The sequence below is a fragment of the Alteromonas sp. 4NS20-0143 genome (assembly GCF_057542855.1).
Genome location: NZ_BAAJLR010000003.1, coordinates 346,030 through 403,700 on the forward strand (window position 1 = coordinate 346,030; position 57,671 = coordinate 403,700).

41 protein-coding genes and 1 other RNA gene (1 of these 42 running past the window's edge) are annotated in these 57,671 nt (G+C 45.3%); 14 read left to right on the top strand and 28 right to left on the bottom strand.

Annotated elements, in window-relative coordinates:
• Window positions 1-114: 114 nt before the first annotated feature.
• A complete protein-coding gene (locus AC27HD_RS08760) occupies window positions 115-1,494 on the bottom strand; it encodes a hypothetical protein (RefSeq protein ID WP_487105146.1) in 1,380 nt (459 codons plus the stop codon).
• Between the two features lie 292 nt (window positions 1,495-1,786).
• Between AC27HD_RS08760 and AC27HD_RS08765 the strand changes: the two genes are divergently transcribed.
• The 3 genes from AC27HD_RS08765 to AC27HD_RS08775 all read left to right on the top strand — a co-directional run bounded on the left by AC27HD_RS08765 (window position 1,787) and on the right by AC27HD_RS08775 (window position 6,209).
• A complete protein-coding gene (locus AC27HD_RS08765; protein WP_487105148.1) occupies window positions 1,787-3,325 on the top strand; it encodes a hypothetical protein in 1,539 nt (512 codons plus the stop codon).
• A 227-nt stretch (window positions 3,326-3,552) separates the two neighbouring features.
• Entirely contained in the window at window positions 3,553-4,725 is a 1,173-nt protein-coding gene (locus AC27HD_RS08770) for an alpha/beta hydrolase-fold protein (protein ID WP_487105149.1), read from the top strand.
• A gap of 575 nt (window positions 4,726-5,300) precedes the next feature.
• Window positions 5,301-6,209, top strand: a complete 909-nt coding sequence (locus AC27HD_RS08775; protein ID WP_487105151.1) for an alpha/beta fold hydrolase — start codon at window positions 5,301-5,303, stop codon at window positions 6,207-6,209.
• Between the two features lie 292 nt (window positions 6,210-6,501).
• Here the strand turns inward: AC27HD_RS08775 and gcvP are convergent, their stop codons facing one another.
• The 10 genes from gcvP to AC27HD_RS08825 form a co-directional block, all read right to left on the bottom strand.
• Window positions 6,502-9,411: an aminomethyl-transferring glycine dehydrogenase gene (gene gcvP, locus AC27HD_RS08780; RefSeq protein ID WP_032097527.1), complete on the bottom strand. Its 2,910-nt coding sequence runs from the start codon at window positions 9,409-9,411 to the stop codon at window positions 6,502-6,504.
• Between the two features lie 121 nt (window positions 9,412-9,532).
• On the bottom strand, window positions 9,533-9,922 hold the full coding sequence (gene gcvH / locus AC27HD_RS08785; RefSeq protein ID WP_032097526.1) for a glycine cleavage system protein GcvH: 390 nt from the start codon (window positions 9,920-9,922) through the stop codon (window positions 9,533-9,535).
• 48 nt (window positions 9,923-9,970) lie between these two features.
• Window positions 9,971-11,050 carry a glycine cleavage system aminomethyltransferase GcvT gene (gene gcvT / locus AC27HD_RS08790; RefSeq protein WP_487105154.1) on the bottom strand — a complete coding sequence of 360 codons (1,080 nt, stop codon included), beginning with the start codon at window positions 11,048-11,050 and terminating at the stop codon, window positions 9,971-9,973.
• A gap of 309 nt (window positions 11,051-11,359) precedes the next feature.
• Entirely contained in the window at window positions 11,360-11,788 is a 429-nt protein-coding gene (locus AC27HD_RS08795; protein WP_487105156.1) for a DUF4168 domain-containing protein, read from the bottom strand.
• Window positions 11,789-12,109: 321 nt separating this feature from the next.
• Window positions 12,110-13,459: a sugar MFS transporter gene (locus AC27HD_RS08800; protein WP_487105158.1), complete on the bottom strand. Its 1,350-nt coding sequence runs from the start codon at window positions 13,457-13,459 to the stop codon at window positions 12,110-12,112.
• A gap of 1 nt (window position 13,460) precedes the next feature.
• The gene (gene nagA / locus AC27HD_RS08805; protein ID WP_487105160.1) at window positions 13,461-14,642 is read right to left on the bottom strand and encodes an N-acetylglucosamine-6-phosphate deacetylase; all 1,182 of its coding nucleotides are present in this window, start codon (window positions 14,640-14,642) and stop codon (window positions 13,461-13,463) included.
• Window positions 14,639-15,703 carry a glucosamine-6-phosphate deaminase NagB-II gene (nagB-II, locus tag AC27HD_RS08810; RefSeq protein WP_487105162.1) on the bottom strand — a complete coding sequence of 355 codons (1,065 nt, stop codon included), beginning with the start codon at window positions 15,701-15,703 and terminating at the stop codon, window positions 14,639-14,641. Before nagB-II ends, nagA begins: the two co-directional genes overlap by 4 nt.
• Window positions 15,700-16,605, bottom strand: a complete 906-nt coding sequence (locus AC27HD_RS08815; RefSeq protein ID WP_487105164.1) for a glucosamine kinase nucleotide-binding domain-containing protein — start codon at window positions 16,603-16,605, stop codon at window positions 15,700-15,702. Before AC27HD_RS08815 ends, nagB-II begins: the two co-directional genes overlap by 4 nt.
• Before the next feature lie 107 nt (window positions 16,606-16,712).
• Window positions 16,713-19,340 carry a family 20 glycosylhydrolase gene (locus tag AC27HD_RS08820; RefSeq protein WP_487105166.1) on the bottom strand — a complete coding sequence of 876 codons (2,628 nt, stop codon included), beginning with the start codon at window positions 19,338-19,340 and terminating at the stop codon, window positions 16,713-16,715.
• Window positions 19,341-19,571: 231 nt separating this feature from the next.
• The gene (locus AC27HD_RS08825; RefSeq protein WP_487105168.1) at window positions 19,572-22,319 is read right to left on the bottom strand and encodes a TonB-dependent receptor; all 2,748 of its coding nucleotides are present in this window, start codon (window positions 22,317-22,319) and stop codon (window positions 19,572-19,574) included.
• A gap of 217 nt (window positions 22,320-22,536) precedes the next feature.
• Here AC27HD_RS08825 and AC27HD_RS08830 point away from each other — a divergent pair, with 217 nt between their 5' ends.
• The 3 genes from AC27HD_RS08830 (at window position 22,537) to AC27HD_RS08840 (ending at window position 26,065) form a co-directional block, all read left to right on the top strand.
• Window positions 22,537-23,565: a LacI family DNA-binding transcriptional regulator gene (locus tag AC27HD_RS08830; RefSeq protein WP_487105170.1), complete on the top strand. Its 1,029-nt coding sequence runs from the start codon at window positions 22,537-22,539 to the stop codon at window positions 23,563-23,565.
• On the top strand, window positions 23,562-25,136 hold the full coding sequence (locus AC27HD_RS08835) for a tryptophan halogenase family protein (protein ID WP_487105172.1): 1,575 nt from the start codon (window positions 23,562-23,564) through the stop codon (window positions 25,134-25,136). The genes AC27HD_RS08830 and AC27HD_RS08835 overlap by 4 nt, the downstream gene beginning before the upstream one ends.
• 77 nt (window positions 25,137-25,213) lie before the next feature.
• Window positions 25,214-26,065 carry a LysR family transcriptional regulator gene (locus AC27HD_RS08840; protein ID WP_032097514.1) on the top strand — a complete coding sequence of 284 codons (852 nt, stop codon included), beginning with the start codon at window positions 25,214-25,216 and terminating at the stop codon, window positions 26,063-26,065.
• Window positions 26,066-26,212: 147 nt separating this feature from the next.
• On the opposite strand, the gene AC27HD_RS08845 is transcribed toward AC27HD_RS08840, so the two are convergent.
• From AC27HD_RS08845 to AC27HD_RS08865, 5 genes are all read right to left on the bottom strand, one after another.
• On the bottom strand, window positions 26,213-27,517 hold the full coding sequence (locus tag AC27HD_RS08845; protein WP_487105174.1) for a M24 family metallopeptidase: 1,305 nt from the start codon (window positions 27,515-27,517) through the stop codon (window positions 26,213-26,215).
• A 90-nt stretch (window positions 27,518-27,607) separates the two neighbouring features.
• Entirely contained in the window at window positions 27,608-28,780 is a 1,173-nt protein-coding gene (locus AC27HD_RS08850) for an FAD-dependent monooxygenase (RefSeq protein WP_032097512.1), read from the bottom strand.
• 105 nt (window positions 28,781-28,885) lie between these two features.
• Window positions 28,886-30,175 (bottom strand): FAD-dependent monooxygenase, encoded by a 1,290-nt coding sequence (locus AC27HD_RS08855; protein WP_487105176.1) that lies wholly within the window; start codon window positions 30,173-30,175, stop codon window positions 28,886-28,888.
• Window positions 30,176-30,229: 54 nt separating this feature from the next.
• Window positions 30,230-31,537, bottom strand: coding sequence for a Xaa-Pro aminopeptidase (pepP, locus tag AC27HD_RS08860; RefSeq protein ID WP_487105178.1), 1,308 nt, complete (start codon window positions 31,535-31,537; stop codon window positions 30,230-30,232).
• A 192-nt stretch (window positions 31,538-31,729) separates the two neighbouring features.
• Window positions 31,730-32,296 (bottom strand): UPF0149 family protein, encoded by a 567-nt coding sequence (locus AC27HD_RS08865; protein ID WP_032097509.1) that lies wholly within the window; start codon window positions 32,294-32,296, stop codon window positions 31,730-31,732.
• Window positions 32,297-32,830: 534 nt separating this feature from the next.
• On the opposite strand from AC27HD_RS08865, the gene ssrS reads away from it, so the two are divergent.
• From ssrS to serA, 7 genes are all read left to right on the top strand, one after another.
• Window positions 32,831-33,013, top strand: a non-coding RNA gene (gene ssrS / locus AC27HD_RS08870) — 6S RNA.
• Window positions 33,014-33,034: 21 nt separating this feature from the next.
• Entirely contained in the window at window positions 33,035-33,931 is an 897-nt protein-coding gene (locus tag AC27HD_RS08875; protein WP_032097508.1) for a ribokinase, read from the top strand.
• 21 nt (window positions 33,932-33,952) lie between these two features.
• The gene (locus tag AC27HD_RS08880) at window positions 33,953-34,897 is read left to right on the top strand and encodes a nucleoside hydrolase (RefSeq protein WP_487105181.1); all 945 of its coding nucleotides are present in this window, start codon (window positions 33,953-33,955) and stop codon (window positions 34,895-34,897) included.
• A gap of 68 nt (window positions 34,898-34,965) precedes the next feature.
• Window positions 34,966-36,582 (top strand): ATP-binding protein, encoded by a 1,617-nt coding sequence (locus AC27HD_RS08885; RefSeq protein WP_487105183.1) that lies wholly within the window; start codon window positions 34,966-34,968, stop codon window positions 36,580-36,582.
• A gap of 203 nt (window positions 36,583-36,785) precedes the next feature.
• On the top strand, window positions 36,786-37,592 hold the full coding sequence (locus AC27HD_RS08890; protein ID WP_487105185.1) for a 5-formyltetrahydrofolate cyclo-ligase: 807 nt from the start codon (window positions 36,786-36,788) through the stop codon (window positions 37,590-37,592).
• An 80-nt stretch (window positions 37,593-37,672) separates the two neighbouring features.
• Window positions 37,673-38,329 carry a ribose-5-phosphate isomerase RpiA gene (rpiA, locus tag AC27HD_RS08895; RefSeq protein WP_163104663.1) on the top strand — a complete coding sequence of 219 codons (657 nt, stop codon included), beginning with the start codon at window positions 37,673-37,675 and terminating at the stop codon, window positions 38,327-38,329.
• Between the two features lie 107 nt (window positions 38,330-38,436).
• Window positions 38,437-39,666 (top strand): phosphoglycerate dehydrogenase, encoded by a 1,230-nt coding sequence (gene serA / locus AC27HD_RS08900; RefSeq protein ID WP_487105187.1) that lies wholly within the window; start codon window positions 38,437-38,439, stop codon window positions 39,664-39,666.
• Between the two features lie 117 nt (window positions 39,667-39,783).
• On the opposite strand, the gene AC27HD_RS08905 is transcribed toward serA, so the two are convergent.
• The 7 genes from AC27HD_RS08905 to AC27HD_RS08935 all read right to left on the bottom strand — a co-directional run bounded on the left by AC27HD_RS08905 (window position 39,784) and on the right by AC27HD_RS08935 (window position 48,557).
• The gene (locus tag AC27HD_RS08905) at window positions 39,784-40,527 is read right to left on the bottom strand and encodes a DUF481 domain-containing protein (RefSeq protein ID WP_032097502.1); all 744 of its coding nucleotides are present in this window, start codon (window positions 40,525-40,527) and stop codon (window positions 39,784-39,786) included.
• 207 nt (window positions 40,528-40,734) lie between these two features.
• Window positions 40,735-41,634, bottom strand: a complete 900-nt coding sequence (locus AC27HD_RS08910; RefSeq protein WP_235207867.1) for a DUF481 domain-containing protein — start codon at window positions 41,632-41,634, stop codon at window positions 40,735-40,737.
• A gap of 103 nt (window positions 41,635-41,737) precedes the next feature.
• Window positions 41,738-42,562 carry an HDOD domain-containing protein gene (locus tag AC27HD_RS08915; protein WP_032097501.1) on the bottom strand — a complete coding sequence of 275 codons (825 nt, stop codon included), beginning with the start codon at window positions 42,560-42,562 and terminating at the stop codon, window positions 41,738-41,740.
• Between the two features lie 73 nt (window positions 42,563-42,635).
• A complete protein-coding gene (locus tag AC27HD_RS08920; protein ID WP_032097500.1) occupies window positions 42,636-42,932 on the bottom strand; it encodes a DUF1289 domain-containing protein in 297 nt (98 codons plus the stop codon).
• Between the two features lie 216 nt (window positions 42,933-43,148).
• The gene (locus AC27HD_RS08925; RefSeq protein WP_487105190.1) at window positions 43,149-43,859 is read right to left on the bottom strand and encodes an SIMPL domain-containing protein; all 711 of its coding nucleotides are present in this window, start codon (window positions 43,857-43,859) and stop codon (window positions 43,149-43,151) included.
• 307 nt (window positions 43,860-44,166) lie between these two features.
• The gene (locus tag AC27HD_RS08930; protein WP_487105192.1) at window positions 44,167-47,289 is read right to left on the bottom strand and encodes an efflux RND transporter permease subunit; all 3,123 of its coding nucleotides are present in this window, start codon (window positions 47,287-47,289) and stop codon (window positions 44,167-44,169) included.
• Window positions 47,289-48,557: an efflux RND transporter periplasmic adaptor subunit gene (locus AC27HD_RS08935; RefSeq protein ID WP_032097497.1), complete on the bottom strand. Its 1,269-nt coding sequence runs from the start codon at window positions 48,555-48,557 to the stop codon at window positions 47,289-47,291. Before AC27HD_RS08935 ends, AC27HD_RS08930 begins: the two co-directional genes overlap by 1 nt.
• A gap of 217 nt (window positions 48,558-48,774) precedes the next feature.
• Here AC27HD_RS08935 and AC27HD_RS08940 point away from each other — a divergent pair, with 217 nt between their 5' ends.
• Window positions 48,775-49,857, top strand: a complete 1,083-nt coding sequence (locus AC27HD_RS08940) for a LysR family transcriptional regulator (RefSeq protein ID WP_487105194.1) — start codon at window positions 48,775-48,777, stop codon at window positions 49,855-49,857.
• A 68-nt stretch (window positions 49,858-49,925) separates the two neighbouring features.
• Here AC27HD_RS08940 and lpdA read toward each other — a convergent pair whose 3' ends face one another.
• The 5 genes from lpdA to ampE form a co-directional block, all read right to left on the bottom strand.
• On the bottom strand, window positions 49,926-51,347 hold the full coding sequence (gene lpdA / locus AC27HD_RS08945; RefSeq protein ID WP_032097495.1) for a dihydrolipoyl dehydrogenase: 1,422 nt from the start codon (window positions 51,345-51,347) through the stop codon (window positions 49,926-49,928).
• Window positions 51,348-51,489: 142 nt separating this feature from the next.
• Window positions 51,490-53,589: a pyruvate dehydrogenase complex dihydrolipoyllysine-residue acetyltransferase gene (gene aceF / locus AC27HD_RS08950; RefSeq protein ID WP_487105196.1), complete on the bottom strand. Its 2,100-nt coding sequence runs from the start codon at window positions 53,587-53,589 to the stop codon at window positions 51,490-51,492.
• A gap of 26 nt (window positions 53,590-53,615) precedes the next feature.
• Window positions 53,616-56,291: a pyruvate dehydrogenase (acetyl-transferring), homodimeric type gene (aceE, locus tag AC27HD_RS08955; RefSeq protein WP_032097493.1), complete on the bottom strand. Its 2,676-nt coding sequence runs from the start codon at window positions 56,289-56,291 to the stop codon at window positions 53,616-53,618.
• A gap of 187 nt (window positions 56,292-56,478) precedes the next feature.
• Window positions 56,479-57,225, bottom strand: coding sequence for a GntR family transcriptional regulator (locus tag AC27HD_RS08960; RefSeq protein ID WP_032097492.1), 747 nt, complete (start codon window positions 57,223-57,225; stop codon window positions 56,479-56,481).
• A gap of 338 nt (window positions 57,226-57,563) precedes the next feature.
• Window positions 57,564-57,671: the final stretch of a beta-lactamase regulator AmpE gene (gene ampE, locus AC27HD_RS08965; RefSeq protein WP_487105199.1), read on the bottom strand. Its footprint extends 807 nt past the window's final position; only the last 108 of its 915 coding nucleotides appear in the window; the start codon falls outside the window, past its right edge; it ends in the stop codon at window positions 57,564-57,566.

Genomic DNA, 57,671 nt, shown 5'->3' on the forward strand with positions numbered 1-57,671 from the left:
CATCTATGGTTAAGAGTACTTTTACTGAACATTAAAAACAGATTAACAGCAGGTGGGCATTAAACGGTTTACTCTAAAGGGATTAAAGCGATAGGAACCAAAAACCAGATACATTTATAAAAGCTTATTCATGGTTTTCTCTAATAATCTTTGCATTTTTTTACCGGCAGCAGGAAGCAAACTTGCATCTGCATTAGGCACAGATACCTGCGCGCTAACGGTGAACTCTCGACCGCCTTGGTAATACGGGACACATACATGTGCAAGCACTACCACCTCTGTGGTACCGCGAGTTTCACTTGGCCCCCACCCTATTTTTTGAAATACACGCCATTCCCCCTGAGTTGCTTCGTCTAAAATGACTTTGGCGCTTTTACTTGTGCTTGTACTTGTACTTGTGCCTTTATTAACCTGAATACTGTTAGCAATTGCATGCTGCAGCATGACTGAGATCCCAGCACTCATACCTGCAAAGCGTTTATTACCTAATGAATTTCCGTCACCATAGAAAAGCGTTTTAACATCAGCGGCCTCAAGAGCAGAATGCTGAGTAAGTGGGTCGCGCTCATGGCTGGCCAGTCGCTTTAAAAACTCCGCTTGTGCCAGCGTTGTCATCGGCTTGTTGCCTGTTAATCCGCAGCTCTCGCAGCGATAATTTACATACCCTGGGTCATCCGCTGCGTTCAAATAGGGCCGTAATTCCGCACGCTTCATGCCATTAAGCATTTGCCACTCATACGAATTAGGCTTGTAGGCGCTAGGCCCATAAGCGCCTCGAAAAAATATGTTTGGTGTTGAAAGCTTTAACCAATCATCATAAAACAGCGCGCTGAGATTATCTCGGCCGGCAATATTGGCAAACAAAGTGGCGAGTTCATTTGAGTTGCTTATTGAGGTACCAAAGGCTTCATAAGTATATATAGAGGTGATCATATCAGCAACATAGGTGCTGCCAATTTGTGCCTGCGCCCCTAAGCCCTGTTCACGTAATTTTGCAACAGCGCCAGTAAAGGCAAATATCTTCGATGAACTCCACGGCTCATAAAGGGTATTGTGACTATTATCGTTACTTAAATAACGATACGCCAACGCATCCTCTGCCTGAGCAAAATCTACGATGAGAACACGCCCCTCTTGCTCTGGAATATCAAAGAATTCCGTTTGATGAGCGATACGCTCTTCCCATCCGTATTGCGCGTAATTAACTTCACTTGAGGTTTTAAAACCTGCATCTGCATTAGCTACCTTGCATTGTTCCTGTCGGTTAATCTGGTTCGCTGGTAAAAAAGGTGCCACGTTCATCACTTCATTTGAAAAACGTGCGTCATCGCTCGGGCTAAATGCTAATGCTGTGGATGAGGCTTTATCAACTGGTTGAACGGAAGAAAAGCAGGCGCTGAGCAAGGCTAAGGCAACACAACATACGGCGAACTTAAACACCATATCCACATATTTTGATGAAGCTGGGCTGCTTACCTTCTTTAAGGGGGTCAAAGTATAGTCTTCGCTAATAGTTTCTCAGTTGTATAAATCTTGCTGGTTTCACCATTGAAGTCAATAAGGGCTTTTAAACTGTAAAACATGTTGGCTACTGAAAGAGGCGACATTATGTGCTTGTAAACTACAAAGCTAGCGGACTAAAACTTACCAAACATAGCTAGGTTGTAAAAATGGTGAATTATGTGTGCCTCGTAAAAAAACCTGTTAGGCTTAGCACTTAGTAGCTAAGGAGGGCTGTCTATTCAATTGTGTCTCTCTGCTATATTAATCATCTTCGAGAGGTCACATGAAAGCAAGTTATTGGATAATTCTCATCATTGTCACATCCGCGTTAGCCTTTGCGGTTGGTCGTAATACTGCGCAACAAGCAACACCAAATTCAGATAGAGTTACTGACTCAAAAAGCACGTCCAACGATAAAGAATCGTCACTAGAGGCAAAAAACACGCTTAGTGTTAATCACAATGCCGCAGATAAATTATTGTCGAATCTGTCCGAAAGCTCCCCTAGTTCAATGGAAGATATTACTGCTGAAGTGGGCGAACTATTAGCTGCGATAGAAGAAAACCCTAGACAAGCAAAGCCAATTCTAAAACTGGTTGCATTACTAGAAGCATTATCTACCGAAGAACTATTAGCGTTAGCTCCGTGGTTCGAAAATAGCGATGAATTTCAACGAAATAAGCTCTATCAGATTATGACTGCGCAATTGATAGAAAAAGCCCCTGAACAAGCATTAGCTTTCGCAGAGCATTACAACCCAATGCCAGACTTTCCAAATTACTCAGCATTCATTAAGGCACAAATTGCTGAAAAAAGACCTGACCTAGGCTTTGAGTATTTAAACCAAATGCTTGAGTTTGCTCACGAAGACATCGATTTAAGCGCAAACTCCACTTTGTTAAATGTGCTAGCTAAAGCCGATTTACCGCAGTTAATAGATACCCTCGAAATGTTTAAAGATATGGGAGTCAGCCTTAAAAATAGTTTGACTTCGATAGGCTTTGAATTGGAAACAAGCGAAGAACATCTAAACCTATTTAATGAACTAAGGCGCTTAGATGATATGTCGATATTAAAGTCGGCGATTATTGATTGGGTGAAAATAGACCCTACCGCTTTATTTGAACGCTTAAATCAGATTGAAGATATCGCTGAGCGCGAAAATTTGGAACAAACCGCTTTTTACTTTTGGATGAGCGATTCACCGGAAGATGCCGCAAACCATTTTTTAGCAAATGCTTCAAATGAAGTTAAGACGCTAAAAGATATTATGCGAGCATGGCCAAACAAAAGAGCCGATGATGCCTTAGCGTGGATATCCGAACAAAGTAATATTGATACTAATCGCTTTAAAATTGATTTCTTAAAAAAACTGAGCTATTCCGAGCCGGAAGTTGTGCAATCCCACCTAGCTGATATCAACTTAAATGACGACGAAAAAATAGATTTCTATCGTAATCTATACAATAGCTTTAAGAGCAAAAGTAGCAAAGAGGCGGAGCAGTTTCTAAATACCCTTTCATTTAAGGATGAAATACTCGATGTAGCGGCAGAGAACGAAAACTCTGGTAATAACCGAATCGCTAAAATTAATCAGGCTTTTAACAAATATTTTGACTTCAAATATAAGAAGGCTTTTGCGCTTGCCTTAGGGGACAATGGAGCCTACGCATACTTCTATGTGGTTAATAAACCCTCTCAACATGAAGCCAACCAGCTAGCACTTAGTCAATGTGAACAGTACCGGTATAAACATAACGTTAGTAATAAATGTGAGATTTATGCTGAAGGCGATGTGAGAATGTTTAATTTGGTGCCATAAAGTCCAGAGGTAAAAAAGTTAAGTCGGAACTTTTTTATAACCTAATAAACAAATCTACAGCTGCCGCGACATCCATTGCAGTAACTATGACATGGCCCCTGCCGCTATGATAGAAAACGCATCAATCACTCGGCATTTTTTTGACAACTTTAGACATCTGTGACAGCTTAAGTTTTTGATTTTAAATAACAGAACCTGTCCCCATCACCGTGAAAAAGGAATTTCAAATGAATAAAAAGCTCTCCAGCATTTTGATTGGCATAGTATTGAGCCTTAGCTTTCACGTAAATGCTAAAGTACGAGGCAATGCGGAAGTTATAACGATAACCTCAGAAGTACTGAATGAGTCACGAGATTTGCTTATTCACCTACCCAACAATTATGCACGCTATAAAGACACCACCTACCCTGTTTTATATTTGCTGGACGGTCAGCGCAACTTCGCACATACCGTTGGTACGCTAGACCTGCTGAATCAGTCTGGTATGGCGCAGGAAATGATTGTTATAGGCATTACAAACACTGAACGAGCAAGAGATTTCACACCTACTTATGATGAAAGCTATAACGAGTGGGGAGTATCAGGTGGCGCAGACAACTTTTTAGATTTTCTAGAACAAGAGCTAAAGCCTTATGTTGCATCGAACTATCGTACCAACAACTACGCAATTATTGCTGGGCATTCGTTAAGCGCTTTATTCACTGTATACGCTTTGCATGAACGGCCCGAAATGTTTCAAGCCTACTTCGCTTTTAGCCCAAGTTTGTGGTGGCACGACAAAGTGATATTTCCAAAAGCAGAAAAGTTTTTCAATGCCGATAGCGATCTCAATAAATACCTTTATGTAAATATGGGCAGCGAAGGTGGGCATATGCTTAGTACATTTGAACGGTATTCTGAGCTATTGAAAAACAGCACGCGGAATGGATTTGCCTTTGATGCTGAATTAGATACGTCTGAAAGCCACAATACAACGGCCCTTGCAGGTATGAGCTTGGCCCTTCAAAAGCAATTGAACTCGCTACGCCCTTCAGGCTCACTAATACAAAAAGGCCTTCCTGCGATACAGCAGTACTACAAAGACCTTTCTCAAAAATATAACTTTCAAGCAAAACCAGAATATAAAGCGGTAAATCACGCTGGCTATGCCGCGCTGAAGCAGCAAGACTTTGAATCTGCCATTGCGATTTTCAAGAAAAACGTATCAAGTTTTCCAAACAAAGCAGATGCCTACGACAGCTTGGCAGATGGATATGAGGCAAAAGGCGATTTAGCTATGGCGCTTGAAATGAGAGAGAAAGTTTTGGTAATGAGCTATAAAGAGAATGTTGAAAATGGTGCCTATAAGACGCGGTTAATTAATTTACGCAAGAAAATAAAGAACGGAGAGGAGGGATAAATAGTTTTGGCTATTTGTTACTTATTTTAACGACTATTGCGGGCGCAAAACGGACATAAGCTAAAACAGCCTTAATAGTTCTCTAAAGACAAACAACGGACATTCAAGACTCTCTGCTCTTGATTCCGATATTTGCCAGAAGTGGTCATTACACATTGTTTGATTGTTACTTCGGCTCCACGCCCAAAGCGGACTCAACAACTTTTCTGTTTGAACGGTAAACTTGGTGGCAAATAATACGTTTCAGCGAACCTGTCCTCAGCAGGTTTCATCACGAATAATTTAACTTCGTTCTGACCCCGATTGTAATTGCTGTTAATTTTCATCATCTAAACAGTCGTGGACTATAGACCGAGGCTCTTGGACAAGAGAGAAGGAGTAGCAGTTCAACTTATTGTTTCGCTACTTCAAGTAAAATTAAATATTTAAAATCATAGATATGCAGTAAGTTTTCTACGCTGATTTTGTTACTGAAAGGAAGCTGAGCTGTCGACTGTAATTTGGGCGACAGTTTGTATATTTCCTTTGCAATATACTGCTGTAATCATTAGCAACTGATTTAGAGTCATAAAACAGTGATTGAACAAAACATTGGCTTAAAACCGATCAATTATGCCGATATAAAGGAATTGAATCTAAATGGTGCTAAATATTGCTATTTGGAGGCGGGCAATGGGCCGTTGGTCATCTTAGTTCACGGATACCCTGACAATGCATATAGCTGGGAGCACCAGATTCGATTTCTGAGTCAGAATGGTTATCGGGTAGTAGCCCCCTTTACCCGAGGTTATGCGCCAACTCAAGTGAGTGCAAACAGTTTCTTTGATAGAGCAACGCTGGCTCTAGACATACTCACATTGGCAGATTCACTAGATGATGGTCAAGACACCTTCTTGATAGGACAAGACTGGGGAGCTGCAATCAGTTACGGCGTACTAGGTGCATTTCCTGAAAGATTTAAGAGAGCTATGATTATGGCTGTCCCCCATCCATCGGAAATTAAACGCACTCTCAGAAAACATCCTAAACATTGTATTCGTTCTTTTCATTGGTTTTTGTTTCAGTTACCCGTGATACCTGAACTTATCATTCGGTCGACCAAGGGTTGGTTCCTAAAGTTTTTGTGGCGACTTTGGTCCCCAGATTTTAAAGACAGAGAGCATGTTGATCAGGTTGTGGAAAGCATGCGTTGGGGACAATCATTTGAACATACTTTGGCCTATTACCGTTCAGCGATTCAGAAAAAGTATCGCGACCCAAATCTGGCCAAACTGTTTGAAAAGCTAGATAACCCAATTCTTACCCCTACCAAGGTGCTATGCGGAGAGTGTGATATGCGCAAAGAGATGCTTCCGCGAGCAAAGGAGTTTTTCACCAATGAAGCAGACTATCAGTGGGAGTTAATACCAAACTCTGGCCATTTCCTGCATAGAGAAGAGCCAGAGCTGGTAAACCAGAAAATACTAGATTGGATAAGCCGTTAACATTTTTGAGACAGAAAATTGGAACTAAAAGGGGTTAGAGTTAATTTATGTGAACCACTTTTACCGTTTTGAATTCGTCAACGACCTTCTGCTGTGCCGATACAGCGAGTCAATAAACTAGCATCTCGAAGGTCTTTAAGTCGTGAGTCAACTTTGTAAAAGAACATAATAGGTCTGTTCTTAACACAGCTCAAAATATGAACGATCACTATCCGTCACATACCTTTGTGACACAAAAAAGGCGAACCAAACGGTTCGCCTCTCAAATCAGTATCAGTACTTCGACACCAACCTACCCCTCAATATAACTCTCTATACTTGGGCAAGAACAAATTAAGTTACGGTCGCCGTATACGTCATCAATACGGTTAACCGTTGGCCAGAATTTGTTTCTGTGTACTTCTGGTGCTGGGTACGCCGCTAGCATGCGGTCGTAGCTGCGGTTCCAGTCGCTGTCACAGATGTCAGCTAGCGTGTGCGGTGCATTGTGCAGTGGGTTATCTGTTGCATCCCACTCGCCGCTTTCCACTTTCGCTATTTCTTGGCGAATACTAATCATGGCATTAATGAAACGGTCTAACTCGTATTTCGCTTCAGACTCCGTTGGCTCTACCATTAATGTGCCTGCCACTGGGAAGCTCATTGTTGGTGAGTGGAAACCGTAGTCGTTTAAGCGCTTAGCAATGTCTAGCTCGGTTACGCCACTGGCTTCTTTTAGTGGGCGAAGGTCGATAATACATTCGTGGGCTACACGGTCGTTGTTGCCTTTGTAAAGTATTTCAAAGTGCCCTTCTAGCTTCTTAGCCACGTAGTTCGCGTTAAGAATGGCCACTTCAGTTGCACGGCGTAGGCCTTCGCTACCCATCATTTTGATGTACATGTAGCTGATAGGCAAAATAGACGCACTACCCCATGGTGCACCGCTTACTGCGCCGCAGTCTTTACCCGCAGTTTCTACGTTAATCACGGTGTGATTAGGTAAAAACGGTGCAAGGTGCGATTTAACGCCAATTGGCCCCATACCTGGGCCGCCACCACCGTGTGGAATGCAGAACGTTTTGTGCAAGTTAAGGTGCGATACGTCTGAGCCAATGAAGCCTGGTGATGTAATACCCACCTGCGCATTCATGTTAGCGCCGTCCATGTAAACCTGGCCGCCGTGCTCGTGAACGATGTCACATATTTCTTTAACCGTTTCTTCGTAAACACCGTGGGTAGACGGGTACGTGATCATTGCGCACGATAGGTTGTCGCCCACTTCTTCCGCTTTTTTGCGAAGGTCGTTAAGGTCTACGTTACCGTTTGAGTCACACGCTACTACCACTACTTTTAGGCTAACCATTTGCGCAGACGCTGGGTTAGTACCATGAGCAGAACTTGGTATTAAGCATACGTTTCTGTGGCTGTCGCCGCGGCTTTCATGGTAACGCTGAATAGCCAATAGGCCAGCATATTCGCCCTGTGCACCTGAGTTAGGCTGCATAGAAAGTGCGTCGTAACCCGTTACATCAATGAGCCACTCAGCTAATTCTGCAATCATTTCTTGATAGCCTACGGCTTGATCAAGTGGCGCAAACGGGTGCAATTGCCCAAATTCGGCCCAGGTTACGGGTATCATTTCTGCCGTCGCGTTTAGCTTCATGGTGCAAGAGCCCAATGAAATCATTGAATGGTTTAATGCCAAATCTTTGTTTTCAAGGCTTTTGATATAACGCAGCATTTCAGTTTCAGAGTGATACTTATTGAACACTTCGTGAGTCAAAATGTCGCTAGTACGCACTAACTCTTCTGGAATAGACTTAACGCCTTGTGTAGTTACTTCTGCGTCTAGGTCTTCAACACTTAAACCGTGATCATCACCTAAAATAACGTTGAATAACGCAAGAATGTCTTCGCGAGTAGTAGTTTCATCTAACGCTACGCCTACTGCACCGTCTAAATCTGAACGTAAGTTCATGCCATTGGCATAGGCTTTTGCGAGTACGTCTTCTTTGTTTTCAACCATTACAGTGAGTGTATCGAAGTACGTGCTGTGCTTAAGGGCTACGCCTTTGCTAGCGCCTTTTTGTGTAAGGCCGGTAGCAAGTATGTCAGCAAAACGGTGAATGCGCTCGGCGATGGTTTTTAAGCCCTGCGGGCCGTGGTATACGGCGTAAAAACTTGCCATGTTGGCAAGTAATACCTGCGCGGTACAAATGTTTGAGTTCGCTTTTTCGCGGCGAATGTGTTGCTCGCGAGTTTGCAGTGCCATACGCAGTGCTGGGCGATTGCGTGTGTCTTTACTTACACCAATAATACGCCCTGGCAATGAACGCTTGTAGCTCTCACGGGTGGCGAAGAAAGCAGCATGAGGACCGCCATAGCCCATTGGTACACCAAAGCGCTGCGCACTACCTAGTGCAACGTCTGCGCCTAGTTCGCCAGGCGACTTAAGCATAACTAAGCTCATTAAGTCTGCCGCTACTGCCACAATCCCTTTTTTCGCTTGTACGGCGGCAATAATGTCAGAAATATCTTTAATTTCGCCCGTGCTAGTTGGGTATTGTAGAAGCGCACCGAACACATCGTGCTCTGCGGCTTCTTCTGCAGGGCCAGTCACAATTTCAAAACCAAACATTTCTGCGCGAGTTTGCACAACGTCTAGTGTTTGTGGGTGCACATCGTCAGACACAAAAAAGATATTCGCTTTTTTGTTTTTCGATACACGCTTGGCAAGGCCCATCGCCTCGGCTGCTGCTGTGCTCTCATCTAGCAATGATGCAGATGCTAGCTCTAAGCCTGTTAAATCGATGGTTACTTGCTGGAAGTTCAAAATAGCTTCTAAACGCCCTTGCGCAATCTCTGGCTGATAAGGCGTGTACGCCGTGTACCAACCTGGATTTTCTAGCACATTACGCAAAATAACGTTCGGTACATGGGTATCGTAGTAACCCATTCCGATAAACGAACGGTTAATTTTGTTTTTCGCCGCAACCGCTTTCAACTCACTTAATGCTTCAACTTCTGTCGCACCTTCGCCGCATTTTAATGGTTCTGGTAGCGCAATACCTGCCGGTACGGTTTGCTCAATTAAATCATCTAATGAGCTAGCACCAATGGCAGACAGCATTTCTTCAATTTCGCCTTTACCCGGGCCAATATGACGACGGATAAACGTATCTTTTTGCTCTAATTGAGCCAATGTAGGAGAAGTATTCGACATAACGTTGTTAAGCACTCTTAATGGTTGCCGCAAGGGCGTCGTTAAATCTAAAAGTTAAAAAGGGGCTGAATAATATTCATGCCCCTTTTTCAACTGTGTATCTTTCTATCAGCGTAACGAATTACTCTTCGTCAATACTGTTTTCATAACCTTCTGCGTCAAGCAAGCTTTCTACTTCTGCAGGGTCTTCCGCTTTAATCTTAAACATCCAGCCTTCGCCGTATGGGTCAGAGTTTACTAGCTCTGGCGAGTCTTCTAGGTCTGCATTAACTTCTATTACTTCACCCGTAATTGGCGTGTAAACATCAGAAGCCGCTTTAACCGACTCAGCAACACACACGTCGTCGCCAGTAGTTACCGCGTCACCCACATCAGGTAGCTCAACGAAAACCATGTCGCCAAGTAAACCTTGTGCGTGCTCAGAAATACCTACAGTAAAAACACCGTCGCCTTCAGAGCGAACCCATTCGTGGGTAGCGGCATAACGTAAATCAGTTGGGATGTTGCTCATAATCGTTCCTATTAATCTTTGTCAATTTTACAAACTTGAGACGTAAACTTATAAAACACTTTTTCCGTTGCGAACAAAGGAGGGCTTAACCACTTTTACTGTAACCCACTTTTTGCGCATTTCCACTTCTACTGTGTCACCCACATTGCTAGGTACTCGTGCCATGGCAATAGAGTGGCCTAAAGTGGGTGAAAACGTACCTGAAGTGATAACCCCCTCGCCGCTGTCTGTTTTTACTTTTAGGCCGTGGCGCAGTACGCCTTTTTCAGTCATTACCAAGCCAACGAGCTTGTCGGTACCTGTTTCACGCAATGCTTCAAGGGCTTTTCTGCCAACGAAGTCTCTGTCTGCTGGCTCCCAGGTAATTGTCCAGCCCATGTTAGCGGCAAGTGGCGATATAGTTTCATCCATATCTTGACCGTAAAGGTTCATGCCAGCCTCTAAACGCAATGTATCTCGTGCGCCTAGGCCGCATGGCTTAACGCCTGCATCTAACAAGCTTTGCCAAAAGCTTGACGCTTGCGCCGTTGGCACCATAATTTCGTAGCCCGCTTCACCGGTATAGCCTGTTGTTGCAATGAAAAGGTCTTCAGCTTGTACACCAAAGAACGGCTTCATGCCGGCTACTGCTTCTTTTTGGGCCGCGCTGAAAAGCGTTGCCGCTTTTTCTTTTGCATTCGGGCCTTGCACTGCAATCATCGCGAACTCAGAACGTTCGTTGATGGTTACGTCAAAACCTTCCGCTTTGCTCAACAGCCAGTTCATATCTTTTTCGCGAGTGGCTGAGTTAACTACTAGGCGGTAATTAGTTTCGTCAAAGTGATACACGATAAGGTCATCAACAACCCCACCCTCTTCATTCAACATACCGCTATAAAGGGCTTTGCCTTTGTCTTTCAGCTTGGCAACGTCGTTTGCCAAAAGGTATTGAAGATACGCTTTTGCCTGCGGGCCTTTCGCGTCAACAATGGTCATATGAGACACATCAAACATACCGGCGTCTTGGCGCACGGCGTGATGTTCTTCAATTTGAGAACCATAATTAATCGGCATATCCCAGCCGAAAAAGTCGACCATTTTGGCACCAGCTTCTAGGTGCTTCGCATGTAGGGCGGTGGTGTTGGACATTCCACTTTACTCTTGTTGAAAGATAGAAAACGATGATGAGTATAGATAGGTAACAATCGCGTAACAAATTGATAATTCTTATCACTACATTTGAAAACCTGATGTAGATACTAGATAACATCAGAAAAGGTTATATTCATAAAGGGGGGAAGAAGAGCTTTAGAAGAGCCTTCGAGGAGAACCTGTTGAGCCAGATTAAAGAGAGTTTACAGAGCAGGTTTGCCAATAAGGGAAAAGTAGAGAGCGCAAAATAAAAAACGCTACATATTGATGCAGCGTTTTATTGAGAATGCGTGAATACGATGCAGCTTAACTGTCGACGTTTTGGGCCTGCTGGCGCGACTCTAGCTCTACGGTAAGCTTTTCGGAAATGCGGCCTCGTAACGCCTCATCTTGATTAGCGGCAAGAGAAATTTCACGGTATTTCTGCATGGCTATACCGCTGTCGGAAATCGCGGTTTGCATTTTGTCTCTGGCTTCTTGCTGGAGATCTTTGGCCTTTGCCTGATCGTCAGTGGCCTGAATTTCTGCTTGATACTTCTGCCCTATTAACTGAACTGTTAAATAGGCATCAACAAACTGATCTACCTGCTTTTCAGAAATTTGCACCTGTTGTGTGGCGCTCTGCTGTTCTTGAGCTTTTACGGCTTGTGTATTTGTTTCCTGTGCAATGGCTGCACCTGCACTTAGTCCTGCGGTTAAGGCGGCGGTGAGCAATGTTGTCTTAATAAGCTTCATTAAAGCTCCTTGTCATTTCGTGAATGTCAATTAACCCGATGAGCTGTACCCTTTAAAAAATAAAGCCATAAACATATTGTTTAAATACAAGCCACCTAGCCAATTGTTGGTAACTGTGGTTTTGCCAGTTGCAGTTTTTGACAGTTACAATACGTCGGGCAATGGCGAGTTTCAAAAGTTCAAATACTAAGGGCAAAGTTTTCGATACTTTTTTTGGCCACGCACATTCGCCACTCGTTCTCACCACCGCCCTTTCGCTTAACAAATTGCCACTCAACAAGACAGCCACTTAACAAAACTGCGCTTCACCAAGCTAACCGCTTACCAAATTTGCTTTTTACTTCCCCAAATAGCGTAGTAGCCAATAAAGCAATAGCAAGGCAACATAATAGCGTAGGCATGCTGCCCGCCTACCCACTCACTTGCACCGCCATATACCATTGGCAATATGGCGCCACCGGCTATTCCCATAATAAGTAGCGCAGAGCCTTGCGCGGTATATTTACCTAAATTATTGAGAGCCAGCGGCCAAATTGCAGGCCATACTAACGCGTTAGCAAAACCCAACAGTGCGATAAGCGCTACGCTGTTTGGCAATACCTGAATTCCAGCCCAGCCCCATAAGGCATCTGAAATTGAAGTACTTGTATCTGATGCAAACAAAATGGCGCAGGTGAATAGCACACCAGTAACAGCAGAGCCAAGCAGCGCCGCCTGCTGAGAGAATAACCGAGGAATACACACCAAACCAATGGCATACCCAATTACCATAGCTACCATTGTGTACGAGGTTAACGTTGTCGCGTTATCAACACCAAGGGATGAACCGTACAAACCTATTGTGTCGCCAGCCACTACCTCTACCCCTACGTAAAAGAATAGACTGACTGCGCCCAACACCAAGTGAGGGAACTGCAAAATACGTTTGTCAGCTTGCGGGGTATTAAGGCTACTGTCTACATTGCAAGCCTGCTCAGAATTACCTTCCCCAATGGCGGGTAAATTAATTTTTGTAAAACCCAGCGCAAGCACTGCAAGCGCAATAGCCATTCCTATGTAAGGCTGTATAAGAGACACCGACATATCGTTAATTAGCGCCGCCCGCTCTTGCTCTGCCATTGCAGATAGCATTTCCTGATTCACATCAGGTAAGCCATTTAGCACTAGCGCGGTAAATATAATGGGTGCTAATACGCCAGCGGCCTTGTTTAAAAGCCCCATAAACGCTATTCGCGCAGCCGCGCTTTCTTCACTGCCTAATCGCACGATAAAAGGGTTAGAGGCGGTTTGCAGTATGGTTAACCCACTGCCCACAACAAATTGCGCGAGTAAAAATATGGGAAACCATGCGCTTAGGGCGGCAGGTACAAACAGCGCACACCCAAGAGCAATAATACCCAACCCTAAACTCATGCCCTTTTGATAGCCTGTTTTCTCAAGTATTTTCGCCATCGGTAGCGCCATCACCACGTAGGCAATGTAAAAACAAAAGGCAATAAGCAAGGCTTGAATTTCAGTGAGTTCGCACACCATTTGTAAAAATGGAATAAGCGCACCGTTAAGCCAGGTGATAAAACCAAATATAAAAAACAGTAGCCCAATACTTACTATTGGGGTGTAGCGCGCTAGGCCGCTTGGCGGCGCCACGCTTGTTTGGGCATGTAGGGTCATATTATGCTCTCTTTAAGATATTGCCGTGCTGCCACACTTGTTTAAGGTGAAGCTGCTCATCAAGTACAACAAAATTAGCGGCAGCCCCTGTTACTAACTGCCCAATGTTACGCTGAGTGCGAGTGAAGCAAGACGCCGTGGTACTTGCCATTACACTGGCACTTTTTAGCGTGATGCCTAAATCATTAACGCAATGACGTAGCGCCGAGTGCATATCTAAACAGCTGCCGGCTAATGTGCCATCGGGTGTGGTTAACTTCTCCCCCGTTCGAGTGATCTCAGTATCAAAGAAGGCAACGGTGTCTTGTGCTCCCCCAACATGAGCCATGGCATCGGTGACAAGCATAATGCCCTCTTCCCCTTTTACTTTGCAGGCGAGTTCTGCCGACTTTTTATGAAGGTGTTGATGGTCAACAATCAGCCCGCAAACGGCATCAGATAAAAGTGCAGCACCTACCATGCCTGGCTCTCTAGAGGTTAATGGCGACATGGCATTAAATAAGTGGGTGAACCCAGTAGCACCAGCATCAAGGGCTTGCTGTACCACCTCATATGGCGCATTTGAATGGCCTAGCGCAACAATCACATTCTCTTTAACTAGGATTTGAACGACCTCAGGCGACACATTTTCGGGCGCCACGGTAACAATAACTTGGCCAATGTCTTTTCGCGTGTACACCGCCAACTCTTCATCAGAAATTGATCTGATATGAGCCGCTTTATGAACCCCTTTTTTCGCTACCGACAAATGCGGCCCTTCAAAATGAACGCCCATGATGGAGGGGTGATTTAAGCGTATAGCCTGCGATATAGCGTCGGCAGCGCTGCAAATGGTGGCAAAGTCATCGGTGATAAGCGTGGGAAACAAACTCGTAGTGCCAAATTGCGCATGGGCGTCAGCGATAATGTTTAAGCTTTCCAGTGTGGGGGCATGATTAAACATAACGCCGCCACCGCCATTCACCTGGGTATCTACGTAGCCAGGTATAACAGTACCTTCAATACGCTCGTCAACATTCACCATGCTAGCGAGGTGTTTACTATTTGCAGTCATTTCACTGCCGGTAGCGAATTTAGCAGCGTCGACAATGTCAGAAATAGTGCCGTCTTCAACAATAATCACCTGCTGCGTTTTCCATTCAGCGTTGACTAAGATTGAATCGACATAGATAGTTTTTTTCATTGTGTTTTCGTTACCTTATTAAGCCCTGGCGGCGTGTCTGGATTAAGCCCCATCTCCACCGCAATATGTTCAATATCTAAGTAGAAACGCTGCATTATTAGCAAGGGTAGCAAACGAGGGTGAAGGCCACTATCTGTAATCGCTCTAGCAGTAGTAATCGCTCTAGCAGTAGTAATCGCTCTGGCAGAAGTAATCGCGCTACCTGCGTTTATTTCAGTACATTGAGCGCCGCGGCCTATTACATCTCCAATAATGGCCCTGTGCAGTGCTTCACTTTCATCGTTAACAAGTAACGAAATTACCTTGAGTTGCTGCTCTACCAATGTGACTGGGCCATGGATAAACTCTGCGCTACTAAAAGCCTCGGCATGAATGCCTAACACTTCTTTTAGTTTAAGCGCCACCTCACGACCAATAGCATAGCCAAAGCCGCGCCCCAGTATAATGGTGTTTCGCGTTGCCCTTAGAAACTCAGTGGTTAGCTGCATGGGGGCGCTCACCACTGAATCTAAGCTAGCTGGCAATTGCTGTAGCGATGAAAGTAGTTCATCGTTTTTACCCCAGTGTCCGCACAAGTGTAACAGCGCAGACAGCGTCGCTAGATAGCTTTTAGTTGCGGCTACGGCTTTTTCTTCGCCAGCAGAGATGGGGATAACCGCATCGACCAAATGGGCTAGCGGCGACGTTTCATCGTTCACAATAGCAATAGTAAACGCACCGCCCTTTTTGGCAGATTCGGCTTGCCTTAAAATGTCTGGGCTTCTTCCCGACTGTGATATTACAAAAGCCACTGCGTTGTTTAGGTTTAATTGCTTATTAAATACCCCAGCAATACTAAGGGCTGCGCTACATACGGGTATACCCAGCTCAGTTTCAAATAAATATTTACCAAATACCCCAGCGTGATCCGAGGTACCGCGCCCAATAATGTAGATGAGTTGAGGGTTAATACTGCGAAGCTTATCGGCAATTCGCTTTACGTTGTCATCGTTGCTAGACAACTGATTCTGTATTACCAAAGGAGCTTCTCTGGCTTCTTTAGCCATAACTGAAGAATTCATTGTTCACCTGTTAAATGTGAGGATTGGAGATCGGAAAATCGAGTTTTAGCGAAAAATAGTGCGCCTTGCTGAGGCGATGACTTGCTCGATACAGTGCGCGCCTGTATATCGCTAGAAAGATGCTGAGAGTAGATGGTGCTTAATCCGCCAATCATGGCAAGCGAGCATTCGTTATTCGCTAACAGTACGTTCGCCACGCGCTCAAGGTAGTTTGCCCCCTCTTTAAACAGACTCACCACACTGTCTACCGACATATAAAGTAGTGGCAGCATCTGCTCTACCAGCGCGGCAAAGTGATGGGTGTTGTAGGTGGCACTAACGCTAACAATATCGTTTGCATTTTGTGTGTGAAGCGCCTTGCAAATTGTTGCCGACAGTTCGTCTTCTGGGCGTAAACCGTCTAAACAGAGCAAAGTATGCTGCACGGCTTTTAAGCCAAGCCATGCCCCGCTTGCCACATCGCCAATGGGGAATCCATGACCGCCAATGTCGGTAAACATACCGTTGTTCCAACATGTAGCCGACGACCCTGTTCCCGTGATAATTGCTGCGCCAGCTTGCCCATTGTGCGCCCCTAAACAGGCTGCGTGCAGGTCGCTAAGTACATGCATTTGGTGAAAAGGGTGTGACCAACATCTAAACTGTTCAGCCGCTTGCGCAATGTTAGCACCGGCAAGACCTGCGCCGACCACACATTGCTCTTTACCAATAGAGAGCCTTGATGCAGCAATCGCTTTTTCAATAGCCTCAATCATTGAGCGCTGTGCCAGGGCACTATCGCGCATAATATTGGCAGGCCCGCTGATACCTTCGCCAATTAGCATGCCATTGCTGTCTTCTAGACGAGCTCGGCACTTTGTACCGCCACCGTCTATTCCAATAAAAAATAAGTCAGATTTCATTCACATTTTCTCATGCGGGAATATGTCCCTAATTTTTAAAACAGCGCCTTCGATAATGACAGCGCTGTCATTTTTAACTAATAAAAACAACAAGTTAAGAGGCAAACTCACAACACTAAAGCTCGGCTATACGATTGTGTGCCTGCCACTTTTGTGCGCACGTGCACGCTGCTGTTAACAGGAAGAGGAAACGGCTGAGTAAATTCCCGCCATGTTTGTCCGTCGATATTGTACTCATTGACTAAACCAGGAAGCTGTTTCATTACAAGGTGTTGCTCTTTAATTGCTGCAGCAGGCGTAGGTACCCGCAGGTTAATGCCTTGCTTAACCAGTGCTGGAATATGCTGCGTGTAAAGCGCGTTTCGAAAATTTATCCAAGCTTTGTGGCGCTGGGTGTCTTTTTTATTAGCGTTGTCGGTGTTAAGCACGCTGCTCTGAGGGCGCTCGCTTTGCTGCAACTTGCTTTGCTGCCAGGCACTTTGATGCCAGGCTCGCTCGGCTAACGCCAGCAGTCGCGGAAACAGCATGTATTCCACTGCGTCTTGATTAACAGTGACTTCGCTCCAAAGCTGTCCCTGAATACCTATTACCGACGCGGTATTATTGTTGTCGGATGTTTCATAATCGTTGCCCATTCTGTTTTGCCAAATACTGCTGTGTTGCGGCAAATTTTCAGGCATAAAAGAAAAGATCTTTTCACTCGATGTCGCCTTTGAACCCCAATAGTAGCCAGGCTCATGGGGATGACTGGCGTAGGGAAAATCAAAATACAGCACATCTGGAAATGACAGCACTACCGGAATGTCTTCATTGGCAAAGTGGGCAACGGTATCGTTTCCACCAGCCGCTAAAAGATGCCACACATTGGTGTATGCGCTTTCGTTATCTAGGGTAGAGGCGGCTTTTTCCATGCCATCACTCCAGCCCCCTATTTCTAGCCCTGCCTTTGTGGCTAGTTGCTGCACTCGGGTGACAAACGCAGGCAGTATAGTGTCTGTATTTACTCCATTGGCCTGACATACCGGTGATTGTGTCCATGCGCCTGCCGTTTCATCCGCACCAATATGGAAGCGTTTAAGAGGCACATCTGCTGCTATATGTAGCGCCTTAATCTCTCGCATTACCGTATCGATAAACGTAAACGTGCTGTCTAAACACGGGTTTACCGTGTTGTCGGTATAAAACTGAACGCTTTCGTAGCGGGTGGTGTCGTCTTTATCTACCAAGAGATATTGTGCTGCGGCTTCTTTTTTACCGTCTTTCATTAAACGATGATATCGCGCGTTCATTGACACAATGGCAGCTCTGGCATGCCCCGGCATATCAAGAGAGGGAATAATTTCGATGCCGCGCTGATGGGCATAACGCACTAACTCAATGTAATCCTCTTTAGAGAGGTAACCATTTCCAACGGCACTTCTGTGCGGACCACTTCCTAACTGCGGCAGTAGGCATTGGGTTTCTGACAAATCGTGACAGCGGTATGCGCCAATATTGGTTAGTTCAGGCAGCGATCCTATTTCAATACGCCAGCCCTCATCATCACTAAGGTGCAAGTGCAGGGTGTTCAACTTATAGGTGAACATTTGCGTGATAACATTTTTTACTGCTTGCTTACCGGGAAAATGGCGCGCCACGTCCATATGCATGCCGCGAAAATCATATCGCGGTGAGTCTTTAATATAAGTGGCTGGAAATTCGTTATCACGGTGATTATAAAGCTGCATTAGTGTGAGCAGGGCGTAGTTTGCAGCAATGGTGTTATCTGCGGTTATCTCAATGCCGGTTTCGTTTACGACCAACTCATAGCCGTTATCTGCGTATTTTGCTTGTTCGGCAGTGCGAAGCCCAGATTGGCCATTAATTAACACCGACACCATCAAGCCCTCTGCATGCTGTTGTAGACCAAAAAATGCCATTTGTGCACGAGCAGGCGCCAGCAGTTCAGCATTCTTATCAGAAAATTGAATACCTGGTGTGGTTATGGCGTTGCCCGTATTTTCTTGTACCAATACATTTGGAATAACGCGCTGCGGTACATTAGGTAGTGAGTCAACTTTCTTTGAGTAAGCGCTTGCCGATAACGCTTCGCTTTGCAGCTTTTCATACGCATACTCGCTATCCATAAGCGGCATATTATCGATGGTGGCTCGCTTGTATTGCTCTTCATTTAGCCAATCTCCCGTGTGCTGGTTGATAAGCAGCCCGCTGCCTGGCTCTTTTACTCGAGTAGTAGCGGCAACAACGACAGGAGATAGCTCCCCTAAAGTAAGGTAGTAATTCGCCATAGCGTCTGAACGAGATGCGTGCCAAAACGGGGCAGCAACATCAACACTAACTGGCGTATTCGGAGGTACAGCTTTATTAAATGTTAACCGATGGAGGTCGCCATTTAAGTGTTCAATCGCGATATCGCTTGTGGAGGAGAAACCTCGAATTGGCGCGATATGGCTAAAATAAAGTGAGGTAGTTGCTGCAATGGTCTGCGCTTTAGCACGTAACTGGATGCGCGACGAGAAACAATCACCTTTTTGAATATAAGATTTACAAAATGTATCGTCGAGATTGCTCAGCACGTTGTAACTTACATCAAGGTGCTCTCCCAACGCATTTAACGCAGCTTGTTCGGGTTTGGATTTAGGGGCAGGCTCTGCCTTCCCCATCTTTACTGCTGCGTTGGCGTTAAGTGTATAACTTGCCAATAGCAACAATGATAAACCTAAGACACGTTTCACTATGTAATTCCTTGTTGTTTCGTTTGCTCTTTCAAGCCGCTCTTTGCACCTGCGTTCTCAAGCTGTTTTATAAGCCGCTACATCGACAATTGCAGGGGAAAAATGTTGGGGCAAGACAGATGCCCTGCCCCTCATTTTTAACGAACTCTTTTTCATGTTTTGTTCGGTAAAGTACTAATTCAAAAAGTACTAATTCAAAAAGTACAAGCTCGCTAAAGTTCTAATTAGCTATCAAAACCTCATGCTAGCGCCTACAAAGAAACGACGTCCATTAGCACTTTGCGTTCCACCCAGTCGCTTGCCATCACTTGAGCGAACATAATAGTTCTCCCAAATCTCATTGGTTAAGTTAAGGGCTTCAGCTTTAAGCGTAATGGTTTCGGTTATGTTCCAGCTAAACTGCGCATCAAGCTGAGATTGCTCGTCTCGGAATTGATCGCCAATTTCGGCTTGAGCAATAAAGTACTGTGAACGATAGTTGTAGTTCAGTCGTGCACTGTATAAGTCAGTTTCGTAGAACACCCCTACGTTAAACGAGTCTTTAGACGTATTTGGAAAGCTCACTGTACGCGAGGCTAACGTGGCCCCCGTTATGTTGCCGTCGGCATCAGTCACTGGCACAGCTTCGTCAACCTGTGCATCTGCTACGTCGGTGTAAGTGTAGTTAGCATAGCCACCAAACCCATTTTCAAACACGTGCTGCACTTGTACTTCAACACCGTCAATGCTGGTAGAGCCACCATTTTCAGGCGTTCTTAGCTGATTAATCTGCTGCCCATCAATCTCGCGAGACACGGTTTTAGTAAAGATAAAGTCATTAATATCTTTCTTAAATACCGTAATTGCTGCAATTGACGACTCGCTAAAGTACCACTCGGCACCTACTTCAAACTGATTGGCTGTTAACGGATCTAACTGTGGGTTACCGGCAGAACCTGAACTAGTTTCAGGTGTTAGGTTAACCGCTGGAGCGAGTTGGAACGGCGCCGGGCGGGTTAGCACTCGTGATGCCGCCATTCTTACTAATACGTCATCCGCTAAATCGTAAGATAGGTTAATGCTTGGCAGCCATTCGTTGTATCCGCCGTCAAACGAAACCGCTTCACCAGAATTTAAGTCGAAGCCATTAGACGTTGAGTCGGTCTCAACATAGCGTAAACCCATGTTACCTCTAAAGCCTTCACCGCTAAATTTAGCCATTACGTAAAGTGCAGTAATGTCTTCTTCTACATCAAAAGAAGCTTCAGGCAAGAAGCGGTCGGTAGTGCGGCACAACGTTGTTGCATCACCACTACATTCAGCAACGTTATAGAACGCGTTGTACATGCTGTCTTTATCTGGGAAGAAATAGCTTGCTGATACCGCATTGGTCTCGCTGTGAGAAACGTTAAGCATATCGCCAGTCCAAAAGTCTGACGCAGGCCCTAAACTTCCTTCGCCTACTGGCGCTAAATTGGCCAAATCAGTTCTGTAACGCGACTGTGAAAAACTTCTATCACGCCGTTTTACACCAGTTTTCACTTCGGTGATCGCGCCCCAATCTACTGAGTGCTCGTAATCAAACTGCACGTAGTTTTCAGTATCTTCTGTGCTGTTGAATTGATCGAATATACCGCCCAGCCACATTTCGTCAGTTGGGTTAGCTAGCCACGGACTTGCTGTTGTGAAGTCGATGTAAGGCGAATCACCGCCTGGATTATAGAAGTCGAACGCAGCACGAGGGTCGTTAGCATCTGCCCAGAACTCAGTGAAGAAATCGCGGTTTTCACCCTCACCCGTCGTGGTACCAATTTGGAAGTGCAGCACGCCGTTGTCGGTAAGGTAGTTACCTTCGATATCGATAATTTCAGTAGACATTTCTGAACCGTCGCGGAAAATATTATCATAAGCGATAAATCGAGCCCACGCTGGACGCTGCGGTAAGCCAGTGACATTAAGCGACTCTACAACGCCGTCGCTAACCGTCCCCTCGTTTGTATCGGTTCCCATGTAGGCAATACCGCGAAATGGAATACCGATAAGGTTTGAGTTGACGTTGTCTGCTTTAAGGGTGGAAGATAGATAGTGCACCGACATATCGAAGTTATCGGTTGGTGCCCATTGAGCGGTTACATCAAAACCAACGCGTTCGCGGTTTTGTTTAAATAAGGCAGACCCCATTCCCCACGGCAGTGCGCCTTTTTCCTGCGCTCCGCTTGGGGCTTCTATAAGAGGGTCGATACGCGCAATGCTAGGTCCAAACCAACCAAAGTCTTCGTTGGTTTCACGCTCTACGGTACGTTCTTGGTATGAGCCTGAAAACAAGATACCAAACGTTTCTTCTTCATTTTTCCAGCTGTATAAGCCCGACACTGATGGGTCTAACGCATCGGCAATATCACCGTACTGACCTTCAATAGATAATTGACCAGAGTTCGCGTCTAGGTCGAATGGCTTTCGAGTTTTAAGTATTACCGTTCCGCCTAATGCCCCCTCATCAATATCGGCTTGAGACGACTTGTACACTTCAAGCCCTGCAATCATTTCAGAAGCTAAAATTTCAAAGTTAAAATTACGAGTGGCATCGGATAGTACAAACCATTGCCCTGTACCAACCGCTTGACCATTCACTAAGGTCAAGTTTTGATCAGGCTGTACACCGCGAATTGTGACGCCCTGACCTTCACCAAAATCTCTGTCGATAGTAATACCTGGCACACGTGCTAGGGTTTCTGCCACGTTCTTATCGGGAAACTTGCCAATGTCTTCGGCTGTTATTGCATCGACAATTGCGTTTGAAAAACGCTTAGCGTTGATGTTTGCTTTTTGGCTGCCGCGAATACCCGTCACTTCTATTACTTCAGTGTGATTCTTTTTAGCTTGCTGTTGGTCGTCTTGCTGCTGTGCTAGTGCAACCGGCATTGTCATACCGCTTAATGCGCCCATTGTAATGGCGAGGCGAATGCTTCTCGTGAGTTTGCTTTGTTGATTTTTGTACATGGTTTTAACCTTCTCTCAGCCAAAATGACAACGCTGTCATTTATTATAATAATAAAATGACAGGCGCTGTTTTCTGCATATATTTAAAGATGACAACGCTGTCATTAGGTGTTAAGTTACATTACTAGATGTGAACGCGCAATTAAAAATTTAACAAATTAGTAATAAATGGAACTTATTTGTTGAAATTTAAAGCAATTTTTTGGTGAGGTGAAAATTGGCTGCAACAATTAAAAGTGTCGCTGAGTTGGCCGGTGTCTCTATTAAAACGGTGTCTCGTGTGGTTAATAAAGAAGGCACGGTTAAGCCCGACACATTACAACGGGTAGAACAGGCTATTGCCGAGCTAAAGTACACGCCAAATAAGGCCGCGCGGGATCTTGCAAGTAACGCCACCTCGGTGCTCGGTTACGTTTACGACAACCCTAACGCCTACTACATCATTGATATGCAGAAAGGTATTTTAGATGTTTGTCGCAAGAATAACTTCGAGCTTCTTATTCATCCTTGCGATGCTAGCTCTGAGAATATTGCACAAGAGTTAGTGGATATGGTGGATTCTGCACAGCTTGCTGGGCTAGTACTTTCCCCTCCCCTCTCTGAAATGCCCGATGTACTGCACCATCTTAATGAGAAAAACATTAGCTATGTGCGTATTTTGTCTGGCGATAGCGAATTTAGTTCTACCCTGCCCTATGTGTTGGTAAACGATTTTAAGGCCGCCTTTCACATTACCGAGCATTTAATTGCCCAAGGCCACAAACATATCGCATTTATCGCTGGTGAAGTCATCCACAAATCGACCACCGAGCGCTTAAATGGCTATAAAGCCGCATTGGAAAAAGCCTCAATACCGTTTGATGAATCGTTAGTTATAGAAGGCACCTATTCATTTGAAACCGGGGTAAAAAGTGCTGATATTTTGCTCTCTATGCAGGCACGCCCCACCGCAGTATTTGCCTGTAACGATGAAATAGCCGCGGGAACTCTGTTTGGCGCAAGAATGAAAGGGGTTGATGTACCCAAAGATTTAGCCATTGCGGGGTTTGAGGATAGCCCATTCTCCCGACAAACTTTTCCGCCGCTAACAACCGCGTCTCAGCCCACAAATGAAATTGCCCAATCGGCAACCTCGTCGCTTATCCAATATTTACGGGCTAAAAAGACAAAATCACATTTCGATAATTTAACCCAAACCTTTATTCCGCAATTAGTGGTGAGATCCTCCACTAAGGTTTCGCTATGAAAGCATTGCCCAATAACATTGTCATTGTTGGTGGAGGCAGCGCAGGCTGGATGACAGCCTGTTATCTTGCAAGGGCCGCCGAGTTATCTGGTTCTCTCTCTTCCACGTCACAAAAGCAGCATGAACAAAAAGAGCACCACTCTGTGTCATCTTGCAGTTTGACGCTGCTGGAGTCATCCTCAATTCCCACCGTAGGCGTGGGTGAAGGTTCTACCCCCTATTTACGACATTTCTTTGCCTATTTGGGGGTAGAAGAAAGCACTTGGATGGAGGCCTGTAATGCGACTTACAAAATGGGCATTAACTTTGAAGCATGGAATAAAAGCGATGACTCCTGCGCATCTAGTGCGGCCTCGTATTTTCATCCTTTTTTCTCCGCACTTGATGTGCCTACTGCCGAGCATTACTTTAATGCAGTGAACAAACGGCGGCATGGACAGCTTAGTAATATTTCTGAGTCGCATTATTTTACCGCCGCTGAAATGGTAAAACAGAACATAGCGCCCAACACCATAGTAGACAGTGCCAATGTTGACTATGCCTATCATTTTGATGCTGGCTTGTTGGGGGAATTTTTAAAGCGCTATGCCACTAGCAAAGGGGTTATTCACAAAGTAGGCAATGTAGTCGATGTACACGCTCATGGTAATAACATCGAAGCGATCCAAACAGATTCACACGGTGTGCTGCACGCTGATTTATTTATCGACTGCTCTGGCTTTCGCGGCATTTTAGGTAAAAAAGCACTGAATAGGCCGGTTACATCTTATGCCGATACTCTTTTTAACGATGCTGCTGTAGCCATACCCACTAAACGCAGTGACACCATAAAATATCAAACACGTTCAATAGCCCTAAAATATGGCTGGCAGTGGAATATTCCCCTTACCGCTCGCAGGGGCAATGGCTACGTGTATAGCTCTCGCTTTTGTACATCGGTGCAAGCAGAACAAGAGCTTAGAAGCGTATTAGGTGCTGAAAATACTCCTAACAATAGCGCGTCTGACAGCCCTGCCCGTCATTTAAAGATGGAGGTAGGCCGGTTAAATACCCATTGGGCAGGAAACTGTTTAAGTGTTGGTCTGTCTCAAGGCTTTATTGAGCCGTTAGAAGCTACGGCTTTGATGTTAGTGCAATACGCGCTTCATCACTTTATCGACTGCTGGCAGCAGCCAATACCTGATACCCGTAAACACGCTATATACAATAATGAAATGAACCGCATGTTTGATGGCATTAGAGATTACATTGCTGCACATTATTATCTTAATACGCGCACCGACACTCCTTATTGGGTGGCGTGTAGAAACGAAATGAAGGTGCCAGATACCCTTGCCTACTTGCTAAAAGAGTGGGACAGCGGCGCAAATTTTGAAGACGCATTAAACGAAGTAGATGCCAATTTAGTGTATTTACGCCCCTCTTGGTATTGCATCTTTGCTGGCATGAAACGCTTTTCCCCACTTAAGCACGATAGTGCACGAAATAAAGCAGCAGCGACGATTAACCCACAGCAAATGGTGAAAGACATGCTGCTTAAAATGCAAAAACCGAATACGAGAACTTATTGATTGAGTAATAGCGGTTTTCAATATTAACATTTACAAATATAATATTGAGCGGGTAGGTAATTAGAAATACTTATATAATGAAACAGCTTTCGTTAGATAACTTGCGTACATTTGTGAGTGTTATTGAGCTTGGTGGGTACGCTAAAGCCGGCGACTTTCTTGGTCGTTCTCAGCCAGCTATCAGCTTGCAAATTAAGAAGCTGGAATCGCAGCTAGACCGCAAGCTGTTTATCAAGCTAGGCCAGCGACATGTGCCAAGTGCAGATGGCAATTGGCTTTACGCAAAAGCTAAAGAGTTACTTGAACTCAACGACAGCATATTTCGAAGTTTAACCCCTGCCCCGCTTAGCGGCCGCCTTCGATTGGGCATTCCCAATGAGTTTGCCTCTACCCTTTTGCCAGGGTTAATTGGCGAATTTTCAAAGCGCTACCCCGATGTATCATTAGAAGTCACGTCCTCGCTCAGCCGAGACTTGCTGCATCCTAGCCAGCGCGATCATTTTGACCTTATTTTGGCCTTGGTTAACCCCGATGAAGACACCGAAGGCGAAGTGGTGTTAGAAGATGATGTGGTGTGGGTAGGAGATAGTGCCCATCCTCTGGTAGGTAGCACTATTCCCCTTGTACTGGCCCCAGATGGCTGTATGTATAGAAGCCGGGTAATAGAGCAACTCAAGCAGCAAACCTTTGCTTGGAAAATCACGTATACCAACGCCGATTTAGGGGGCATAACTGCGGCTATTCAGCAGGGCTTGGGCGTTACCGCGTTGGCAAAATCAAGCCTACCTGCCAACCTGACTTTGCTAAAACACCCTCACCTACCAAAACTGGGCAAGGTGAATATTTGCTTGTTCAACCAAGATACCCAGCACCCTGTTATTAGTAAAACCTTGGCGGAGTTTTTTACTACACGACTTAAAAATAACTAACGGGTGAAAGTGGTCTTTGAAGGTCGTTTTTAAAGTCGTTCTTGAGATCAGTTTCTGAAGATGTGCTTTGAAGGTGTTGAATAAGCGCGCATAAGCAATGCGCGCCCTTTTACAACATAAGTTAAATTAACCATGCTTATTTGAAAATCACGAGGCAAGAGGTACTAGGCGACCTAGCGGCTCTTCTAGCGATGCAGGTGGCTCAGTAAAGTATCGTGGGCCTTTGTCTGTCATATACAAACAGTCTTCTAATCGCACGCCAAACTCACCAGGAATGTATAAGCCAGGCTCGTTAGAAAAACACATACCCTTTTTAAGCGGCGCTGTTTCGCCGCGCACAAAATTCACGCTTTCGTGACCTTCCATGCCAATGCCATGTCCTGTGCGATGACTTAGCCCAGGTAGTGCATAGTCTTTGTCGTAACCTTGAGTGACGTAATAAGCACGCACGGCGTCATCTACCTTACCGGCAGGTGTGCCCACTTTGGCTGCATCAAACGCGACATTTTGACCCTCTCGCACAGTATTCCATACGTCTGTCACTTTTTGTGATGGCTTACCGAACACAAGAGTTCGGCTGATATCACTTTGATACCCATGCACACTGCATCCGCTATCAAGCAACACTACTGAACCTTGCTGAATAACTTGCTTTGCATTGGTTCCGTGCGGGTACGCGCTGGCGTCATTGAATAAGGCAAGGCACCACGTATTGCTGCCACCTAGCTGTTGCTGTGCTTTGTGCATTAAGGCTTTTACTTCAGCTTGGGTCATGCCTAGCTTAAGATGCTTAAACACAACGTCGTACGCTGCAAGCGTGACTTCATTCGCCTTATGCATCAGTGTTAACTCGGCGGCCGTTTTATACATTCTGCAGCCACGGGTAATGGGCTCTGCAGGCACAATATCCATATTAGGCATGGCATTACTCACACCGTTCACAACAAAGTAGCGAACGCTATTTTCTACACCTAACTTGCCGCTGGTAACGCCTCTTGATTTTAGAATGTCAGCAACAACGTCAAAGGGGCTTTCGTGCTCTTGCCATACGCGAACGTCATCGCCTACTTTAAGAGACTCCAATACGCTCGGCTTTTCAAAAAACGGGGTAACAACAGCAATATCCCCTTTTTGAGGAATAATAAGCGCCGTTAGTCGTTCGCTGCGCCACCACTGAATACCAGAAAAGTAGTCCATTGCTGCGCCCGGCTCTATTAGAATGGCCGCTATGCCTTGTGCTTTCATCAAAGACTGTGCGTTTTCTATTCTTGCTTTTCTTTCTGTTAGGTTAATGGGCTTTGCGTTTTCAGTGAGCGGTTTTAGTGATGATAGCGATGGCATAGAAGCAGTGCCGCTGCCCTCAGCACTGGAAGAGGCACTTGCCGCCACCGAAAGTGCCGGTGAGAGTGCGAGCCCAGCGCCTGCAAACTTTAAAAAATGTCGTTTATCCATGAAATTCACCTGTCGTTTATATTATTATTTTTTAAATGGTTTCTTTAAACTACGTTCTTATTACCGCTTTTTTAAAATGCACAAGGCGGTTTATAACCCCATCGCATGACTGACGAAGGCCTGCTTAATCGCCCCCACTTTATCAGTTGCCGCTAAGCCCACGCCGCGGATAAGCTTTTTAAGCGGGTCGTCACCGTCAAATAGCAACTTAAAACCGTCCATGGCTGCAATCATCTTCATCGCTTCAGTTTTACGACTGCGCTCGTAAGGTCGTAGGTTTTTGTGTAACCCAATATCGCTGCCCTCGTTCGACAGCTGTATCAATAATTCAGCCAGTGCTAGCGCGTCCTGCATTCCTAAGTTTGCGCCTTGTCCAGCAAGAGGATGAATGGTGTGAGCGGCATCTCCCACTAACGCGATGCCGTCTTTAGCCCATTCTCTGGCGTAGCGCATGGTTAATGGAAATGCTGAACGCTGAGTTTCTAGAGCGGTTATGCCAAGAATGCTGTTACTTGCGGCGGTGAGGGCATTGCAGAAGTCACTGTCGCTCATTGCGGTAAGCTTAGCAGCAGCGTCAGGTGTTTGTGACCACACGATAGAACAGACGTTGGGTTCTGCCATAGGCAATAGCGCAAGAGGCCCTGTTGGAGTAAACGCTTGTCTTGCAACGTTTTCATGGGGCAGCGCCGTTTTGATATTGGCAACAATGGCCGTATGTTCGTAGTCTTTAAAGGTGATTGGAAAACCTGCCTGCTGACGAACAAAGGAGTTAGCACCATCTGCGCCAATGAGCAGTCGGCAGCTAAGGGCGTCGTTATTGTCAAACATCACCATATTTTGATTTGGCCCTGATAGCACCCGCTCTATGCCAGATTCAAACACCTGAACGTTAGCCTGACTTTCCACACTCTGAGCCAGCGCATTAATTAACGCCTGGTTTTCAACAATAACGCCCAGGGCATCGCTGCCCATTTCTTCGCAGCTAAAATGGATATCGCCAAAGCTGTCTTTATCCCACACATGCATGGCCACGTAGGCATTGGCGCGATCTTTTTGCAGGTGTTGCCATGCGTCTAACGACTGCAAGGCAGCAATATTGGCCTGATTAATAGCACTGACTCGTGCGGTAGGCTTCTCGCCTAGGGCTGTTGATAAAGGGTGCTTATCAATTATCGCAACAGACAGCGAACTTTCTTTTAGCGCAGCGGCTAGCGTTAAGCCAACAATTCCGCCACCCACTATTCCAATATCAACGTGTTGCATAACTCTCTCTTATTTTTTTCGTACAAACTCGGTTAACGCTCGTTAGAGCCTTAGTTTGAATTCGTTTAAAAACTGGTTAACTTCAGCTATGTGCGTGGCAATGGCTCACTTAGCGCCAAGGCCGTATCCAGTGGTTTGCTTAACAAACTGCTTTTTGGCAGCGGGCAACATTCCAAGCGCAAGTAGCGATAAATTTCGCCCTACAACAAGGGGAAAGTGACGGTTAGAAAATGTATGTACCAAGGTGTCGGTGAGCGCCACCGTGGCTTTTCTGTCTTTGCTTCTCTTGTTTGCGTATTCATGTAAAACAGAGAAATCGCCCGGGTCAGAGGGTGATATCGTGTTGCGAGTAAGCACCGATATCAAGGTGTGGATATCTCTAAGGCCCAGGTTAAAGCCCTGTCCCGCTATGGGATGAAGCGCCTGTGCAGCATTACCCACAATCACTGTTCGGTGAGCCATTACGTCACTGGCAAGTTTTAGTGAAAGTGGATAGCTGCTTTTATCGCTTACCTTTTCTATTTTACCTTGGCGATAGCCAAACGCGCCTTGTAAAGCGTTAGCAAACTCATTGGCCGACATGGCTAATAGGTGAGCGGCTTTGTCAGATTTTACTGTCCACACCACTGAAAACCCACTGTTTGATGACTTTTCACCGTCTATTTCGTTATCAAAGGGTAAAAACGCTAATGGGCCAGAGTCGGTGAAACGTTCGTATGCCTTATTGCCGTGAGATAGCTGGGTGTGAACGTTAAACACAATGGCGGTTTGACCGTAGTCGCTTTCACTTCTGCCTATGCCCACCTGCTCAGCCAGTGGAGAGCGACCGCCATCGGCCAGCACCAACAGCTTAGCCCGATAACTTTCGCCGTTATCTAAGGTAACGTCGGTGTGTGCAACATGCTGCTTTACACTCACTACCTTTGCAGGCGCTACATGCTCGTAACTGTCATTAGAGTCTGCAACAAGCTTAGTCAATGCACTTAACGAGACCACCTGCCCAAACGAGGAAATGTGGAAGTCTTTTGCTGCTAAATTCACTAACCCTAGGTGGCCACTGTCGCTTACTTCAATAGCATTAATGGTCGGCGGTAATTCGCCAAAGCTGTATTCTGCCAGTTTATCTAACTGTACGTTGAGTGCGGTAAGCTCTTGTACCGTGCGGCGAGCAAGGGCGATAACACGGGTATCGGTAAATGGATTGAAGTCGTTGGTGACAGGTGTGTTTGTTGGTGCTTTTGTTTTCAGCGAGCTTGATGAAACTGGCGCTGTCGAATCAATCAGAACTACTTTCAGCCCTGAGCGCTGAGACAGCCCTGAGCCCTGGGACAGCCCTTTTGCGAGAACGCAACCGACAATTCCGCCGCCAACAACAACTACATCAACACTCTTCACTCAGTACGTTCCTTCTAGGTGCATTTATTTAGCCCAGTCTTATTTAAGGCTAAATTACGCCATTAGTGCTTCAATTTCATCAATCTCTTTTGGCACGTCTTTAGTGAGTATCTCAACGCCAGTAGCGGTGATAGCTACATCGTCTTCTATTCTAACGCCAATACCTTTGAAACGCTCTGGCACATCGCAATCGCTACTAATATAGATCCCAGGCTCTACGGTAATGACCATGCCAGGGCTGAGCGCTCGGTCATCGCCATCGTGCTTGTAGTCGCCAACATCGTGCACGTCTAGGCCTAAAAAGTGCCCTAAACCGTGCATATAAAATTGTCGCCAGGTTTGATTATCTAAGTTTTCCGCAATACTGCCGGTTAATATGCCCAGCTCAATTAAACCTTCGGTGATCACTTCTGCGCTGTGAGTCATTGCTTGGGGTAAAGTAACGCCCGGTGCCAGCATATCTAAAACGCTTTTTTGCGCTTTTAAGACCAAACTGTATATGGCGCGTTGCGCGTCGCTAAACTTACCGTTCACTGGAAATGTGCGCGTGATATCGGCAGCGTACCCTTGATACTCGGCACCCGCATCAATAAGCACTAAATCGCCATTGTTAACCTGTGCGCTGTTTTGCGTGTAGTGCAGTATGCATGCATTTTCTCCGCTACCCACTATGGTACCGTAAGCCGGACTTCGTGCGCCCGCCATGGCAAATTCATGATGAAGTTCAGCTTCTAACTGATATTCAAAGCACCCTGGGTGCGCAAACTGCATGGCGCGCTTGTGGGCACGAGCACTTATTTCACAGGCCGCTTTCATAACCGCAACTTCACTTGCCGACTTATACACGCGCATCTCGTGTAGCAAAGGCTGTATATCGTGCACAGTAGCAGGTGCAAGAGACTGTTTCGGGGCCTCTTTCAACGTCTTTAAGGCGTTAACAATTAACTGATCGTGCTGCTCGTTTACACCAAGAGCCACATAAAGATGTTGCTGTCCCTGCATTGCTTCAAGAATGGCTTCTTCTAACTCTTGCTCTTCAAATGCCTCGTCTAGGCTAAATAGAGACAATGCCGCCTCAGCGCCTAATCGTTTTCCTTGCCACACTTCCGCTTGTTTGTCTTTAGCTTGCACTACCATTGCGCGGTAGCTTTCACCATAGCGGGGATGATTTGAAATGATTAACCATGCGTTTGGCTCTTCAAAACCCGTTAAATACCAAAAGTCGCTGTCTTGTCTGAATAAATATTCCGTATCTCGACTTCGGGTAACTAAAGACGCTGCGGGTACAATGCATACACTGTTTGGTTGGCACTGTGCTAATAATCTATCTTGCCTAGAAATAAACTCTTGCGCGCTAATCATAAATTCACAAACCCTGTCGGCATTATTTTTAGAAAACGGTGTTTTTGCAGCATTTTTTATTACTTTTACTTACTCAACCTATGAGCAGTTTGTTTATAAGTGATTTATATTTAAGAAACCTGCTTATAAAAGTCGTCCTAGGAATTAACGCCCAGCTTTAAAACCCAGCTCTAAAAAATGGGCTCTTCGTAATTAATGTATTGAAGGCTTTTCTTTTTGGTCGTCCAGCAATGACTGCCCCAACTCGCTGAAGCATAGAATTGCTGAAATCTTTACATATTCTTCTACTTCAAAAAGTGCTTTCTCAGACTCTTCGTCTGCATCCATTGGCTCTTCCATTCGAGAAATGTCAGAAAAATCTTCAAGTGCTTCTTTTACGTCATCACTGCACTTCACTAAATCTTGCTGGTGTAATCCAAACCCAAGCATAAACCCTTGCACCCAATTAATAAGGGCAGCGCCGCGATCGTTTATTGGGGCATGGTCTTCTGGAAGTAGCAAAGTAAGTGCAAACTCTGGCTCTAGTAACTGCTGGCAAGTTTGGTTAAATAAAGTCGTTAACGTAAAAACAACCGGCTCACTAAAGCTTTCGTCTTGATTCACCGTTTCGCTTAACGCTTCTAACCATTTTTGATCGGTAAGAGACATACCACCGCACAACATGCCGCAGAGGATGCCGTGTATTTCGGCGCCGTCTACTATTACGCCATGTTGTGACAATTTATTGGTAACGCTGTCGTAATCAAGCTGCTTTTCCACTGGTAACTCTCTTTATGTTTGAAATTTGATGTAATGCATGGAAATTATTCTCTTTGCCTTTATCCGCTTTTTTAGGCTTGAGCACACCCGCTTAGGTGTGAGTGAACCACGCGAAGTAAAACAACGTCAAAAAGATAACCGCCGTGCTTATACTATGGGTTTATAGTAGCAAAATCGGGATATAAAACCTACTTTTGCCAATTTGATTACTCACTGTTCAAACGAGTGAGCAAAAGCAGCAAAACCTTTAACTTCTCTGGTAACCCACGTGTATTTCTACTACCATTAAGACGTGGACAAGGACTTCCCTTTGCAACAGGGAGAAAGCGCTGGCGTAAAGAGAGATCGCGGTTTTCTTGAGCTTGTCGCATATGCGTGTATACTTGCTGACCAACAGGTGCTGACCAAATGGTCAAGAATAAGACATTCTGTAAGCAGCTATACTCAACAACGCAAAGTTTTGCTACGCACAAGAGTGATCTCCTTCACTAGTACATGCGTTTCATATACCCTGTTGCGTTAATACAACAACAATGTTTCCTGGGATGTTTGCTAGTTCATTCATGTCCCTGGCCGATGCTATAAACCTAGGAAGTTGAAACTGTAACTATTGTGCAAGCTCGGCTCGTATCGAGAAGCCTACGGTCATAGTGATTCTTCCGCCCTGAACATTTCGGTTCACGGGCGAAAATGAACACGCGGCATTCTGGGAGACGCCCTCTTTCGACGGAAGAAGAAATGGCAATAATAAATTTTGGCTCCATTAATATCGACCACGTTTACCAAGTAGAGCATTTTGTTCAACCTGGTGAAACAATCGCCTCCACGCACTACCAAACCTTGTTAGGTGGTAAAGGCGCAAACCAATCAATTGCGCTAGCGCAAGCCGGTGCCGACGTTAGGCATGTAGGCAGCATCCACCAAAATGACGCCTCTTTTAAGCAAGCGCTGATCAAAAAAGGTGTGGATTGTCGCGGCGTAAAATGCTCTGAGACTCCCTCAGGTCATGCCATAATCCAAGTTACCCCAAGCGGCGAAAATGCCATCGTTCTATTTGGCGGTGCAAATCAAACCATTACTGCTAAAACCGTTATGGCTGCGTTAGATGACACTAAGCCCTCAGACTGGGTACTAACGCAAAACGAAACTAGCAGCATTGACGAAGTGCTTCGCCAAGCAAAAGAAAAACAGCTAAAAGTTGCCTTTAACCCTGCGCCAATGAGCGAGTCGGTTAAAGCGTTGCCTCACGATTGTATAGACTTGCTTATCGTTAATGAGACAGAAGCAGCCGCATTAACTGGTAAAGAAGCAATGGATGACATTGTTGCTGAATTTAAGCAGCAGTGGGCCCACTGTGAGGTCATTATCACCTTGGGTAAAGCCGGTGTAATGATGCTTAGAAAAGGCGAAGTCGTTAACGTTGATGCCTTTTCTGTTGATGCTGTCGATACGACCGCCGCAGGCGATACCTTCATCGGATACTTCTTATCAGCATACAGTCATCACACAGACGCTAAACAGGCGCTTAAACGCGGCTGCGCGGCATCAGCAATTGCGGTTACACGAGAAGGCGCTGCGCAAAGCATTCCAACTCAAAAAGAAGTAGACCGTTTTTTAGCAAAGCATTCCGGCTAAAATTATTCCAGAGAGAATTTCATGGCACATAAAATAATATTAGACACCGATCCGGGCATTGATGATGCAATGGCCATATTTTTTGCATTTCAATCACCTGATATTGAACTGCTTGGCTTAACAACGGTTTACGGTAATGTTCCCGTTACAATGGCTGCGCAAAATGCCCTAACGCTTTGCGAACTGGCTGGCAAAAACGACATTCCAGTAACGAAAGGGGTTGGCATGCCGTGGGTTGGCGAAGAGTCGACCTATGCTCACTTCGTTCATGGAGAGCACGGATTTGGCCACATTAAGCCAGAGCCGCCTAAAGGTGAGCTTGACCCACGCAGCTCGGCACAGTTTATCGTTGATATGGCCCGTAAATACCCAGGCGAAATCACGTTAGTTGCAATAGGCCCACTTGGAAACCTAGCGCTAGCGCTTCGTTTAGAGCCAGAACTTCCTAAGTTGGTTAAAGGCGTAAGCATTATGGGCGGTGCTGCGTTTGTACCTGGCAATGTAACGCCGGTTGCAGAAGCGAATATCTGGAATGATGCTTATGCAGCAGAGATTGTGTGCGCTGCAGATTGGGATTTAACCATGTTTGGTTTAGACGTAACCAACGACGTTCCATTTGCGCCTACATTTGTTGACGTACTTGCTGAGAAAAACCCAACGCTAGGTGGTTTCGTACAAGAAAGCGCTCAGTTCTATATGGATTTTTACTCGCAAAATAGAGAAGACAGAGTGTGTTTCTTCCACGATGCGTTTCCTATTGCCCACCTTCGCCACCCAGAGCTTTTCGAATTAACCGAAGGCCACGTTAGGGTTGGAACAGGCGAGCTAGACAGAGGCCAAACGGTGGTTGCACCTAAAGGCACAACACCAAGTCCGCTTTGGAACGACGCAAATACCATCAAAGTAGCGACAAAAGTAGACCATAGTAGACTTGAGAAATTGTTCATAGACACCTACGCTCTTTAGTAATATTGTTAGGGGAATCAGTAGATTCCCCCTACTAACATGTACTATTGAGGTTAAAAACCAGTACTATGAAGTCTGCACCTATTCCAGAGAACGAAAAAGAACGGTTAGCTGAACTTCTAAGCTACGACATCTTAGATACTGAAGCTGAAAAGCTTTTCGACGATCTTACTGCGCTTGCCTCACAAATTTGCGGTACGCCTATCGCGCTGATTAGTCTAATCGACCTTGATAGGCAGTGGTTTAAATCTCGCGTGGGCCTTGATGCCGAAGAAACATCCCGCGATATTGCATTTTGCTCGCACGCTATTTTGCAGCAAAAAGTATTCGAAGTTCCTGATGCCACTAAAGACGAACGTTTTCGCGACAATCCCCTTGTAACTGGCTCTCCTGATATTCGATTTTATGCGGGTGCACCGCTTATTACCCCTTCTGGTTATCCAATTGGCACGCTTTGCGCCATTGATAAAAAGCCAAATAAACTAACAGAAGAACAGAAAAAAGCGCTGGAAACACTGGGGCAATCAGTTGTCGCCCATTTAGAATTAAAACGTAAAAATAGAGAGCTTGAGCGCACAAGCCAATTTAAGTCTGATTTTTTGTCTTATGTTAGCCATGAAATTCGCACGCCGCTTAACGCGATTAACACGTTTAGTAATTTACTAGAAAGTGAGGCTCGAAAGCTGTCGCTTCCATCTCAATTTAGTTCGTCACTGTCGCACATTAGTAAAAGCGGCGAACGCCTGCTAGAGATCGTCAATTCAGTGCTTGATATTAAGCAGATAGAAGCGGGTAAAATGCGTGTGATGCCACGCGCTGTTAATACGAACGATTTTTTCACTCACCTGTTTTCAGTAACCCGGGTTCGCGCCGAACAAAACGACATCACCTTTACTGCTACATTAGATACTAGCCTTCCGGCCTCTATTTATTTAGATGACACTAAGTTTGGGCAAGTTGCGCTAAATATACTTTCCAATGCCATTAAATTTACGCCTAGAAATAAGGCGGTGACTTGTCTAGTAAAATACAAAAAAGGCGCCTTAATATTTACTGTTTCCGATGAAGGTATTGGTATTAGCGATGACGACCAGGCGCGCCTATTTACTCGATTCGAGCGTATGGATAATGCACATAAAATACCTGGTTCTGGTTTGGGACTGAGTATATCTAAGCAACTGGTTGAGCTAATGGATGGCTCAATAAAGCTTAAAAGTAAGCTGCAAGAAGGTACAAGAGTCAGTATCTCAATTCCATCTGCGCAGATGGACCAAAATCATGTGTCAGAAGCCTCCCCTCAAAATGCTTCTGCCCAACTTTCTATCTCAAGGCCTGTTAATATTCTGATTGTGGAAGACCATCAGATTAACCAAGCGGTGATCGTAGCGCTTTTTGAAAAATTAGGGCTGGCGTTTACCATTGTTGATACCGGTGAACAAGGCGTTGAATACATTGAATCCAATCACGCCGACCTTGTTTTAATGGATATCAATTTACCCGGTATTCAGGGCGACCAAGCATCGAGGCTGATTAAAGCGCAATACCCTAACCTCCCTATCGTAGCACTCACCGCAGATGCTATTACTACGTCAGACACTTTGAAAGAGAGAGGACTGGACGACGTGTTGACGAAACCGATTAATGCAGCAAACTTGGTAAAAGTGCTTAATCATTATCTTGGTTAAGATTGCCTCGGTTAAGATTGCCTTGGATAAGATTATCTTGGTTATGACTGCCTTGGTTAAGAATACATTGGTTAAAAATACCTTGGTCAAAAGTGTCTATTTTAAAAGGGCTTTGACCGAGCTAGCCTAGATTAAGCGTGCACTCATTGAAGGAATGATTAAAAGCATGATTAAGAGCAAGTTGGTTTGAGAGTAGCATGGCGATGAGTGAGTTTTTACCCAATACTGAACGTGTTGAGAGCAAAGCAAGCCTACGCAAACATTTGCGCAAGAGTCTGAGAAAAGTAAGAAATAGTATCCCCCCTGAGCAACGTGCACATTCTGCGCTGCAAATTAGCCAACAGCTCAACTCGTTACCCTGCGTGGCCGCAGCAAAAACAATTGCTGGGTATTTGGTGAATGATGGAGAGCTAGACCTCAGCGCCTTTATGCAGGATGCGTTTACCCGTGCCAAAGATATGCACAAAGAAGTGACGAGCAGCTTCGATTATTCATCTACGTCTCTCTCAGCATCAACAGCTGCATCAGCTCTTACACCAAGTCCTAAATCAGCTCTTACAACGATGCCCACCACGTTCTCACTGCCCATACTACATCCTGTTTGTAAAGGCCACCTGCTGTTTCTTGAGTATGGCCCACATACCACGCTGGTAAAAAATAAATACAACATTGATGAGCCTGAACTGGCCTGCCACAACGTTGTTCCCACTAGCACCATAGACGTTATTTTAATGCCATTGGTGGGCTTTGATAGCAAAGGCAACCGACTGGGCATGGGCGGCGGTTACTACGACCGTACGCTAGCATTTACTCAAGTTACTCAACTTACTCAACTTACTCAACTTACTCAACTTACTCAACTTACTCAACAGAAGCCCATTTTGATTGGCATTGCACACGATGAGCAAGAAGTTGAGACCCTGCCCTTTGAGCCTTGGGATATTCCGGTTGATATTATTGTGACCCCTAAGCGAATACTCACCTTTTCTGATATTAAGCCCAAATCATAGGTCCATTTCTTTTAAAGACATAAAGCTGCGATTTTGCGCCTTATCGGTTACACTTCAAGCAAACCAAAAGGAGAGTAACAATGGATCAGAACGCGAAAAAACAAGCAGTGGCAAAAGCGGCGATAGACTATGTTGAACAAGACAGCATTGTTGGAGTAGGCACAGGTTCAACCGTTAACTTTTTTATTGAAGAATTAGGCAAAATCAAACATAAAATAGAGGGGGCTGTATCAAGCTCTGAAGCCTCTACAGAAAAGCTTAAAGCATTAGGCATTGAGGTTTTCGAGCTTAACGACGTTAGCAACCTATCGGTGTATATTGACGGGGCCGACGAAGTCACCGAACACAAGCATATGATTAAAGGCGGAGGCGCTGCGCTTACACGTGAGAAAATAGTGGCTGGCGTGGCAAAAACGTTCGTGTGTATTGTTGATGACAGTAAGCGCGTTCCTGTCCTCGGTAATTTCCCCCTTCCGGTGGAAGTGATCCCTATGGCGCGCTCTTTTGTGGCTAGAGAGTTAGTGAAATTGGGTGGCGATCCTGAATACCGTCAGGGTGTCGTGACCGACAATGGCAATGTCATTTTAGATGTCCACAATTTAGATATACTCAATCCTCGTGAATTAGAGCAAGCAATTAATAATATTCCCGGTGTTGTTACTAACGGAATTTTCGCTTTGCGCGGCGCGGATATCGTGCTTTCAGCAACCGATGAAGGTGTAAAAACCTTTAAGTGAAATACTCCTTTTAACTGAGGGCGTTTTCTGTTATTTTCCTTTTAGACGTCTAGATGGCTCAACCCATATTTTCGAACCGAAACACAACAGCGAGAGACAGCGAGTTCATGAGTAAAGTTTCACTTGAGAAGGACAAAATCCGAATTTTATTGTTAGAGGGTGTTCACCAGAGCGCGCTCGAAACACTGAAAAATAACGGTTACACAAACATTGAGTATCTTAAAACTTCTCTTCCAGAAGATGAGTTGATTGAAAAAATCAAAGATGCCCACTTCGTCGGACTCCGTTCTCGTACCCAAATTACTGAGAAGGTGGTGGATGCCGCTAAAAAGCTCGTTGCCATTGGTTGCTTTTGTATTGGTACAAACCAAGTTGACCTAGCTGCTACTCAGCGCCGCGGTATTCCTGTGTTTAACGCGCCCTTTTCAAACACTCGCTCTGTTGCCGAGCTAGTGCTAGGCCAAATTATTCTTTTACTTCGTCAAGTGCCAAGCAAAAATGCAAAAGCACACCGCGGAGAATGGGAAAAGACTGCAGTTGGCTCTTACGAAGCAAGAGGCAAAACGCTGGGAATTATTGGGTATGGCCACATTGGTACGCAGCTTAGCATCTTGGCAGAACACTTGGGCATGCGCGTGCAGTTTTTTGACATCGAAGATAAGCTAGTGCTGGGTAACTCAGCTCAAGTTAAGTCTCTAGAGAAACTGCTTAACACCTCTGACGTAGTTACGCTTCACGTACCTGAGACACCTGAAACGCAAAACATGATAGGTGAAAAAGAGCTGTCACAAATGAAGCCTGGCAGCATACTCATTAATGCGTCTCGCGGAACAGTGGTTGATATAGACGCGCTATCAGGGGCACTTAAAAGCGGCCAGTTAAATGGTGCTGCCATTGACGTATTCCCAGTAGAGCCTAAGTCGAATGGCGAAGAGTTTGAATCACCTTTACGAGAATTCGACAACGTCATTCTTACGCCACACGTTGGGGGAAGCACCCAAGAAGCGCAAGAGAATATTGGTATTGAAGTGGCGGGTAAGCTTGCAAAATATAGCGATAACGGTTCAACCCTGTCTGCAGTTAACTTCCCAGAAGTATCGCTGCCAGAGCACAACAGCCGCTCACGCTTGCTTCACGTTCACAAAAACCAGCCAGGTATTCTTACGCAAATTAACCAAGCGTTTGCAGAGAAAGGCATCAACATTGAAGCCCAGTACCTTCAAACGAACGCTGAAATTGGTTACGTTGTAGTAGACGTTAAAGAAGACAGAGGCTATGAAGCCCTTGCTGAACTTCAGCAAATTGACGGCACTATAAAGACACGTATATTGCACTAGGCTGCATAGCGGCACGTTCAAATGGTGAATAGCCCAAATAAAAACGCCGCATCGACAAATGTCTATGCGGCGTTTTTTTATAGCTAAACAGTGAATACTGCTAGCGAATCGGCTGGTTTAAAAGAAGTTATATACCAAGCTAACTGCTGTTTCGGTATCAAGATTATCTCTGTTATCAGCGACGTCTGAGTTATGGTCCATTTTGAACGACAAACGCATTGAAAGGTTGCCTGAGATCACTGCAGTCAATGCCGATTCAGCACGAGACTTTGTATTCTCAGAACCTACTTCCGTACTCAGTGTTTGAGTAAACTTAGACGTGTCTGAAATTAACCACGAGTAGGCTGTTGAAGCACGGACAATAACACTGTCTTGATCTTCGCCATCTTGCGTTTCAACAAACGAGTAACCCGGACCAATTGAATACTCTAATGTATGTCTCTCGTTCTGTAATACCTTTTGGTTCCAACCCAGTGCTAGTGTAGCTTGATAATTAAAGTTGCTAAGGCGGTCATCTTCGAAGGACGCAAAGCCGAACAAGCGGTTATCTGGATTTTCTAATTTATAGTTACCCTGAGCTGAGGCGAAAAACTTCTGCGCTGATGTAAACTCAACGTCTTCACCGTCGTCTCCCTCAACACTCTCTTCTTTGTAAAGACCTTCGATAAGGTAATCATTGCTCCACATCTCTAGCTCTTGATGCGCAGTAATACCAGCATTTATCGATGTGGTTTCTGTGTTACCCGTTGTTGAGATAAACCCTAACTCACCTTCCATAGTAAATGGCTTTGGCTTGTCTTGAGCAAAAGCAGATGGTGCAAGTGAGAATGCGATTATCGATGCGAGAACGCGCTTATTCATTGAACAGTCCTATTGATTAACTTTCCCTTCGTTACGCTGCGATCACTTCATTGACGACGCAACACAACCATTTTCAGGATATTAACAACGATACAAATCGCTGCCGGTGATGTGTGCCGCGCAGTGTACCGATTAAAAATTGACAGTCAACGTGAAAAGGTCAAAAAATCGACGAAAGTAGTAAAATGCGCAACGGATATACAAGGTCTAAAAAAATTGGTAAACAAGAGCCACAGAGGTTTCGGTGCTTAAAGGCGCTATATCTTCTGCTGTATCTGTTTCATGGTTTAAAATGAAGGATAACTTCATGGCAAGGGAGCCGAAAACGTTAGCAGATAAAGAGGTTTCACTGCGGGATTTGGTGTTCTCTTCTCCAGCTTCGGTACTCACAAATTGCCTGAGTTTGGCGCCTGAACTCCAGCGGTATTTGTATTCCGCTGAGGCTCTGACTATAACGCCGTCGTTTACCATGGTGTTATTGTCCGCCTGCGCTTCAATGAAGCTGTAACCAGGGCCAATGCTGTAGCGAAATTCGCTATCCTCATTGCGCCAAAGTCGCTCTGAATAACCCGCTGCTAGTGACGCACGGTGCTCATAACCAGTAAACCTGTCATCCTCATAATCGCCATACATAAAAATTCGACGACCATTGGCCACAAGCTTGTAATCAAATTGAGCGCTACCAAAGAAGCGCTGGGCACTAATATCTCGTTTAGCACCAATGGTGGCACTTTCTTTATAAAGAAGCTCTGCGAAGTACACACTGCTCCACGTTTCGGTCTCATGGTCGGCATTCACTGCGGCTTTTACACTTGCCGCAGATGTATTTCCGGTGTTTACCAAAACGCCCAGCTCGCCATCAAGATTAAATCGCGGGATGGTATCGTCCGTGTCCGGAGTGAAGTCGGCGTGGTAAAGCGTTTGAATAAGATCGGTGGCCTGCGCAGATGAAGAGATGCTGGTGCACATAACGCACAGCGCGATGCAGGTCTTGATGAGGTCAGTGAGCATAATTAAATTAACGTTGGCTTTATCGTTTTTGTTATTGGCTTTTATGAACTTTCTATTTGAGAGTGCTTTTAAGTAAAAACACTTATTCAAGTCCATTTGAGCGTTGAGCCACGAGTGAGCAATGACTAGCTATAATAACATTCGCTTAAGTAATATATTTACTGAAGCACTATATTCGCTTTGCGGTTTACGCTTTGACTCATCTGATTAGTGCAGCAATTTTCACTGTTTCACGCTCTGCGTAATCAGTGGCATTACTCACCATTTCCATGTCTAAACTTACTGTATTGGCTATTTCAGAAGTAAAAAGTTCAATATCTGAATGATTTTCTTCGTCTAACTGACGCACTGCAATTCGATTGGACAACGCCAGCACCCCAATTTCACGATCTGACGACTGTCTTGCCACATCGTTCACATGCGTGATTGGGTAGAATAAACCAATAGGTAAGTTCCAACTTTCCAATATGATACCGCTACAGTGTGCGAAGGTAAAACCGAAAAGCTGCTTTTGTCGCTGGTAAGGAAGTAGTGATTTATCACTGTCTAAATATTGTTGGTAAAGCTCTGGCGAACGCTTTGCTATTACAAGCTCGCTTAAGTTTTGCAGTATTCCCATCACAAAAAAGCGCTCTATGACTTTCGCATTGGTACTCATAGCCAGGTGTTTGGCTAACATGCCTGAATAAACAGACGCATGCCAATGTTGCTTTAAATCGATAAGTTCAGAATCAAAACACTTGAAGGCAGTGCTGGCTGTTTCAGAGACAACTAAGTTATACAGCGCCTCTCCGCCAATCACGTTAATGGCTTTTGACACAGACTCAATTTGAGAGGGAAAACGGAACAAAGAACTGTTTGCAAGGCGTAGCACCTTAGCTGTAAGCGAGGGGTCAATACTGATTAAGTTACCTATGTCTTCAGCGCTTGAGCGTGGGCAGTCGAGTAATTCACGCAACCTTACGCATACATTGGGCAGCGCAAAGGATTTAGTGGCAAACTTTACGTATTTCTTTATCGACATTAACACACTCTCAATTGGTATTAGACGCGGCTATAACAACTGATTCTAAAGCCTTTGGGCTCTGGCTCGTCAGCTATTCATTATCGCGTTGCTCGTTCTCAAACAGGCCTATTTGGCTATTTGTCTTCTTACTTTGTGCTTCTAGTTGCTGTTTGCGTGCTCTGGCAATAATGGCGCGCTTACGCCTCATGCAGGCCGCTATAATTTGGCGTTTCGTTGCATCATTCACTTGAAGCCAATAAAGACGTTCATCTCGGCTTCTAAGACACCCTTTGCAAAAACCACGAGGTCCTGATTCGCAAACCCCAATACACGGGCTTGGTATTTCAAAGAACTCCAGTTGTTCAGACTGTGGTTTCTGCTGTGACATGATCTCTCATTGTTTTTGTTAGAATGAGTGCGTTACCGCAGCCCTTTCTACTGTGATGTTAACGTTAGCGAACTCACGGCGCCGATTAAACACGAAACTCAACCTTACTGCTACTAGACATTAGCATCAAATAAGCCTTGAACCTCATAGCGCCTTCAGCTTACATAAAGCCCTTAACGTGAATATAGCACTCAGCTTAAATATAGCCTTTAGCGATTAATCTACTAACGTGTAATCGATGGTTGATACCACGCGCACTTTTTTAATGTGAGGGTGATAACTATCTCTACTGCTTATGCTAAAGCGACCTTGATTGGCTCGCTTGATTTTACCTAATGTACTTTGCGAATCTGTTGCGAACTTCTCGGCCACTTCTCTTGCATTTAATGTGGCCTCTTCAATCATCGACGGTTTCACTTCGTTTAATCGAGTAAACACGTAGTCAGGTTGATTTTCATAGCGATTCTCAGATAACACTATGCCCGATTTAATTAGCTTACCCACCTGCTGCATAGCTATGCGAACCGTTTCTACTTGCGTCGAAAAAACGGTAATAGTTTGCATACTGCTATACCTAAATGGTGCTCTTTCGCCCCCACCATACTGCTGTGCAAGCTTGTCAGTGATCTGGGGTTTACCGGTAGTAATGCTGTCTGACTTAATACCGCTTTCTTCTAAAAAGCGAACTACTGTTGCACTATTTTGTTCAATTCGATCGTAAAGCTCTGGTAAGTCGTTACCCGCATCCACAAACTGAATTGGCCAAATAACTTGGTCGGCAACATATTCTCTTTCTGATAGCCCTTTTACCGTCACCACCCTATTCCAAGTTTGCATATCTTTCATCGATGCAGATAGGGTTGTGCCAAGAAACGCGACAGCCAGGATCATACCTAGTGCAATAACAATGGCGGCACCTACTTTCATGTGATTGATCTCCTTTATGCTTTTATACTCAGTATCTACTTCAGTTAGGTTACTGTGATTGCGCATTAATCACTAGTGCTTATTCATTTACCTATTTTAGTTTACGCACAAAAGATAAGGCATAAATTTAAGGGCTATTTTCAATATGTAGGGGCGAAGACAAAATTTGAAGATGCGAAAAACCGTTAGCTAAAAAAAAGGCCACTCAATAGAGTGGCCTAAAAATGCTCTTTAAGAGAGCAACGCTTGGGTAGACGGGAATGTTCAATGAATAGAAACGTAGATTAAAAGCGCTAGTCGATACGCTCTAGCCTTTCCGTTTCAGTAGGTAATAAAACACCGGTGTAAGGATAAGGCCAAAGACGGTAACTCCTATCATGCCAGAGAAAACTGCCACGCCCATGGCTTGACGCATTTCAGCCCCTGCACCTGTAGAGAGCACCATTGGCAGTACCCCCATGATGAATGCGATTGAAGTCATTAAAATAGGGCGTAAACGCAAGCGACTTGCTTCCTTAATGGCCGCTAACGCGCTCATGCCGCTGTCTTGTAACTCTTTCGCAAACTCCACAATAAGAATGGCGTTTTTAGTTGCCAAGCCAACCAACACGATTAACCCTATTTGGGTGAATATGTTGTTATCTCCACCATAAATCTTAACCCCGATTAACGCGCTTAGCAGGGTCATAGGCACAATAAGAATAATGGCTAACGGCAAACGCAAGCTTTCATATTGGGCCGCGAGTACGAGAAACACCAACAGCACAACAAGTGGGAAAATGTAAGCCGCTGCATTACCTGCCAGTATTTGCTGGTAGGTGAGCTCTGTCCACTCGTAGGTCATACCTAGCGGTAATGTCTCGGCAAGAATTTCCTCAATAGCGGCTCTAGCCTGATCAGATGAATATCCAGGTGCAGGTGCGCCATTAATTTCTGCCGTAATGTAGCCGTTGTAATGCATCACTCTGTCTGGGCCGGCGCTATGCTCAACATCTAAAAAAGAACCAAGGGGGATCATGTTGCCCTGAGCGTTTCGTATTTTGAATTGGCTAATATCTTCTATATCTTGACGGTACTGTGCATCGGCCTGCACGTTCACCTGATAAGTTCGCCCAAATAGATTGAAGTCGTTCACATACAGTGAGCCTAGGTAAGCTTGCATGGTGGTGAATAGAGTATCTATGTTCACACCTTGGCTCACTGCTTTTTCCCGATCCACATCTACATCTAATTGAGGAACGGCAACGGTAAAGCTAGTGAAGGCATCGGTAAGCGCAGGATGCTGCCACGCTTTGCCAATCACTTCTTGAGTGACTCGCTCTAGCTCTTCAAATCCAAGGTTGCCTCTATCTTCAACCTGAAGTCTAAAGCCACCAATCGTACCTAACCCATTTACCGGAGGCGGTGGAAAAATAGCCACGTAGGCGCCTTTTATCGAGCCGAACTGTTGATTTAGTTTAGCGGCAATAGCACCCGCCGAGAGCTCAGGAGACTGACGCTCGTCGAAAGGTTTTAACGGCGTAAACAAGATGCCCGAGCTGGGACTGTTGGTAAATCCGTTAATATTTAGCCCAGGAAATGCTACCGCGTCTGAGACACCAGGGTGTTCCATAGCAATACTCGACATCTCTCGAATAACTTCTTCAGTTCTGTCCAAACTTGCAGCATTAGGAAGCTGAGCAAACGCCACAAGATATTGCTTATCTTGAGGGGGCACATACCCCGTTGGCGTAGTAGCAAATTGATTGTAAGTTAGCGCAATAAGGCCGGCGTAAAGCACTAATACAATACTGCTCTTGCGGATTAATCCACCAACTGCATTGGTATACCCTTTAGCACTGCGCTCGAACAAACGATTAAAGGGCACAAACACAAATCTGCCAAACACTTTGTCCATGCCCCGCGTTAGCCAATCGTTAGACTTGCCGTGAGGTTTTAGCAACAGCGCAGACAGCGCTGGGCTAAGGGTTAAAGAGTTTATCGCAGAGATAACCGTTGAAATGGTAATGGTTAATGCAAACTGTTTATAGAACTGCCCAGTTAAGCCGCTCATAAATGCAGTGGGAACAAATACTGCAGCCAGTACTAGCGTGGTGGCAATGATAGGCCCAGTGACCTCTTTCATCGCCTGCACAGTGGCATCAAAAGGTGTTTTACCCTCTGCGATATTTCGCTCTACGTTTTCCACCACCACAATGGCATCGTCAACAACAATACCTATTGCCAGTACTAACCCGAACAGAGACAGCGCATTGAGGGAAAAGCCCATTAGCTGCATAAATGCAAAGGTACCTACCAACGAAATAGGAACCGCTACTAAGGGAATAATTGAAGCGCGCCACGTCTGCAAAAACAGAACCACGACCAGCACTACCAACAACACGGCTTCAAAAAGGGTGTTTACTACCGCTTCTATGGAGCCCCTAACAAACACAGTGGGGTCGTAAACAATGTCGAACTCTAGCCCCTCAGGGAACAGCTGAGATAATTCAGCCATGCGAGCGCGGACATCGTCAGAGATCTGTATTGCATTTGAACCTGGAGCCTGAAAAATAGGGATTGCCGCAGCCGGCTTGTTATTAAGTAGCGAACGCAACGAGTAAGTATTTGCACCAAGCTCTATACGCGCTATATCTTTTAGTCGCGTAATTTCACCATCATCGCCAGTTTTAACGATGATATTTTCAAACTCTGACTCGTCTTTTAAACGGCCGCGAACGTTGATTAACAGCTGAAATTCACTAGACCCAGTAGGCTGTGCGCCCAAGCTACCAGCGGCAGCTTGTTGATTTTGATCAGCAATAGCGGCAACCACGTCGCCGGGGTTCATTTGCAGTGCAGCAAGCTTACTTGGGTTAAGCCATACGCGCATGCTGAACTCACCTGCGCCAAATAAACGCACCTGACCAACACCGTCAATTCGCGCCAGTTCATCTTTCACATTTTGATCAGCGTAGTTCGACAAGTACAGCATGTCGTAACGATTATCCGGTGACGTTAAATGCACCACCATAGTTAAGTTTGGGGATGACTTTTCGGTCACTACACCAAGGCGCTGTACTTCTTGTGGCAATCGAGGGGTCGCGCGATTCACACGGTTTTGTACTAGGGTTGTGGCATCGTCTGGGTCGGTACCAATGGCAAAAGTGATAGTGAGCGTCATACGTCCGTCGCTTGTAGCCTGCGACGACATATACAACATATTTTCTACCCCATTAATCTCTTGCTCTAACGGAGTGGCGACGGTTTCTGCTATTACTTCAGGATTAGCACCAGGATAGTTTGCCGTGACTACAACTGTGGGTGGCACCACTTCTGGGTATTCAGTAATGGGTAGCTGCCATACCGCAATGGCACCACCGATAAATATAAGTATGGACAATACGCCGGCGAATATCGGCCGGCTGATAAAAAATTGCGAAACATTCATTACTTAAGGCCTGCCGTTGCTGAACCGGTAGAAAATGAACCTCCTGATAACACGTCTTCCACTTGCGCCATGTTTTGGGTAACTTGCGTTGCGCTATCAACGCGAGACTGCCAATGCTCTAAGTTTGCAAGGGCATCTTCATCACTCATGGGAACTTTGTTTCTGGCTACGGTTGCGCCTGGGCGAACTCGTTGAAGTCCGTTAACTACAATCGTGTCGTCTGTAGACAGCCCCTGTTTAATAATGCGCATGCTTCCTACTTTGTCGCCTAATGTGACTGGGCGGTACTCCGCTTTATTGTCATCATTTACCACAAGCACATACTTATTATTAAGGTCGGTTCCTATGGCTCTTTCTTTAATTAGTATGCCCTTCTCATTGGTATCACCAGCAAGTTTCAAATGAGCGAACAAACCTGGAATTAAACGGCCGTTTTCATTGTCGAACACAGCGCGTACGCGAAGGGTTCCAGTATTTGCATTAACCTGGTTGTCAATAAAGTCGATTTGCCCCCAGTGCATGTAATCGTTCTCGTTTGCTAGGCGCATTGCTACTGGCTGCTCACTCACCGCGCTAGAGGCACTAGTTTTATCAGATAAGTAATTAAGGTAGGTTTGCTCGTCAATATCGAAGTAGGCATACAGACGGTCAGTAGACACGATACGGGTAAGTTCGGTTTGCCCTGCGGTAACAAAGTTACCTTCGGTGATATTGGCGCGCGACACGCGCCCTGAAATAGGCGCTTCAACACGGGCAAAACCGCGATTTAATCTAGCAACTTCTAATGAAGCTTGAGTTTGATTTAGACTCGCCGTCGCTTGATTCTTTTCGGCTAGTCGAGCATCTAACACTTCTTCTGATACCGCTTGAGTTTCGCGCAGCTTAAAGGCACGGTCGTAATTTTGCTTGGCAAGAGAGAGTCGGCTTTTGGCTTCTTCAAGCTGCGCCGTTAAACGGGATACCTCTGCTTTAAACATTCTGTTGTCGATAAGAAATAGGGTTTGTCCTTGCTCAACATATTCACCCTCTTCATAGGCAACAAAATCAACATAGCCTGAAACACGAGGGCGAAGCGCTACAATATGCGGCGATTCTAGGCGACCAGTAAAGTTGTCCCACTCGGTCAAGCGTTGTGATACCACAGTAGCTACATCTACCGGTACACCCTTACTCGCTTGCATCATTTGATCAGATTCCTGCTTATCACCGCATGCAGCGATAAGTGCAGTGAGACCTACCACTGCCATAAAACGGGTTAAACTTTTCATTGCAAGATACTCTTTTGAAATTAGCTATAGGTTTGATGGCGCGCATTATGCTAAAGTCTAAACAATAAAAATAATTATCTTTTCGTATGCAACACATCATTTAATGTGATACTTTGAGAGTATGTAAAACCCTTGTTAACCGCACATATATATAGCGTAAAAATTGGCTATAAACGCTCAATATTGAGGCTATATTCAGGTTTTAATGGAGACGGCAATGCGTCCACATGACTTAAATTTATTGATGATTTTCGATGCCATCATGACAGAGGGCGCGATTACGCGTGCAGCAGATAGGCTTTCAATGACCCAGCCCGCTGTATCGAACGCCTTATCTAGAATGCGCACCGCATGGAAAGATGAGCTGTTTGTAAAAGACGGTAGAGGCATACAGCCCACGTCTTACGCAAAGAACCTTTGGAGTCAAATTCAAGGGCCACTGGGTGAGCTTGAAGTGGCGGTTAACCCCACCGATTTCAATCCGGCTACTGCCAAACGCACTTTTCGTATAGCCGCCACTGACAGTATTGTGTCTATGGTATGGGGCCCACTTCGAAAGGTGATTGAGAATGAAGCACCTGGCATTAATATTCACGCTATTCCTAATTACGATATGGAAACGGACAAGATATTAAAAGACGCCGAGGCTGAGTTAACGTTTTCAAAGCATCAAGAGCCTGATTCAGTGATACGTGCAGAACATGTGCTAGACCCGAGTTGGGTGGTAATAATGCGCCCCGATCATCCTCTTGCAGCGTCTCAACTTACACTGGATGACTTTGTAGCAGCCGATCATTTATTGGTGTCGGTGACTGGCGATGTCACTGGCCCAACCGATCAAGTATTAGCTAACTTGGGACTTAAAAGACGGGTTGCCATGTCGGTTAATCAGTTTTATAACGCTACCCCACTTTTGAAAGAGAGTAACCTTATCTGCGTGGCGCCATCTCTGGTGGTAGAAAAAGAAATATTTTCTGGCGAGTTGGCTGTGTTCGAAACCCCAGTGGAAATTGTCAGCTCACCACTTTCGGTAATGTGGCATAAGCGTCAAGATCAAGACGCTGGGTTGCAATGGTTGCGGGGGCTGGTTGTGAAGTTTATTCGGGAACGGGTTCAACGCCATGAATTACTGTTGTCGCAATGCTGCAGAAAAGCTTACTGTGAAGATACGGTGAAACGTCTTATGGCACAGCGCAATATGGATAGCAGTGAGTTTACTCCAGCGCACTTGCAAACCGCCAACGATGCGGTAGCAGAGCCTGAGTCTGAACCTGCATTGAAAGACAAGGCTACAGCCTAAGTTTTATCTGAAAACACAATTAAAAAACCCGCTAATTAGCGGGTTTTTGTAACATCAGAAAAAGTTGTTTATTTCTTTTTCTTTGCCTTAGGGTTTGGCAAATCAGTAATGCTTCCTTCGAATATTTCAGACGCTAGTCCAATTGATTCGTTTAACGTAGGGTGAGCGTGAATGGTAAGCGCAACGTCTTCACCGTCGGCACCCATCTCAATAGCTAGGCCAATCTCGCCAAGCATTTCGCCCGCGTTAGTACCTACCATTGCACCACCGATAACGCGACCAGATTCTTTATCGAAAATCATCTTGGTCAAACCGTTAGTGGAATCCTGAGCAATTGCGCGGCCTGATGCAGCCCACGGGAACGAAGCTACTTCGTAGTTTACGCCCTGCTCTTTAGCCTCTTTCTCGGTTAAACCAACCCAGGCAACTTCTGGCTCTGTGTAGGCAACTGATGGAATGGCACGTGGGTCGAAGTAGTGCTTCTGACCTGCAACCACTTCTGCAGCAACATGACCTTCATGTACCGCTTTGTGTGCAAGCATAGGCTGACCTACAAGGTCACCAATGGCAAAGATATGCTCTACGTTAGTACGCATTTGCTTATCAACATTGATGAAACCGCGCTCATCAACATTAACGCCTGCTTTATCAGCGCTTACTAGGTTACCATTTGGCTTACGGCCAACTGCTACAAGTACTTTGTCGTAGCGTACTGGTTCAGCAGGTGCTTTTTTGCCTTCAAAAGTAACGTACAAACCATCATCTTTTGCTTCAACCGCAGTCACTTTGGTTTCTAGCATGATGTTGAATTTTTCTTTGTAGTCTTTCATGAATACTTTCATGATGTCTTTATCGGCAGCTGGAATAAGCTGGTCTAAAAACTCAACTACATCAACGTTTGAGCCTAGTGCTTCATACACTGTACCCATTTCAAGACCGATGATACCACCGCCAAGGACTAGCATTTTCTCTGGAATATCTTTCATTTCCAAAGCGCCAGTTGAGTCGATTACGCGATCGTCTTCTGGAATGAATGGCAAGCTAATTGGCTCAGAGCCTGCAGCAATAATCGCTTTTTCAAACGTAATAGTGGTAACGCCGTCGTCACCTTGCACTTCAAGAGTGTTGCTGCCCGTAAACTTACCGTAGCCTTTCACATGCTTGGTTTTACGCATTTTAGACATACCGGCAAGACCGTTGGTAAGCTGCTTAACAACGCCGTCTTTGTAGTCACGGATCTTGTCTAGATCAATCTTTGGCTCGCCAAAGCTCACGCCATGACTTGCCAAGTGCTTTGCTTCTTTCATTACTTTCGCAACGTGAAGAAGTGCCTTTGACGGAATACAGCCAACATTAAGACATACACCGCCTAATGAATCGCGCGAATCTACGATAACTGTTTCAATGCCTAAATCGGCTGCACGGAATGCTGCAGAATAACCGCCAGGGCCGCCGCCCAGTACCACTAATTGCGTTTTAATTTCGCTCATTGTGAACCTCAATCCTCTTTTTTGATTATGCTAACACGCGTTGCTTACACATATAGGCGCTAGCATAACCTAAATACCGCCCTAAGGGCCTATAAAATCGTCAAAAATGTTAATCATATTGTAAACATTTTACGATTTTTTTTTAAAGTATAATTCTACGTAAGTCCGTTAGGTTAGCAGCAACTTCTGCAGCAAACCTTGCACCTACAGCACCATCAATAACGCGGTGGTCGTATGACAAGCTTAACGGAACCATTAAACGAGGTTCAAATTCGCTGCCATTCCACTTAGGTTTCATCTCTGATTTAGAGACACCTAAGATACCCACTTCGGGGGCATTCACGATTGGCGTAAACGCCGTACCGCCAATACCACCTAGGCTAGAGATAGTGAACGTGCCGCCTTGCATATCGGCAGACTTCAACTTGCCTTCACGTGCCTTCTTAGATGTATCAATTAGCTCTTGAGACAGTTGCTCAATGCCTTTTTTGTTTACATCTTTAATGACTGGCACAACAAGGCCGCCAGGAGTTTCTACCGCAATACCGATATTGATGAACTTCTTAATGATCAAGCTTTCGCCATCATCAGATAACGACGAGTTAAACACCTCGTATTTTTCTAGCGCTTTCGCTACGGCTTTCATAACAAAAACAAGTGGCGTGATCTTTAAGCCAGACTTTATTTTTGCATGATAAGCATTCTGCTCTTTACGGAATGCTTCAACGCCAGTGATATCAGCTTCATCAAACTGCGTAACGTGTGGAATAGTCGCCCAGTTACGATGTAAGAACGGCCCAGAAATTTTCTGGATACGCGATAGCTTCTGCTCTTCAACTTCACCAAACTTGCTGTGATCAACAGGTTTAACCGGCACAATTTGAAGTACATTGTCACCTACAGGTGCATTACCTGACGCGGCAGCCGTTTTAGGCTTAGCCAATTCAGCTTTAACGTACTCTTGAACATCTTCCTTCAAAATACGATTCTTACGACCAGAGCCTTTTACCAAGGTGAGGTCTACACCGAACTCTCGTGCCACTCTGCGCACTGATGGAGAAGCATGGGCTTTACCGTCATTGCTTTCTTTGTCAGAGCTTGAGTCTGCTTTAGCCGGCGCAGGCTTTTGCGCTGGTGCTTTTGACTTTTCTTCAGTCTTCTTGTCCGCAGATTCTTTACTAGAAGAATCTGACTGCTTCGATGCTTCAGAGTTGCTTTCTTCTTTCGCTGAAGAGGCTGATGCGCCACCACTAGTTTCTAATTTCACCACTAGTGTGCCTTGCTTAACCTTATCGCCTGTTGAAATAAGCACTTCTTTTACCGTACCAGCATGTGTTGATGGCACATCCATGGTGGCTTTATCGGTTTCAAGTGTGATCAGGCCATCTTCTTTTTCAATGGTATCGCCAACAGAAACGAGTACGTCGATAACATCGACTTCACCGTCTTCACCAATATCAGGAACAGATACTTCAATCACTTCACTTGATGACGAATCTGAAGATGCTGCGTTAGACGACTTGGCTTCTTCGTCAGCACTATCTGAAGAGCCAGAGCTCGAGCTTTCCGTGTTTTCAGATGAGTCAGAACCGCTGACCTCAAGCTTGATAACCACGGTACCCTCTTTAACTTTATCGCCATTGCTAATTAACACTTCTTTCACGGTACCGGCGTGACTTGAGGGCACGTCCATTGTCGCTTTGTCAGTTTCTAGCGTAATGAGGCCATCTTCTTTTTCAATGGTATCGCCCACAGCAACTAGCACATCGATAACGTCAACTTCGCCGTCTTCACCAATATCTGGTACAGCAACTTCAATTATGTTGCTGCCTGAAGATTGAGCAGAGTCTGATGTTGATTCAGACTCTTTTTTAGGCTCTTCATTAGGCTCTTCACTAGGAGAGTCGTTTGAAGATGACTCACTGTCCGACTCGGCGCTGTCTGCTGAGCTGCTCGCCTCAGAAGCATCAGCTTCAGAATCATTACCTTCAGAATCAGCACCAGCACTGGTTTTGATTTCGCCGATAACGTCGCCTTCTTTAATCTTGTCACCCACGGCAACAGATAGGCTTACTATTTCGCCTTCAAACGGCGCAGGAATGTCCATAGATGCTTTATCGCTCTCTACGGTAACAATCCCTTCATCTGCCTCTAATGTGTCGCCAACGGAAACACACAGTTCGATAACTTCAACTTCGTCACCACCAACATCGGGAACGACAATCTTTTGAATATCTGACATATGTAAAATACCTTATGTGTCTGTGACTACGCGTAAAGTGGGTTAAGTTTTTCAGCGTTAATTTCAAAACGCTTAATAGCATCTGCCACCACTTTTTTCTCAACGTCACCGCGCTGTGCAAGCTCGTAAAGTGATGCCACTACGATGTAGGCAGCATTCACTTCGAAATGCGTACGCAAGTTTTCACGGCTGTCACTTCTTCCGAAGCCGTCTGTACCTAAACAACGATATTCTGTATCGATGAAAGCGCGAACTTGGTCAGAGTAGTTCTTCACGTAATCTGTTGCAGAAATTGCTGGGCCTGCATCTTTTGTGATCACTTGGCTAATGTACGGTGTTTTTTGCTCTGCTTCTGGATTAAGCATGTTCCAGCGTGCAATGCCTTGACCTTCACGAGCCAGCTCGTTGAAAGACGTTACCGAGTACACGTCAGAAGACACATCGTAATCGTCACTAAGAATTTGTGCCGCTTTGCGCACTTCATTCAAAATAGTGCCCGAGCCCATCAATTGAACATTGTGCTTAGCTTTCTTACCTTCAACACGCTCTAGCTTATAAATACCTTTGATGATTTGCTCTGCAATATCGTCATCTTCAGGCATCGCAGGATGCTGATAGTTTTCATTCATTAACGTGAGGTAGTAGAAAACGTTTTCGTTTTCACCGTACATACGGCGTAAGCCATCTTGTACGATAACCGCCACTTCGTAGCCATACGTTGGATCGTACGTTACACAGTTAGGAATTAAGTTAGCCTGTACATGTGAATGGCCATCCTGATGCTGTAGACCTTCACCATTCAGTGTTGTTCTACCTGCTGTCGCACCTAATAGGAAACCACGAGCCTGGCTATCACCCGCTGCCCATGCTAAGTCGCCAACACGTTGGAAACCGAACATTGAGTAGTAGATATAGAAAGGAATAGTGGTCGCGTTACAGGTTGAATAAGACGTACCCGCCGCCACCCAAGACGCCATAGCGCCTAGCTCGTTAATACCTTCTTGCAGTACCTGGCCTTTCTTATCTTCGCGATAGTAAGCCACTTGGTCGGCATCTTGTGGAACGTATTTCTGCCCTTCATTAGCGTAAATACCTACCTGACGGAACAGACCTTCCATACCGAATGTACGTGCTTCATCAGGAATAATTGGCACAATGCGCTTGCCAATTTTCTTATCTTTAAGCAACGCGTTAAGTACGCGTACAAAGGTCATGGTAGATGACACTTGACGATCGCCAGAGCCTTTCAAAATAGCGTCAAAGGCTTTTAACTCTGGTACTTCTAACTGCTCTTCTGCTTGCTCTCTGCGCGCTGGAAGATATCCGCCAAGGGCCTCACGGCGCTCTTTCAGATACTTAAGTTCTTCACTGTCTTCTGGGAAGCGGTAGTAAGGAAGATCGGCAATTTTGTCGTCTTCAATAGGAATGTTGAAACGGTCACGGAATTTCTTAATCGATTCCACTTCCATTTTCTTCACGTTGTGAGCCACGTTCTGTGCTTCACCCGATGAACCAAGACCAAAGCCTTTAACGGTTTTCGCAAGAATAACCGTTGGGCGACCTTTGGTATCGATGGCTTTTTGATATGCAGCAAATACCTTAACCGGATCGTGACCACCACGATTTAAGCGCCAGATGTCTTCATCTGAATAGTTAGCCACTAACGCTTTCGTTTCTGGGTACTTGTTAAAGAAGTTTTCGCGGGTGTACTTACCGCCCTTCGCTTTACAGTTCTGGTATTCACCGTCTACGGTTTCGCCCATAAGCTGAATTAGCTTGCCTGATTTGTCACGGGCAAGAAGCTCATCCCAGTAGCTACCCCAAATAACTTTAACCACTTCCCAGCCTGCGCCGCGGAATGTGCCTTCAAGTTCTTGGATAATTTTGCCATTACCACGTACAGGGCCGTCTAAGCGCTGTAAGTTACAGTTAATAACAAATGTTAGGTTGTCTAAGCCTTCGCGAGACGCTAAGCCAATTGCACCCAATGATTCTGGCTCATCACACTCACCATCACCCATGTAGCAGTATACGCGCTGCGCTGAACAGTCTTTAATACCGCGGTTAGTAAGGTATTTTAAGAAACGCGCTGTGTATATCGCCTGCAGTGGACCAAGGCCCATAGATACTGTTGGGAACTGCCAGTAGTCTTTCATCAAATGCGGGTGCGGGTACGATGATAGTCCGTCGCCGTTACACTCTTGACGGAAGTTGTTTAGCTGCTCTTCCGTTAAGTTACCTTCGATGAAAGAACGAGCGTAAATGCCCGGAGAAATGTGGCCTTGAGCGAATATAAAGTCGCCGCCGTTACCATCTGTTGGCGCTTTGAAAAAGTGGTTAAAGCCAACATCGTACAGCATGGCTGAAGAGGCAAAGCTACCAATGTGACCACCAAGTTCTAGATCTTTCTTAGACGCGCGTAGCACTATCATTAACGCGTTCCAACGAATTGCAGCACGGATGCGCGCTTCGATAGTGAGATCGCCAGGCATGTTAGGTTCTTGCGCTGCAGGGATAGTGTTGATATACGCTGTTGTAGCGTCGTACGGTAAGTGAGCTCCACTACGGCGAGCTTTATCAACAAGCTTCTCAAGTAAGTAATGAGCGCGTTCTACACCTTCCTCTTCGAATACAGATTCGAGTGCATCTAGCCACTCTTTAGTTTCTTGAGGGTCCACATCTTGGTGCATCATATCAGTCATGGTGCCATCCTATTTTTGCTTATATAGAAAATCCTCCTTACGCAACATTTACACCCTGCGTTAAAGGAGGAAAACTAAACTACGTTGTACTCACAGTGACCCGTTCTGGCTCACCTGCTTGGGCAGTGGCACGGGTACAACCCGACCGGCCTCTGCGAATAATTAACCGCGAGCAGCGTGCTCTAGGCTAAATTTCTAAACGACGCAACGCTCGCTGAACACGAGTGTCGCGCTGATTAATGGTTAACAGCGTTTTTTCAATAAACGCCAAATGCGTGTTACAAGCTTGACGAGCAGCTTCTGGATCTTGCGACGCTATGGCTTCCACAATTTCTCGTCGCTGTTTGGCAATATCTGCCACTGCATCAGTATGCATCGCCAGCATGTCTAAATTTCGTTCTATGTTGTCAACTAACATACTTTGCATGGTGCTCATTACGTGAAGCAGCACCATATTGTGCGAAGCTCGCGCCATGATGATGTAAAACTGTCCTAGCGCCTCGGCTTGGCCACGTTTACTCTCGCTCACTTTTGGCGACGGAAGCTCATTTAATGCTTGAGTTAGCGCATCAATATCTTCTGGTTGCCCGCGAAGCGCAGCGTAATAAGCCGACATACCCTCTAAGGCATGTCTAAATTCGAGTAGATCAAACTGAGTTTCTGGACGTTTGCTCACTAAATCCATTAGTGGGTCTTTCATTGCCGCATTGAGATTGCGGTTCACAAACGTTCCGCCACCTTGCTTCCTTTCTACCAGACCACGGGCTTGCAGATTACCAATAGCTTCACGCAAGGAGGGACGAGACACATCAAACTTCAACGCAAGCTCTCGCTCTGGCGGCAATTTTTGCCCCGCCAATAGAGAACCATCGAGAATCATAGATTCAAGTTGCTCAGTAATGACATCTGCTAGTTTTTTTCGCTGCTGACGCATGCGGCCCCTGTCTCTGTAGTGAAGTCCTTTAGTGTTAATCACAGTTGTGAATACGCTAAATTAGTGACATTAATGTAAACTCAACTCAAATTGGTAATACCATTTTACCTATACAGTTTAAGGCAGATCGTTTTGGAGGTAAATACTCTCAAGCATAGCAAACCTGACTGAGTTTGCTGCCTGTTAAGCTTTATTGTTGAATTTGTTAAGAAAAGTGTTTAAACCATTACTGGTCTGATGAGAAGATGAAAGAAGATGTAGAAGCAAAAGCATCTGATCTAGCAAGAGTTTTTTGCTAGACCAAATGTTTTCATTATTTTAAATGTTAAAAATAGTGATTATGCGAGACTGCCTATAACCGTAAGTGCCGAAGTGACAACCAGTAAAAAAATAACATTACGTTTTGCTAACTTTACAAGCACCTTGGGTTCAACCGATGCATTTTC

Excerpts from the sequence above, each read along its gene's own strand:
- AC27HD_RS08770 (WP_487105149.1), top strand. The coding sequence starts at position 3,553 with ATGAATAAAAAGCTCTCCAGCATTTTGATTGGCATAGTATTGAGCCTT.
- AC27HD_RS08875 (WP_032097508.1), top strand. The coding sequence starts at position 33,035 with ATGGCAATAATAAATTTTGGCTCCATTAATATCGACCACGTTTACCAA.
- AC27HD_RS08845 (WP_487105174.1), bottom strand. The coding sequence starts at position 27,517 with ATGGATAAACGACATTTTTTAAAGTTTGCAGGCGCTGGGCTCGCACTC.
- rpiA (WP_163104663.1), top strand. The coding sequence starts at position 37,673 with ATGGATCAGAACGCGAAAAAACAAGCAGTGGCAAAAGCGGCGATAGAC.
- gcvP (WP_032097527.1), bottom strand. The coding sequence starts at position 9,411 with ATGTCGAATACTTCTCCTACATTGGCTCAATTAGAGCAAAAAGATACG.
- nagB-II (WP_487105162.1), bottom strand. The coding sequence starts at position 15,703 with ATGAATTCTTCAGTTATGGCTAAAGAAGCCAGAGAAGCTCCTTTGGTA.
- AC27HD_RS08850 (WP_032097512.1), bottom strand. The coding sequence starts at position 28,780 with ATGCAACACGTTGATATTGGAATAGTGGGTGGCGGAATTGTTGGCTTA.
- AC27HD_RS08890 (WP_487105185.1), top strand. The coding sequence starts at position 36,786 with ATGAGTGAGTTTTTACCCAATACTGAACGTGTTGAGAGCAAAGCAAGC.
- AC27HD_RS08905 (WP_032097502.1), bottom strand. The coding sequence starts at position 40,527 with ATGAATAAGCGCGTTCTCGCATCGATAATCGCATTCTCACTTGCACCA.
- AC27HD_RS08825 (WP_487105168.1), bottom strand. The coding sequence starts at position 22,319 with ATGTACAAAAATCAACAAAGCAAACTCACGAGAAGCATTCGCCTCGCC.
- AC27HD_RS08930 (WP_487105192.1), bottom strand. The coding sequence starts at position 47,289 with ATGAATGTTTCGCAATTTTTTATCAGCCGGCCGATATTCGCCGGCGTA.
- AC27HD_RS08925 (WP_487105190.1), bottom strand. The coding sequence starts at position 43,859 with ATGAAAGTAGGTGCCGCCATTGTTATTGCACTAGGTATGATCCTGGCT.
- AC27HD_RS08800 (WP_487105158.1), bottom strand. The coding sequence starts at position 13,459 with ATGACCCTACATGCCCAAACAAGCGTGGCGCCGCCAAGCGGCCTAGCG.
- serA (WP_487105187.1), top strand. The coding sequence starts at position 38,437 with ATGAGTAAAGTTTCACTTGAGAAGGACAAAATCCGAATTTTATTGTTA.
- AC27HD_RS08880 (WP_487105181.1), top strand. The coding sequence starts at position 33,953 with ATGGCACATAAAATAATATTAGACACCGATCCGGGCATTGATGATGCA.
- AC27HD_RS08910 (WP_235207867.1), bottom strand. The coding sequence starts at position 41,634 with ATGGACTTGAATAAGTGTTTTTACTTAAAAGCACTCTCAAATAGAAAG.
- AC27HD_RS08815 (WP_487105164.1), bottom strand. The coding sequence starts at position 16,605 with ATGAAATCTGACTTATTTTTTATTGGAATAGACGGTGGCGGTACAAAG.
- gcvH (WP_032097526.1), bottom strand. The coding sequence starts at position 9,922 with ATGAGCAACATCCCAACTGATTTACGTTATGCCGCTACCCACGAATGG.
- AC27HD_RS08835 (WP_487105172.1), top strand. The coding sequence starts at position 23,562 with ATGAAAGCATTGCCCAATAACATTGTCATTGTTGGTGGAGGCAGCGCA.
- nagA (WP_487105160.1), bottom strand. The coding sequence starts at position 14,642 with ATGAAAAAAACTATCTATGTCGATTCAATCTTAGTCAACGCTGAATGG.
- AC27HD_RS08920 (WP_032097500.1), bottom strand. The coding sequence starts at position 42,932 with ATGTCACAGCAGAAACCACAGTCTGAACAACTGGAGTTCTTTGAAATA.
- lpdA (WP_032097495.1), bottom strand. The coding sequence starts at position 51,347 with ATGAGCGAAATTAAAACGCAATTAGTGGTACTGGGCGGCGGCCCTGGC.
- AC27HD_RS08885 (WP_487105183.1), top strand. The coding sequence starts at position 34,966 with ATGAAGTCTGCACCTATTCCAGAGAACGAAAAAGAACGGTTAGCTGAA.
- AC27HD_RS08840 (WP_032097514.1), top strand. The coding sequence starts at position 25,214 with ATGAAACAGCTTTCGTTAGATAACTTGCGTACATTTGTGAGTGTTATT.
- AC27HD_RS08940 (WP_487105194.1), top strand. The coding sequence starts at position 48,775 with ATGCGTCCACATGACTTAAATTTATTGATGATTTTCGATGCCATCATG.
- AC27HD_RS08960 (WP_032097492.1), bottom strand. The coding sequence starts at position 57,225 with ATGCGTCAGCAGCGAAAAAAACTAGCAGATGTCATTACTGAGCAACTT.
- AC27HD_RS08915 (WP_032097501.1), bottom strand. The coding sequence starts at position 42,562 with ATGTCGATAAAGAAATACGTAAAGTTTGCCACTAAATCCTTTGCGCTG.
- AC27HD_RS08765 (WP_487105148.1), top strand. The coding sequence starts at position 1,787 with ATGAAAGCAAGTTATTGGATAATTCTCATCATTGTCACATCCGCGTTA.
- AC27HD_RS08935 (WP_032097497.1), bottom strand. The coding sequence starts at position 48,557 with ATGAAAAGTTTAACCCGTTTTATGGCAGTGGTAGGTCTCACTGCACTT.
- aceF (WP_487105196.1), bottom strand. The coding sequence starts at position 53,589 with ATGTCAGATATTCAAAAGATTGTCGTTCCCGATGTTGGTGGTGACGAA.
- pepP (WP_487105178.1), bottom strand. The coding sequence starts at position 31,537 with ATGATTAGCGCGCAAGAGTTTATTTCTAGGCAAGATAGATTATTAGCA.
- aceE (WP_032097493.1), bottom strand. The coding sequence starts at position 56,291 with ATGACTGATATGATGCACCAAGATGTGGACCCTCAAGAAACTAAAGAG.
- gcvT (WP_487105154.1), bottom strand. The coding sequence starts at position 11,050 with ATGTCCAACACCACCGCCCTACATGCGAAGCACCTAGAAGCTGGTGCC.
- AC27HD_RS08795 (WP_487105156.1), bottom strand. The coding sequence starts at position 11,788 with ATGAAGCTTATTAAGACAACATTGCTCACCGCCGCCTTAACCGCAGGA.